The sequence below is a fragment of the Bradyrhizobium ingae genome (genome assembly GCF_055791185.1).
On sequence record NZ_JBVUBB010000002.1, the window covers coordinates 285,739 to 342,024 of the forward strand.

52 protein-coding genes (2 of these 52 cut by a window edge) are annotated in these 56,286 nt (G+C 62.9%); 22 read left to right on the forward strand and 30 right to left on the reverse strand.

What is annotated here, in order from left to right:
• Both ACV1FX_RS03920 and ACV1FX_RS03925 read right to left on the reverse strand, forming a co-directional pair.
• On the reverse strand, positions 1 to 184 hold the start of the coding sequence (locus ACV1FX_RS03920) for an FAD-dependent oxidoreductase (RefSeq protein WP_473116229.1). Its footprint begins 1,415 nt before the window's first position; the window shows 184 of its 1,599 coding nt (coding positions 1–184); its start codon is at positions 182 to 184; the stop codon falls past the left edge of the window.
• A gap of 10 nt (positions 185 to 194) precedes the next feature.
• Complete coding sequence (locus tag ACV1FX_RS03925) at positions 195 to 1,520, reverse strand: O-acetylhomoserine aminocarboxypropyltransferase/cysteine synthase family protein (protein WP_473116230.1); 1,326 nt, start codon at positions 1,518 to 1,520, stop codon at positions 195 to 197.
• Between the two features lie 444 nt (positions 1,521 to 1,964).
• Here ACV1FX_RS03925 and ACV1FX_RS03930 point away from each other — a divergent pair, with 444 nt between their 5' ends.
• Entirely contained in the window at positions 1,965 to 2,933 is a 969-nt protein-coding gene (locus ACV1FX_RS03930) for an aliphatic sulfonate ABC transporter substrate-binding protein (protein ID WP_473116231.1), read from the forward strand.
• 92 nt (positions 2,934 to 3,025) lie between these two features.
• On the opposite strand, the gene ACV1FX_RS03935 is transcribed toward ACV1FX_RS03930, so the two are convergent.
• Positions 3,026 to 4,123: an LLM class flavin-dependent oxidoreductase gene (locus ACV1FX_RS03935; RefSeq protein ID WP_473116232.1), complete on the reverse strand. Its 1,098-nt coding sequence runs from the start codon at positions 4,121 to 4,123 to the stop codon at positions 3,026 to 3,028.
• A 392-nt stretch (positions 4,124 to 4,515) separates the two neighbouring features.
• Between ACV1FX_RS03935 and ACV1FX_RS03940 the strand changes: the two genes are divergently transcribed.
• The 10 genes from ACV1FX_RS03940 to ACV1FX_RS03985 all read left to right on the forward strand — a co-directional run bounded on the left by ACV1FX_RS03940 (position 4,516) and on the right by ACV1FX_RS03985 (position 13,378).
• Positions 4,516 to 5,271 carry an ABC transporter permease subunit gene (locus ACV1FX_RS03940; RefSeq protein WP_473116445.1) on the forward strand — a complete coding sequence of 252 codons (756 nt, stop codon included), beginning with the start codon at positions 4,516 to 4,518 and terminating at the stop codon, positions 5,269 to 5,271.
• Entirely contained in the window at positions 5,268 to 5,987 is a 720-nt protein-coding gene (locus tag ACV1FX_RS03945) for an ABC transporter ATP-binding protein (RefSeq protein WP_473116233.1), read from the forward strand. Before ACV1FX_RS03940 ends, ACV1FX_RS03945 begins: the two co-directional genes overlap by 4 nt.
• 29 nt (positions 5,988 to 6,016) lie before the next feature.
• Positions 6,017 to 7,021: an NrtA/SsuA/CpmA family ABC transporter substrate-binding protein gene (locus ACV1FX_RS03950; RefSeq protein ID WP_473116234.1), complete on the forward strand. Its 1,005-nt coding sequence runs from the start codon at positions 6,017 to 6,019 to the stop codon at positions 7,019 to 7,021.
• Between the two features lie 19 nt (positions 7,022 to 7,040).
• Entirely contained in the window at positions 7,041 to 8,273 is a 1,233-nt protein-coding gene (locus ACV1FX_RS03955) for an acyl-CoA dehydrogenase family protein (protein ID WP_473116235.1), read from the forward strand.
• Between the two features lie 47 nt (positions 8,274 to 8,320).
• Positions 8,321 to 8,893 (forward strand): flavin reductase family protein, encoded by a 573-nt coding sequence (locus tag ACV1FX_RS03960; RefSeq protein WP_473116236.1) that lies wholly within the window; start codon positions 8,321 to 8,323, stop codon positions 8,891 to 8,893.
• A gap of 40 nt (positions 8,894 to 8,933) precedes the next feature.
• Positions 8,934 to 9,884 (forward strand): serine O-acetyltransferase EpsC, encoded by a 951-nt coding sequence (gene epsC / locus ACV1FX_RS03965; protein WP_473116237.1) that lies wholly within the window; start codon positions 8,934 to 8,936, stop codon positions 9,882 to 9,884.
• A gap of 326 nt (positions 9,885 to 10,210) precedes the next feature.
• On the forward strand, positions 10,211 to 11,554 hold the full coding sequence (locus ACV1FX_RS03970; protein WP_473116238.1) for an LLM class flavin-dependent oxidoreductase: 1,344 nt from the start codon (positions 10,211 to 10,213) through the stop codon (positions 11,552 to 11,554).
• Between the two features lie 43 nt (positions 11,555 to 11,597).
• Positions 11,598 to 12,410 (forward strand): MetQ/NlpA family ABC transporter substrate-binding protein, encoded by an 813-nt coding sequence (locus tag ACV1FX_RS03975; protein ID WP_473116239.1) that lies wholly within the window; start codon positions 11,598 to 11,600, stop codon positions 12,408 to 12,410.
• Between the two features lie 234 nt (positions 12,411 to 12,644).
• Positions 12,645 to 12,797: a hypothetical protein gene (locus ACV1FX_RS03980; RefSeq protein ID WP_473116240.1), complete on the forward strand. Its 153-nt coding sequence runs from the start codon at positions 12,645 to 12,647 to the stop codon at positions 12,795 to 12,797.
• 71 nt (positions 12,798 to 12,868) lie between these two features.
• Entirely contained in the window at positions 12,869 to 13,378 is a 510-nt protein-coding gene (locus ACV1FX_RS03985) for an Lrp/AsnC family transcriptional regulator (protein WP_473116241.1), read from the forward strand.
• 135 nt (positions 13,379 to 13,513) lie between these two features.
• On the opposite strand, the gene ACV1FX_RS03990 is transcribed toward ACV1FX_RS03985, so the two are convergent.
• The gene (locus tag ACV1FX_RS03990) at positions 13,514 to 13,933 is read right to left on the reverse strand and encodes a winged helix-turn-helix transcriptional regulator (protein WP_473116242.1); all 420 of its coding nucleotides are present in this window, start codon (positions 13,931 to 13,933) and stop codon (positions 13,514 to 13,516) included.
• Positions 13,934 to 14,035: 102 nt separating this feature from the next.
• Here ACV1FX_RS03990 and ACV1FX_RS03995 point away from each other — a divergent pair, with 102 nt between their 5' ends.
• On the forward strand, positions 14,036 to 15,010 hold the full coding sequence (locus ACV1FX_RS03995) for a quinone oxidoreductase family protein (protein WP_473116243.1): 975 nt from the start codon (positions 14,036 to 14,038) through the stop codon (positions 15,008 to 15,010).
• A 147-nt stretch (positions 15,011 to 15,157) separates the two neighbouring features.
• Here the strand turns inward: ACV1FX_RS03995 and ACV1FX_RS04000 are convergent, their stop codons facing one another.
• Complete coding sequence (locus ACV1FX_RS04000) at positions 15,158 to 15,940, reverse strand: MetQ/NlpA family ABC transporter substrate-binding protein (protein WP_473116244.1); 783 nt, start codon at positions 15,938 to 15,940, stop codon at positions 15,158 to 15,160.
• 219 nt (positions 15,941 to 16,159) lie between these two features.
• Complete coding sequence (locus tag ACV1FX_RS04005) at positions 16,160 to 17,161, reverse strand: alpha/beta hydrolase (protein ID WP_473116245.1); 1,002 nt, start codon at positions 17,159 to 17,161, stop codon at positions 16,160 to 16,162.
• A 476-nt stretch (positions 17,162 to 17,637) separates the two neighbouring features.
• Between ACV1FX_RS04005 and ACV1FX_RS04010 the strand changes: the two genes are divergently transcribed.
• The gene (locus tag ACV1FX_RS04010; protein WP_473116246.1) at positions 17,638 to 19,182 is read left to right on the forward strand and encodes an ABC transporter substrate-binding protein; all 1,545 of its coding nucleotides are present in this window, start codon (positions 17,638 to 17,640) and stop codon (positions 19,180 to 19,182) included.
• A 41-nt stretch (positions 19,183 to 19,223) separates the two neighbouring features.
• Here the strand turns inward: ACV1FX_RS04010 and ACV1FX_RS04015 are convergent, their stop codons facing one another.
• Genes ACV1FX_RS04015 through ACV1FX_RS04030 form a run of 4 tightly spaced genes read right to left on the reverse strand, consistent with a single transcriptional unit; the run spans position 19,224 to position 23,894 of the window.
• Complete coding sequence (locus ACV1FX_RS04015; protein ID WP_473116247.1) at positions 19,224 to 20,261, reverse strand: substrate-binding domain-containing protein; 1,038 nt, start codon at positions 20,259 to 20,261, stop codon at positions 19,224 to 19,226.
• A 25-nt stretch (positions 20,262 to 20,286) separates the two neighbouring features.
• On the reverse strand, positions 20,287 to 21,321 hold the full coding sequence (locus ACV1FX_RS04020) for a substrate-binding domain-containing protein (protein WP_473116248.1): 1,035 nt from the start codon (positions 21,319 to 21,321) through the stop codon (positions 20,287 to 20,289).
• A 35-nt stretch (positions 21,322 to 21,356) separates the two neighbouring features.
• Complete coding sequence (locus ACV1FX_RS04025) at positions 21,357 to 22,388, reverse strand: ABC transporter permease (RefSeq protein ID WP_473116249.1); 1,032 nt, start codon at positions 22,386 to 22,388, stop codon at positions 21,357 to 21,359.
• A 3-nt stretch (positions 22,389 to 22,391) separates the two neighbouring features.
• Positions 22,392 to 23,894, reverse strand: coding sequence for a sugar ABC transporter ATP-binding protein (locus tag ACV1FX_RS04030; RefSeq protein WP_473116250.1), 1,503 nt, complete (start codon positions 23,892 to 23,894; stop codon positions 22,392 to 22,394).
• Positions 23,895 to 24,332: 438 nt separating this feature from the next.
• Here ACV1FX_RS04030 and ACV1FX_RS04035 point away from each other — a divergent pair, with 438 nt between their 5' ends.
• Positions 24,333 to 24,959, forward strand: coding sequence for a nitroreductase family protein (locus tag ACV1FX_RS04035; protein ID WP_473116251.1), 627 nt, complete (start codon positions 24,333 to 24,335; stop codon positions 24,957 to 24,959).
• 15 nt (positions 24,960 to 24,974) lie between these two features.
• On the opposite strand, the gene ACV1FX_RS04040 is transcribed toward ACV1FX_RS04035, so the two are convergent.
• Genes ACV1FX_RS04040 through ACV1FX_RS04060 form a run of 5 tightly spaced genes read right to left on the reverse strand, consistent with a single transcriptional unit; the run spans position 24,975 to position 29,494 of the window.
• A complete protein-coding gene (locus ACV1FX_RS04040; protein WP_473116252.1) occupies positions 24,975 to 26,285 on the reverse strand; it encodes an LLM class flavin-dependent oxidoreductase in 1,311 nt (436 codons plus the stop codon).
• A 47-nt stretch (positions 26,286 to 26,332) separates the two neighbouring features.
• The gene (locus ACV1FX_RS04045) at positions 26,333 to 27,115 is read right to left on the reverse strand and encodes an amino acid ABC transporter ATP-binding protein (RefSeq protein WP_473116253.1); all 783 of its coding nucleotides are present in this window, start codon (positions 27,113 to 27,115) and stop codon (positions 26,333 to 26,335) included.
• A 3-nt stretch (positions 27,116 to 27,118) separates the two neighbouring features.
• Entirely contained in the window at positions 27,119 to 27,922 is an 804-nt protein-coding gene (locus ACV1FX_RS04050) for an amino acid ABC transporter permease (protein ID WP_473116254.1), read from the reverse strand.
• Positions 27,912 to 28,679, reverse strand: a complete 768-nt coding sequence (locus tag ACV1FX_RS04055; protein ID WP_473116255.1) for an amino acid ABC transporter permease — start codon at positions 28,677 to 28,679, stop codon at positions 27,912 to 27,914. The genes ACV1FX_RS04050 and ACV1FX_RS04055 overlap by 11 nt, the downstream gene beginning before the upstream one ends.
• Positions 28,676 to 29,494 (reverse strand): transporter substrate-binding domain-containing protein, encoded by an 819-nt coding sequence (locus ACV1FX_RS04060; RefSeq protein ID WP_473116256.1) that lies wholly within the window; start codon positions 29,492 to 29,494, stop codon positions 28,676 to 28,678. The genes ACV1FX_RS04055 and ACV1FX_RS04060 overlap by 4 nt, the downstream gene beginning before the upstream one ends.
• A gap of 501 nt (positions 29,495 to 29,995) precedes the next feature.
• Between ACV1FX_RS04060 and ACV1FX_RS04065 the strand changes: the two genes are divergently transcribed.
• Entirely contained in the window at positions 29,996 to 30,304 is a 309-nt protein-coding gene (locus ACV1FX_RS04065) for a hypothetical protein (protein WP_473116257.1), read from the forward strand.
• A 102-nt stretch (positions 30,305 to 30,406) separates the two neighbouring features.
• Here ACV1FX_RS04065 and ACV1FX_RS04070 read toward each other — a convergent pair whose 3' ends face one another.
• The 4 genes from ACV1FX_RS04070 to ACV1FX_RS04085 all read right to left on the reverse strand — a co-directional run bounded on the left by ACV1FX_RS04070 (position 30,407) and on the right by ACV1FX_RS04085 (position 35,560).
• Positions 30,407 to 31,030 (reverse strand): helix-turn-helix domain-containing protein, encoded by a 624-nt coding sequence (locus tag ACV1FX_RS04070; protein WP_473116258.1) that lies wholly within the window; start codon positions 31,028 to 31,030, stop codon positions 30,407 to 30,409.
• A 410-nt stretch (positions 31,031 to 31,440) separates the two neighbouring features.
• Entirely contained in the window at positions 31,441 to 32,337 is an 897-nt protein-coding gene (locus tag ACV1FX_RS04075; protein WP_473116259.1) for an alpha/beta fold hydrolase, read from the reverse strand.
• A gap of 137 nt (positions 32,338 to 32,474) precedes the next feature.
• Positions 32,475 to 34,073, reverse strand: coding sequence for an ABC transporter substrate-binding protein (locus ACV1FX_RS04080; protein WP_473116260.1), 1,599 nt, complete (start codon positions 34,071 to 34,073; stop codon positions 32,475 to 32,477).
• Between the two features lie 296 nt (positions 34,074 to 34,369).
• Entirely contained in the window at positions 34,370 to 35,560 is a 1,191-nt protein-coding gene (locus ACV1FX_RS04085) for an LLM class flavin-dependent oxidoreductase (RefSeq protein WP_473116261.1), read from the reverse strand.
• Positions 35,561 to 35,786: 226 nt separating this feature from the next.
• Here ACV1FX_RS04085 and ACV1FX_RS04090 point away from each other — a divergent pair, with 226 nt between their 5' ends.
• Genes ACV1FX_RS04090 through ACV1FX_RS04105 form a run of 4 tightly spaced genes read left to right on the forward strand, consistent with a single transcriptional unit; the run spans position 35,787 to position 39,684 of the window.
• Positions 35,787 to 36,773, forward strand: coding sequence for an ABC transporter permease (locus ACV1FX_RS04090; RefSeq protein WP_473116262.1), 987 nt, complete (start codon positions 35,787 to 35,789; stop codon positions 36,771 to 36,773).
• 5 nt (positions 36,774 to 36,778) lie between these two features.
• A complete protein-coding gene (locus ACV1FX_RS04095; protein ID WP_473116263.1) occupies positions 36,779 to 37,753 on the forward strand; it encodes an ABC transporter permease in 975 nt (324 codons plus the stop codon).
• Between the two features lies 1 nt (position 37,754).
• Positions 37,755 to 38,759: an ABC transporter ATP-binding protein gene (locus tag ACV1FX_RS04100; RefSeq protein ID WP_473116264.1), complete on the forward strand. Its 1,005-nt coding sequence runs from the start codon at positions 37,755 to 37,757 to the stop codon at positions 38,757 to 38,759.
• On the forward strand, positions 38,737 to 39,684 hold the full coding sequence (locus ACV1FX_RS04105) for an ABC transporter ATP-binding protein (RefSeq protein ID WP_473116265.1): 948 nt from the start codon (positions 38,737 to 38,739) through the stop codon (positions 39,682 to 39,684). The genes ACV1FX_RS04100 and ACV1FX_RS04105 overlap by 23 nt, the downstream gene beginning before the upstream one ends.
• A 492-nt stretch (positions 39,685 to 40,176) precedes the next feature.
• Here the strand turns inward: ACV1FX_RS04105 and ACV1FX_RS04110 are convergent, their stop codons facing one another.
• The 4 genes from ACV1FX_RS04110 to glf form a co-directional block, all read right to left on the reverse strand.
• Positions 40,177 to 40,980, reverse strand: a complete 804-nt coding sequence (locus tag ACV1FX_RS04110; protein WP_473116266.1) for a lytic murein transglycosylase — start codon at positions 40,978 to 40,980, stop codon at positions 40,177 to 40,179.
• A 150-nt stretch (positions 40,981 to 41,130) separates the two neighbouring features.
• Positions 41,131 to 41,934 carry a shikimate dehydrogenase family protein gene (locus ACV1FX_RS04115; RefSeq protein WP_473116267.1) on the reverse strand — a complete coding sequence of 268 codons (804 nt, stop codon included), beginning with the start codon at positions 41,932 to 41,934 and terminating at the stop codon, positions 41,131 to 41,133.
• The gene (locus tag ACV1FX_RS04120) at positions 41,931 to 43,790 is read right to left on the reverse strand and encodes a flavin-containing monooxygenase (protein ID WP_473116268.1); all 1,860 of its coding nucleotides are present in this window, start codon (positions 43,788 to 43,790) and stop codon (positions 41,931 to 41,933) included. Before ACV1FX_RS04120 ends, ACV1FX_RS04115 begins: the two co-directional genes overlap by 4 nt.
• A 161-nt stretch (positions 43,791 to 43,951) precedes the next feature.
• Complete coding sequence (glf, locus tag ACV1FX_RS04125) at positions 43,952 to 45,133, reverse strand: UDP-galactopyranose mutase (protein WP_473116269.1); 1,182 nt, start codon at positions 45,131 to 45,133, stop codon at positions 43,952 to 43,954.
• Positions 45,134 to 45,341: 208 nt separating this feature from the next.
• Between glf and ACV1FX_RS04130 the strand changes: the two genes are divergently transcribed.
• Both ACV1FX_RS04130 and ACV1FX_RS04135 read left to right on the forward strand, forming a co-directional pair.
• Complete coding sequence (locus ACV1FX_RS04130; RefSeq protein ID WP_473116270.1) at positions 45,342 to 46,586, forward strand: glycosyltransferase family protein; 1,245 nt, start codon at positions 45,342 to 45,344, stop codon at positions 46,584 to 46,586.
• A gap of 177 nt (positions 46,587 to 46,763) precedes the next feature.
• Positions 46,764 to 47,873 (forward strand): asparaginase, encoded by a 1,110-nt coding sequence (locus ACV1FX_RS04135; RefSeq protein WP_473116271.1) that lies wholly within the window; start codon positions 46,764 to 46,766, stop codon positions 47,871 to 47,873.
• On the opposite strand, the gene ACV1FX_RS04140 is transcribed toward ACV1FX_RS04135, so the two are convergent.
• The 4 genes from ACV1FX_RS04140 to ACV1FX_RS04155 are packed head-to-tail and all read right to left on the reverse strand — an operon-like array spanning position 47,874 to position 51,461.
• Positions 47,874 to 48,740, reverse strand: a complete 867-nt coding sequence (locus tag ACV1FX_RS04140) for an efflux RND transporter periplasmic adaptor subunit (protein WP_473116272.1) — start codon at positions 48,738 to 48,740, stop codon at positions 47,874 to 47,876.
• Positions 48,737 to 48,943, reverse strand: coding sequence for a DUF1656 domain-containing protein (locus tag ACV1FX_RS04145; protein WP_473116273.1), 207 nt, complete (start codon positions 48,941 to 48,943; stop codon positions 48,737 to 48,739). The genes ACV1FX_RS04140 and ACV1FX_RS04145 overlap by 4 nt, the downstream gene beginning before the upstream one ends.
• Entirely contained in the window at positions 48,940 to 50,985 is a 2,046-nt protein-coding gene (locus tag ACV1FX_RS04150; protein WP_473116274.1) for an FUSC family protein, read from the reverse strand. The genes ACV1FX_RS04145 and ACV1FX_RS04150 overlap by 4 nt, the downstream gene beginning before the upstream one ends.
• Positions 50,986 to 50,987: 2 nt before the next feature.
• The gene (locus ACV1FX_RS04155; RefSeq protein ID WP_473116275.1) at positions 50,988 to 51,461 is read right to left on the reverse strand and encodes a MarR family winged helix-turn-helix transcriptional regulator; all 474 of its coding nucleotides are present in this window, start codon (positions 51,459 to 51,461) and stop codon (positions 50,988 to 50,990) included.
• 92 nt (positions 51,462 to 51,553) lie between these two features.
• On the opposite strand from ACV1FX_RS04155, the gene ACV1FX_RS04160 reads away from it, so the two are divergent.
• A complete protein-coding gene (locus tag ACV1FX_RS04160; RefSeq protein ID WP_473116276.1) occupies positions 51,554 to 52,780 on the forward strand; it encodes an MFS transporter in 1,227 nt (408 codons plus the stop codon).
• Positions 52,781 to 52,789: 9 nt separating this feature from the next.
• Here the strand turns inward: ACV1FX_RS04160 and ACV1FX_RS04165 are convergent, their stop codons facing one another.
• The 3 genes from ACV1FX_RS04165 to mhpA form a co-directional block, all read right to left on the reverse strand.
• Positions 52,790 to 53,698, reverse strand: coding sequence for an amino acid ABC transporter substrate-binding protein (locus ACV1FX_RS04165; protein WP_473116277.1), 909 nt, complete (start codon positions 53,696 to 53,698; stop codon positions 52,790 to 52,792).
• Positions 53,699 to 53,873: 175 nt separating this feature from the next.
• Complete coding sequence (locus ACV1FX_RS04170; RefSeq protein WP_473116278.1) at positions 53,874 to 54,968, reverse strand: alpha/beta hydrolase family protein; 1,095 nt, start codon at positions 54,966 to 54,968, stop codon at positions 53,874 to 53,876.
• Positions 54,941 to 56,286, reverse strand: the 3' portion of a protein-coding gene (gene mhpA / locus ACV1FX_RS04175) for a bifunctional 3-(3-hydroxy-phenyl)propionate/3-hydroxycinnamic acid hydroxylase MhpA (RefSeq protein ID WP_473116279.1). 229 nt of this gene lie beyond the right edge of the window; 1,346 of the gene's 1,575 nt are visible here — the last part of the coding sequence; its start codon lies off the right edge, out of view — the gene reads right to left on this strand; the stop codon is at positions 54,941 to 54,943. Before mhpA ends, ACV1FX_RS04170 begins: the two co-directional genes overlap by 28 nt.

Consider the following 56,286-nt stretch of genomic DNA (forward strand, 5'->3'; position numbering starts at 1 on the left):
CCCACCAGTGTCCTGGCCCTGCTGCGGCGGTCACGCCGCTGGTACCGCAATAGCCTTTATCGGCGAGGACGACGCTCGCTCCGGCTTTCGCCGCAGCAACCGCCGCCCAGGCCCCCGCCATGCCGCCACCGACGATCAGGACGTCGGTGGTCGTCGTGAATGCTTCGAGAGATGACGAAGCCATGCTTGCAGGATCAGGCCGCCTTGCGGGCGGCGCTCCCCGCGCCGGCACTCGCCAGCGCCTGGGTGAGATCAGCCAGGATATCGTCGGGATGCTCGATGCCGATCGACAGACGGACATAGCCGGGCGTGACGCCGGCGGCGAGCTGCTCATCGGCGGAGAGCTGCTGATGCGTGGTCGAGGCCGGATGGATCGCCAGCGATCGCGCATCACCGATATTGGCAACGTGATAGAACAGCTTCAGCGCATCGATGAACTTGCGCCCCGCCTCGACCCCGCCCTTCAGCTCAAATCCGATCAGCGCGCCATAGCCACCCTTCAGGTACGCATCCGCGCGACGCCGGTTTTCCCCGGTCTGCAAACCCGGGAAGATCACGTTCGATACGTCCGGATGCTTGGCGAGGAAGTTCGCCACCTTGATCGCGTTCTCATTGTGCTGACGAATACGTAGCGGCAGCGTTTCGAGCCCCTGGATGAACTGGAAGGCGTTCTGCGGCGCGATCGAGGCGCCAAGGTCGCGCAGCAGCTTGACGCGAGCCCGCAGGATGTAGGCGATCGGCCACAGCGGCTTTGCCGCCTCGGTCCAGATCGCGCCGTGATAGGCCGCATCGGGCTGGGTCAACAGCGGGAAGCGCTCGGCATGAGCGGCCCAGTCGAAATTGCCGCCGTCGATGATCGCACCGCCGATCGAGGTGCCGTGGCCCCCGATATATTTCGTGGCGGAATAGACGACGACCGCTGCACCATGCTGGAAGGGACGCGCAATCAGAGGCGCGGCGGTATTGTCGAGGATCAAGGGCACGCCGAGCGAGCGACCGATATCGGCAACCTCCTTGATCGGAAAGACGTTGAGCTTCGGGTTCGGCAGCGTCTCCGCGTAATAGGCGCGCGTCTTGCCATCAGTGGCACGGCGGAAGTTCTCCGGGTCCGACGGATCGACGAAGCGGACCTCGATGCCAAGCTGCTTCAAGGTTTGCGAGAACAGCGTCCAGGTGCCGCCATAGAGATCGGTCGACGACACCACGTTGTCGCCGGCTTGTGCGATATTGAGGATCGCGAAGGCAGATGCAGTCTGCCCCGAGGCCACCGCAAGCGCAGCCGCGCCGCCTTCCAGCGCGGCGAGCCGCGTCTCGAACGCATCCTGCGTAGGATTTCCGATCCGCGTGTAGATTTGCCCGAGCTCCTCGAGTGCAAACAGGCGCGACGCATGATCGGTGTTCTGGAACTGAAAGGACGTGGTCTGATAGATCGGCACCGCCACGGCACCGGTTGCGGGATCGGAACGATAGGCGCCGCCATGCAGGGCCAGCGTTTCAAAGTTCGTGGTTTCGACGGCCATTCGCAATCTCCTGTTGATGTTCGATCTTCGCGACGCAGAGCGCCTGCGCAGATCGTTCGTGGAGATGATGCGTGCCGACAGGATGGCTGTCGAGCAGCTTCCGAAAATAGCGATGCGCGTGCTGCTGCGTCGTGCTTTCGTGCTTCAGTTCTTACTGCGGATTCGTCGATCGGAGTTTATTCGTCTCGCGAGCAATTCGTTTCGATGCAAGACCATCCGAAGCCTTGAAATACGAAACGTCATTCCTCGCAGCAGCCGCGATATCGTTGCGCTATCGACCCGAACAATTCATTCTCGAATCAGAGCACAATGTAGAATTTTGCTGCTGATCGACGCTGTTCTCCGAAATTGCAATCGCAGCGCAACTATCGGCAGATAGTGCCCGTCGGCTCCAACTGACCGCGCACGCGCGCCTGGCTTGGCCCGATCGAACAGGAATCCCAGATGACACGTCTCGCTACGATCGTTCGCCGCCTTGTTTCGACCTCTATCGGCCTTCTGCTCGCGGCTTCACTCACCCTGCCCGCTGCGGCCGAGGAAATCCGCATCGGGTACCAGAAATCCTCGACCCTCACTGCCCTCCTCAAAGCCAATGGTGAGCTCGAGAAGGCGTTGGCCCCGCTGGGGCTCACCGTCTCCTGGCACGAGTTCACCAGCGGTCTGCCGCTGCTCGAAGCCATCAACATCGGCAGCATCGATTTCGGCGCCGACGTTGCCGACACCGTGCCGATCTTCGCGCAAGCCGCTGGCGCCAAGCTCGCCTATGTGGCGGAGGAAGCGGCCTCGCCTTCCGCGCAGGCGATCCTTTTGCCGCAGTCCTCCACCATCGGAACGCTCGGTGATCTCAGGGGCAAGAAGGTCGCGGTCACCAAGGGGGCCGGCAGCCATTATCTCCTGCTCGTTGCACTGGCAAAGGCGGGATTGAGCTTCAAGGACATCAAGCCTGCCTACCTCACGCCGGCCGACGGCCGCGCGGCCTTTGTCAGCAACAATGTCGATGCCTGGGTCGCCTGGGACCCGTTCCTGACCAGCGCCCTGCACCAATCGAACGGACGCATTCTTGCCGACGGCAGCAACGGGCTTGCCAGCTACAAGCGCTACTATCTCGCGTCCGCCGCCTATGCCGATCGCCGTGGCGATGCGCTGAACGTGATCTTCGCCAAGCTGGCCGAGACCGGCAAATGGGTGAAGTCAAATCCGAAGGAAGCAGCCACCCTGCTCGCCGGCCTCTGGGGCATCGACGCAGCAACGGTCGAGGAGGCCAATAGCCACCGCTCCTATCAGCTCGGCCCGGTCACCGTGCCCGGCCTGTCGGAGCAGCAGCGTATCGCGGACGCGTTCTTTGCCGAAGGCCTCATCCCGGTCAAGCTCGATACCGGCGCTGTGAATATCTGGGTTCCCAAGGGATCTTAGATCGGGGGTCCCTGCTCGACCGCCGTGGCCCGGCATCAAGATTGGAAAACGACTTCATGCAAAGTAGCAAAGGGGCGGCCTGATAGACCGGGCTAAACCGATCGAACCAGCCGCTCTGCTGGTCCGCCCGTCCCTTTCGCCTCAAGCAGCCGCACCCGCGGGATCACCTCCAGGGCAAAGCGCCGCATCTCGGCTTCGAACGGCTGGAATTGCAGCATGAACAGCTCGATACCCGCGGCATGGAAGGCATGAATGCGCTGTGCCACCTCGTCATAGCTCCCGACCAGGCCCGCGGCCGTGCCGCCATTGCTGCCGACCCGCGGCGTCTTCTGCATGGTCTGCATCATGACGACCTTGGGATCGGTGTTCTGCTTCTGGATCACCTTCATCGGCGCATCCTTCGCGGCGAGGTCGAGCAACCGCTGATAAGCCGCCTGCGCCTGCTCCGTCGTCTCACGCGCGATCACGAAGGCCGATAGCCCGAACCGCAGCGGCGGCTCTACGCCGCGTGGACGCGCAGCGACATCGGCGATCAGCCCGGCGACGTCCTCCAGCGGCTGGCCATTGATGAACCAAACGTCGCCGTGACCTGCGACCAGCGCACGGGCGGGCTCGGACTCGCCGCCGACATAGATGGTCGGACGCTCGCGATAGAGGCTCGTCGGTCGCAGCGCGTAGTCGCGCACGTGAAAATGCTCGCCGGCATAGGTGAGCCGCTCGCCCGCCATCAGACGCGTCACGACCGAAATCCACTCGCGCCCATAAGCGTAGCGCGCGTCGTGCTCGGGAAAGCCGATGCCAGCCTTCTCCAGCTCCGGCCTGTTCCAGGCATTGACAAGATTGATGGCAAAGCGGCCACGGCTGATGTTCTCGATGCCGAGCGCGAGCTTCGCCAGCACCACGGGATGATAAAGGTAAGGCTTGATCGCGGCGATGATCTCGATCCGCTTCGTCAGAGCCGCAATCGCAGCCGCGGCGCTCCAGGCTTCGAGCTGATCGAGATCCTCCTGGTGCGGATTGATGGTGTGCTGCGCGATCAGCGTCGAATCGTAGCCGAGCTCCTCGGCGGCGAGGATCAGGTCCCTGTTGCGCTCCCACGACGCATCATAGGGTTCTTCGGGATCCTGATGGGCGGCGCGCGGACCATGCACCAGCGCCCAGATGCCGAACCGAAGCGGCCTCGTCGTCATCGAATTCTCCGTGAAATCGTCGCGTCGTCCAGATAGCGTTGTCAGTTTCCGTCAATGCGTGAGGCGAGATCAAGCACGTCCGGCATCAAAAGATTTTCTTTGTCGCCCGCTTCGCCGTGACGAGATCAGAACACTCTGCAACGAACCACAATTGAAAAACCGCTCTATTTCTGTTCGTGCGAATTCGTGGGAGATTTTGCAAGTGGCGGCAGTTCATTGTCGGCCCAGCTTGTGCGCTTGTCGCATACGCGATCAAGCGAGGACGAACCGTCTTGAGCAATATCGAGTTGAGCAACGTCGAACCGGCCGCAATTGTTGCAGCATCCGATCACCAGGAGCGCAGCGGCGCTGCATTCGCAACGCATCCGCTTAACGGGCTCCGACAGAGCGGCCTGCAACTGCTGTCCTGGCTTGCGCCGATTGGGCTGGTGATTGTGTGGGAGCTTCTGGCACGGGCGGGATGGCTGTCGCCGCAAGTGCTGCCTGCGCCGAGCAAGATCATCAGATCGGCGTTCAAGCTTGCTTCATCCGGCAGCCTGTTGAATGATCTCGGCATCAGCCTTTTGCGCGCGGTGGCAGGTTTTGCGATCGGCAGCGCTGTCGGCTTCACGCTCGGCGTGCTTGTCGGGTTCTCGCGCATTGCCGAGGCCGTGATCGATCGCAGCGTTCAGATGATCCGCGCGATTCCATTCCTGGCATTGCTGCCGCTCGTCATCGTCTGGCTCGGCGTCGGCGAAGCCGAAAAGATCTTCCTGGTGGCGCTCGGCGTCACCTTCCCAATTTACATCAATACCGTCCTTGGCATCCGGCAGGTTGATCCAAAATTGCTCGAGCTCGGCCGGGTCCAGGGGTTGGGTGCGTTCGAATTGATCCGCCGGATCATTCTTCCCGGTGCATTGCCCTCGATTCTGACGGGCGTCCGCTATGCACTCGCGACGGCCTGGCTGGCGCTGGTCGTCGCGGAAACGATCGGCGCTCAGGCGGGTATCGGCTTCCTTGCCATGGACGCGCGCGAGTTCCTGCGCACCGACGTCATCGTGCTGACCATCGTGATCTACGCGCTGATCGGCGTCGCCGCTGACGCCATCGCCCGCGTGCTCGAACGGCGCCTGCTCGCCTGGCATCCCAACTATGGAGCCGCGCGATGAATATTCACGTCGCACCGTCTCTTGCGAACGTTGCGAATTCCGGGCCGGCCGTGGTCGTGAGCAATCTGACGCGCGCCTACGGCAAGCGGATCGTCATCGAAAAGCTCAACCTGCGCATCGAGCGCGGCGAATTCGTCGCTCTGCTCGGCGAGAGCGGCTGCGGCAAGACCACGCTGCTGCGCGCCCTTGCCGGCCTCGACCCGATTCAGGGCGGACGGATCAATGCGCCACGCCGGCCTGCCGTCGTCTTCCAGGAGCATCGCCTGCTGCCGTGGGACAATCTATGGCGCAACGTCGCGCTCGGCTTGCAGCTTCCGGATGCGCGCGAGCGCGCCGCGGAAGCGCTGGCAGAGGTCGGGCTCGGCGATCGCCTCGATGATTGGCCGCGCAATCTCTCGGGCGGACAGGCGCAGCGCGTCGCGCTCGCGCGTGCGCTGGTGCAGCAGCCGGAACTCCTGCTGCTGGACGAGCCCTTCGCGGCGCTCGACGCCCTGACCCGCATCCGCATGCATGAGCTGGTTCGCGAACTCGTCGCCAGCCACCGTCCCGGCGTTCTCCTCGTCACCCATGATGTCGACGAAGCGATCACGCTGGCCGATCGCATCCTGGTGATGCGCAATGGCGCGATCGCCTTCGAGCATCGCGCGTCCGACACGGCTTCGATATCGCGCACCGATCTCCTCGCCGAGCTTGGCGTGAGTTCGCCTACCCCCTGAATTGAGTGACTGACCTGGAAGGCCCTTAGATGTCTGACTTCACGTCCGCCAAACCATCCCGGCGCGGCTTTCTCGGCTCCGCAGCATTCGGCATTGGAGCGCTCGCCGGCCTGAACCTTTCCCATTTCGCCGAGGCCGGCACCGGGCGCACCACCGACACCGTTCGCCTGACCTGGGGCCTCAATGGCCCCAACCTGATCGCCAAGGAGCGCGGCGAGTTCGAAAAGGTGCTGGCCAAGGACGGGATCAAGGTCGAATGGCTGGGCCCCTTCCCGAACCACGCGCCGACCCTGCAGGCGGTGACCGGCGGCAGCGCCGACTTCAGCTTCGGCGGCAGCACCACGCCGGCACTCGCAGCAATCATCGCGGGCTCACCGCTGGTCTTCACGCAATTCGTCGTCTACGAGCCGCGCACCACCGCGATCATTGCCAAGGACGGCTCGGGCATCGACAAGGTCCAAGACCTCGTCGGCAAGTCGGTCGCGGTCAACCGCTCGGGCCTCGGCGAGTTTCTGCTCGTTGCGGCGCTCGAGAAGCACAAGATCGATCGTTCGGCGGTCAAGTTCGTCTATCTTAATCCGCCGGATGCTGCGCCCGCGCTTGCGGCGGGCAAGGTTGACGCCTGGTCGATGTGGAGCCCCAGCGTCGATATCGCCCGGCTCGAATACAAGGCGCATGACATCTTCCTGGAAGGGCGCGACCTCGATTTCCAGATTGACTACACGTCCTATCTAACCACCCGCAAATTCGCGACCGACAATCCCGCGCTGGTCCGCGCCGTGAACGATGCATTCCGCGCCGAAGGCAAGTGGATCTCGGAGAATGCCAAGGAAGCCGAGCATATCGCGCAAAGGGCCGGGAAATACAGCGACGAGGTCCGCGACCAGTTCATCGCGCTGAAGCGCCAGTATCGGTACTTCGCCGCCGACGACAAGCAGTTCGTCTCCGATCTGCAAAAGGCCGCAGATTGGCTCGTCGCGCGCAAGATCCTCCCGGAACCGGTCAAGGTGAGCGACCATCTCGCGCAGCTCTAAGCAACAACAGGCAAGAACAATGAACAGGCCCGTAGCCACCTCCTCGCTGAACACGTCGCAGCCACTCAAGGCCCAGTCACCCGAACTGGACGCGCTGCTCAACCAGATCGCCGAAGGCGCAAGCGCACGGGAGCGCGACCGCGTGCTCCCGTTCGACGCGATCGACCTCATTCGCCGCGCGCGTCTTGGCGCATTGCGTCTTCCCGTGACGGCGGGCGGTGGTGGCATCTCGATCCGCGAGCTGTTTGCCTTCGTCATCCGCCTGGGCGAAGCCGACGCCAACGTGGCCCATATCCTGCGCAATCATTTCAGCGTGGTCGAGCGCCTGCTGCGCACGCCGAACGACGATCAAACCCGGGAATGGCAAAGAGCCGTTGCCGAGGGCGCCATCATCGGCCTTGCCACCACCGAGCTCGAGAGCCCGCGCGTCGGCAATGTCACACCCGGCACGACGCTCACGCCCGACGGCAATGGCGATTACCTGCTGAACGGCACCAAATATTACAGCACCGGCACCTTGTATTCGGATTACGTGCTGGTGCGTGCCGCCGATCCCTCCGGCGCGAACGGCGTGACGATCGTCCCGGTCAAGCGCGAAGGCATCGAGCTCGTCGATGACTGGGACGGGTTGGGACAGCGCCTGACGGCGACAGGCACGACGCACTTCCGCAACGTCAAGGTCAAGCGGCAAGAAATCGTGCTCGACGAGCCTGACGGCGGCTATGGCATCGCCTACTCCAACACGTTCGCCCAGCTCTTCCTCACAGCGGTCGTCGCCGGCATCGCGCGTGCCACGCTACGCGATGCCACTGCGCTGGTCCGCTCCCGCAAGCGGACCTTCTACTACGCGCCGAACGAGATACCTACTGAGGACCCCCTGCTCCAACAAACCGTCGGCCAGATCGCCAGCGGCGCATTCGCCGCCGAAACCGTGGTGCTCGCGGCCGCCGAGGCGCTCGATGCTGCGACCGATGCGTTCGATTCCGGGTCCCCGAACGGGGCCGACGCCGCCCACACCGCGGCGCTGCTCTCGGCGAAAGCCAAGATCATTGCTGACGATCTCGCTATCCGCGGCGGCAGCCTGCTGTTCGACGTCGGCGGCGCATCGGCGACCAAGAAGGTCACCAATTTCGATCGCCACTGGCGTAACGCGCGGACGCTCTCGTCCCATAATCCGACCACCTACAAGGCGCGCTCGATCGGCCAATACGAGATCAACGGCACGCCGTTACCGGCAAAGGGCTTCTTCTAGAACGGCAGGCGCCGGCATTCGACGGTCCGATGCAGGGAGAGACAGACATGGGAAAGTCGGACATTCATCTCGTCACCGACAATGACGAGATCGAACACCAGTTTCGCTCCGTGATGCGCCGCCTTGCTGGCGGTGTGAGCATCATCACGGCCGGTCTCGAGCATGACATCACGGGGATGACCGTCACGTCCCTCACCTCGCTCAGCGCGAGCCCACCCCGGCTGCTGGTCAGCGTTAACCGGCAAGCGTCGTCCTTTGCGCTGATCGAGCGCCACCGTGTTTTCGGCGTAAACATTCTGGGCTCCGACCAGCAGGAGCTGGCCAGCCGGTTCAGCAACGGACGCCTTAGGGGGCCGCAGCGGTTCGACGGCATTCCGTGGTCTGCCGGCACGTCCGGGGTGCCACTGCTCGACAACTCGCTGGCAACCATCGAATGCCAGGTCGAGGAGATCATCGAGCGCCATTCGCACGGGATCATCGTGGGCAGCCTCCTGAGCTTCGACCTGTCGCCTCAACTCTCCGGGCTGGTGTACTGGAACGGGGAGTACATCGAGATCAAGCACGACCTCGACCTTGACCTTCTCGCCGAAATCAGCATTCCCTTGGCGCACGTCAGGTGACACTCTACGCCGGCATCACAACCGATGGGGTTACGGCCGCATGAAGCATGAGATCCCCCAGAAGTCGCCCGAAGATGCAGCGCTGAACCGCGTCGAACCGGCCGAGCGGCGCTGGCAGCTCGATCGACTTGTCGCCGCGCTCCGCGTCTCCCGAGAGGAGACCCACAGCATCCGCCGGGACGGTGAGGCCCGCCGCGCCCCCTCACGCGAGGCGCTCCAGGCTATTCTTGACGGCCTCACCGAAGCATTGTTTCCGCGGCACTATGGCCAATTCGATCTCGACGCCGAGAACATCGACTATTTCGTCGGCAACCGTCTCAGCATCGCGCTCGACAGCCTTTGCGACCAGGTCCATCGCGCCGCCCTCTTCATCGGCGACGAGCTCACGCCCGGCTTCCGGCGCGATGATGCGATCGACCTGACGCGCAACTTCGCCTCGCAGCTTCCCGATGTGCGCGGGCTGATCATCAGCGACCTCCGCGCCGCGTTCGTCGGCGATCCCGCGGCGAGGAACTTTCCGGAGATCCTGATTGGTTATCCCGGGATGACCGCGATCATCCACCATCGCCTCGCGCACATCCTCCACCGGCTCGGCGCGCGGCTGATTGCGCGGCTCGTCGCGGAGATCGCTCATACCAGGACCGGCATCGACATTCATCCCGGCGCGAGCATCGGCTCCGGCTTCTTCATCGATCACGGCACCGGCGTCGTCGTCGGGGAAACCGCGATCATCGGCGACAACGTCCGCATCTACCAGGCCGTGACGCTCGGGGCGCGCCACTTTCCGACCGACGACGAGGGTCACCTGATCAAGGGCGATGCACGCCATCCGATCGTGGAGGACGATGTCGTGATCTATGCCGGCGCAACCATCCTCGGCCGGATCACGATCGGCCGGGGGTCGACCATCGGCGGCAACGTCTGGCTGACCCAGGACGTGCCGCCGAACAGCATCGTGACGCAGGCCACGGCCCGTAACAAGCAGGGCTAGACAGCCGATACCATCAGGGGGCCTTTCGATCGCGGGCAACCGTGCCACCGACGATCGCGATGTTGCCGTCGATGCTCTCCCGATTCTGACGCGCGCGGTGTCACGATCACAGCTACGGAACGATTTCTATCGAAGTACCTGTGCGGCCGCGAAACGTCGCGCCAATCGTGCGTTTGGCCGTCATCTACGTTTCAAGCGTTTTTCGCAAGTTCTTGCTCGCGCTCCAGGCAACAACGCAAATCCATTTCATCGACATTCGCGCTAACGCCGACATAGAGTCGCACCGATCGGGTCGCTCGACGCGGCCTCCACGCGAGCAATAAACCATGAGCAACCAGCGCCAGCTTGTCCTCAACGTTTTCATCTATCCCGGCGGCCATCACGAAGCAGCGTGGCGCTACAAGGATTCGGCGGCGGAGCGCATTCTCGACATCACGCATTATCAGGAGCTTGCGCAGAAGGCCGAAGCGCACAAATTCGACGCCATCTTCTTTGCCGACGGGCCGGCGCTGGCCGATAACGTGCGCTACGCTCAGCGATTCCGCTTCGAGCCGATCACCTGGCTCGCGGCGATCGCCGCAGTGACCAGCCGCATCGGGTTGATTGCGACGGCGTCGACGACCTATACCGAGCCCTACAATCTGGCGCGTCTGTTCGCCTCACTCGACCACCTCAGCCGCGGCCGCGCCGGCTGGAATATCGTGACCACCAGCGCGCCACAGGCGGCACAGAATTTTGGCCTGCCCGAGCATCCTCTGCATCACGAGCGCTACGAGCGCGCCCGGGAGTATCTGGACGTCATCACCCGGCTCTGGGACAGCTGGGAAGACGACGCACTGGTCAATGATCCCGTATCGGGCGTGTTCGCCGAGACGAGCAAGATCCATGCGCTCAATCACGTCGGCAAGCATTTTCGCGTTCGCGGACCGCTGAACATCTCGCGCACGCCGCAGGGCCGCCCGGTCTACGTTCAGGCCGGCTCCTCCGACGACGGCCGAGCCTTTGCCGCGCAATTCGCCGAAGCGATCTTCACCGCACATCAGACGCTGGGCAGCGCCCAGCAGTTCTATGCCGACATCAAGAAGCAGGCGCGCCTGTTCGACCGCAGCCCCGATCAGATCAAGATCCTGCCCGGCATCAGCCCGTTCATCGGCAGCAGCCAAGCAGAAGCCGATCGCTTGCAGGAGGAGTTCAACGAGCTTATCCAGCCCGAATATTCGCTGACGCAGCTCCGCCAGATGATCGGGCTCGATCTTTCCGGCTATGATCTCGACGGCCCCTTCCCGCGTCATCTGATCGACACGGCCAGCGCGCGCGGTGTCGCAAGCCGGTTCAAGCTGGTCGTCGATATCGTCGATCGCGAGAAGCCAACCATCCGGCAATTGGTCCAACGCCTCGCCGGCGCCCGCGGCCATTGGGTGATCGCGGGAACGCCAGAGAGGATCGCCGACAATATCCAGACCTGGTTCGAAAACGGCGCAGCCGACGGCTTCAATGTCATGCCGCCCTGGCTGCCGGGCGGGCTCGATAGTTTCGCCGAGCAGGTCGTGCCGATCCTGCGCAAGCGCGGGCTGTTCCGCGAGGATTACAGCGGCTCAACGTTGCGCGAGCACTATGGCCTCACACGGCCTGCAAGCATCTACTCCAACGCGGTCAAGGCGATCGCCTGAGACCTTCTGACCACAATATCCAAGAAAGTCCGCAGAGTTTGAAATGAAGAAAGTCTGGTTGTTCCTGTCTAGCCTCTCGATCCTCTCCCTCGCCGTCGGAAATGCGCTGGCGCAGCAACCCGCCAAGGCCGAGCTCAAAGTCGGATTCGTGCCCGGTCCCTATATCGACGAGTTCAAGGTCGGCGTCGAACCGGAGCTCAAGAAGAAGGGTTATACCATCCGCTATGTCGAGTTCTCGACCGGTCTCGAGGCGAACAACGCCGTGTTCAAGTCGGAGATCGATGCCAATGTGATGCAGCACACGATCTTTCTCAACTCTTACAACGAGAGGCAGAAGACCGATCTCGTCGGCATCGTTCACGTGCCGACCCCACCAATGGGACTGTACTCCAAGAAGCATCCACTCGGCACGCCGATCAAGCCGGGCTCGAGCGTCGCAGTGCCCAACGATCCCGTCAATCTCCAGCGCGCCCTGTGGGTTCTGCGCGATCTCGGCCTGATCGAAATTCGCGACAGCAAGCCGGTCGACGTCACCGAGCTCGACGTGATCAAGAATCCAGGCGGCATCAAGATCATTCCGCTGGAAGCCGCGCAGGCGCCGCGCGCACTTGACGACGTCGACTTTGCCGCGGTTCAGGGCAACTTTGCGATCTACAGCGGGCTGAAGCTGACCAACGCTTTTGCACTGGAGAAGATGACGACGCCATACATCAACGTCGTTGCCGTGAAGCAGGCTAACGCCGATGCCGAATGGGCGCGGGACATCATCGCAGGATACAAGTCGCCCGGGTTCAAGACTGCAATTCTGTCGGATCGCTTCTATGACGGGTTCAAGCTGCCCGACTATCTGAAGTGAGCTCCCGCTCCGCTGGTCAAAGCTTGAGGCTTTGCGATCAGAACGGCTTGTCGCCCGAGCTGGGGCGACAAATCGTCTACGCCTGCGCAAGACCTTAAAATGCACTTCTCAAACGGCTCGCGCGCTCGAAACGATTCTACCAAACTTGCGCCTGCCGCCCAGCGGCAGTGTTCAAGGCCGATTTCGGCATGATAGCTTGACGTCGCTCTCCTCGCTGACTGAATGAGAGGGACTGTGGGTTACATCGCATTACTGCACACGCATCTCGCCAAGCTCCTCGAGCAAGCCCGCGATTGGAACCGGCGCGTCCGTGAGGCCCATTCACGCGAGCGCGATGGCGAGGTCGACAATCTCTTCGACATCTTCATGTTTGGTCCCCACGGCTGATGGCACCGAAAGCCGCCGCAGCAACAGCGCTGCCCAATCTCCTCACTTCAAAACGGAACAAAATCCTCCCCATGACTGACCTCGCCGTCCAACTTCCCGAGACGAGCCGTCGGCTCGACGCCATTGACCGCAAGATCCTGATGGTGCTCCAGGCAGATGCTTCGCTCTCCGTCGCCGAGATTGGTGACCGGGTCGGCCTCTCCTCCACCCCCTGCTGGAAGCGCATCCAGCGCCTGGAAGCCGACGGCGTCATCCTGAAGCGGGTGGCCCTCGTCGACCAGAACAAGATCGGGCTCGGCCTCTCCGTGTTCGTGTCGGTGGAGAGCTCCGATCATTCGGATGCCTGGCTGAAACGGTTTGCGGCTGCCGTCAGCGCCATGCCCGAGGTGATGGAGTTTTATCGCATGGCCGGCGACGTCGACTACATGCTGCGCGTCGTGGTCGCGGACATGCAAAGCTATGACGTGTTCTACAAGAAACTGATCGGCGCAGTACCGCTGAAGAACGTCACCTCGCGTTTCGCGATGGAGAAGATCAAGTCGGTCACCACGCTGCCGATCCCGATGGTGGTGGCTGACTGAAGCCTTGCTCATCACGATCGTGAGGCCGTTGACGGCCTCACGATCATGGCACACCTCCTGACCTCAAAACGCCGAAATCTGCCCGGGCAACCTGTCCTTGATGACCTGGCGGATGGTGTCGTTCCGATAGGCGCGCTAGTGCGTAGGCCCGTGGCGCCTGACCCGCGCGGACAAGACATCGTTTGCAACAACCGGCCTCACGACACAGTCCCTCAGGCCGTCAAACTCGTTGAGCTCCCTGGCATGGTGTTGTCCCCACTCGCACAGGGCCAGCATGATGGGTTGCAGGCTTAGTCCCAGCTCGGTCGCCGAGTAGTCGACGCGAGGCGGAACCTGACGAAAAATCTCGCGGCGAACGAGCCCGTGCTCCTCAAGTTCGCGAAGCTGGTGCACGAGAACCTTCTGGCTGATCCCCGGGACCAGCCTACGTAATTCCGACAGCCGCCTGGGACCAGCGAGAAGGTGGTAGAGGATCAACGCCTTCCAACGTCCCGCTATGACTTTCAGCGCGCGCTCAATCGGCAAGGCGGGAAGTCGCTTGCTCGAACTCTTCATGGTTACCGACAGGTTCCTATTGGATAAACTTGTCCCTAGCGTATCGCAAAGATCCACAGATAGAAACGGTGCACCTTGTTTGATTTTCGTCCGGGATGAATCATGAAAGCAGTTCGATTGAGCCGGTTCGGGGGACCCGACGTTCTCGATGTCGTGCAAGTCCCCAAACCAACGCCTGCCGACGGGCAGATCCTGGTGCGCGTGCAGGCGGCCGGCATCAATTTCTTCGAGGCGCTGATGCGCCGGGACGAATATGCTGTCACACCTGATCTGCCGCTGATGCTCGGTGTCGAGATAGCCGGTGTGGTCGAGGCGGCAGGAAGGAGAGCGAAGATTGCGCCGGGGACAAGAGTGGCGATCCCGCTCTTCGCTTTCGGCAGCAGCGGTGGCTATGCGGAGTACGTCTCAGTCGACGCCGCTGCAGCCGTGCCAATGCCGGACTCCGTCTCGCCAGAGGTCGCAGTCGCTCTATTGGTTCAGGGTCTCACGGCCCTCCACGCCGTCCGACGATACCCGCTCAACGGCAAGACGGTGCTTGTCACAGCGGCCGCGGGCGGAGTTGGCAGTTTGCTCGTGCAGCTCGCAAAGCGCGAGGGGGCAGCAAGGATCATCGCTACGGCAAGCACATCGGAAAAATTGAGCTTGGCACGCTCCCTCGGTGCTGACATTGCCCTGAACTACAGGGATCACCGGTGGAGCGACGCGGTACTGGAAGCCACCGGTGCAGGCGGCGTTGACCTCGCTTATGACTTCGTCGGCGGGACTGTCGCCTCGGGGTGTCTCAAGGCATTGAAGCCGGGCGGAATCCTGATGTTCGGCGCCCTCGGAAGACTAGCCTTCACCCATCAGGAGCTGGAGGATATGGCGTCAAAAAACCAAACGATAAGCGGTTTTGCGCTCCTTCCGCTGCTCGCTCCAGACTCGCTCCGCGCTGACCTCACTCGGCTATTCGAGCTTGCCTCGACGGGCGCACTGACCGTGATCATTGGCGGCACCTACTCCTTGGATGAGGTTGCAGACGCTCATCGAAAGATCGAGAGCCGATCGGCGACCGGGAAGATCGTTTTGATCCCATAGGAGATCCTCCCGGGAGCAAATCGGGGTCGGTCGGCGTCCATGTGTAGAGGCGCACTTGCTGCCAGCGTCGGGCAGTACGCTGATCCGGCGCCGTCGCCGGATCAGCACATTCAGTCAAACGGCTTGCCGCCTTCCAATCCCTTAGCCTCAAAACGCCGGAATCTGCCCGGGCAATTTGTCCTTGATGACCTGGCGGATAGTGTCGTTCTGATACGCGTGCACAAGCTTCGCGACCCAGGGGGCGTCCCTGTCCTTCTCCCGGACAGCGATGAAGTTGTTGTAGGGATTGTCGACGGAGGATTCGATCGCGATGGAATCCTTACCCGGGATCAACCCGGCGGGAACAGCGTAGTTGGTGTTGATCACGGCGGCGTCGACGTCATCAAGGCTGCGCGGAAGCTGGGCCGCGTCGATCTCGCGGATTTTGAGCTTCTTCGGATTGTCGACGATGTCGAGCACCGTCGGCAGGATACCCGTCCCGTCCTTCAGCCTCACCAGCTTTTGAGCCTGCAGCAGCAGCAGCGCGCGGCCGCCATTCGAAGGATCGTTGGGAATGCCGATCGATGCACCATCCTTGATGTCGGCGACGGATTTTGCCTTCCTGGAATAGAGGCCGATCGGAGCAACGATGGTCTCCCCGACGGGTGCGATCTTATAGCCTCTCGTCTTGATCTGGTTCTCGAGGAACGGCTTGTGCTGAAAGGCATTGGCGTCGAGATCACCGGCATCGAGCGCAGCATTCGGCAGCAGATAGTCGTTGAAGACCACCACCTGGACATCGAGCCCGTCCTTGGCGGCGATTTCCTTGACCTTCGCCCAGACGATCTCGGAGTCTCCGCCGGATATTCCGACCTTGATCTTCTGATCTGCAAGAGCCGGTACGGCGAGAAGTGCGATTCCGGCGACGAGTGAAAGCAAGCGATATTTCATTTTTTTCAATCTGCATCCTGTGAGGCGAACAGAGCGCATCATGAGAAAAATTCGCCACATGCACAATGAAACGCCAAACCAAAGATCACCGCTGCGATGAAAGAACTCTTCTCGATATGCGCCAACGCAGCCGCATTTCTTTCGTACGCCCGCGCCGCTGAACTCACTGGAGACCTTCAATCGCGCTACGGTGCGGAGCCGGCGGAATCGTTCGGCCGGTCAATTGCGGTCGAGGAAGCTCTGGACTTCATGAAAGAGGATGTCGCGCCCCGTCTCGACCTCGACGAAATGCGTGGCGCGCGGGATTTCGATCAGATGCTGCACCGGCGCATTGCGCAGAAGCGCGAACAGCGCTTGTGACTGGCTCAGGGGTGTCAGCTCGTCCCACTCCCCGCGGATGATGAGCGTTGGCGCGGAAATCCTGCCGGGATCATAGATTGCCCTGTTGGCGCTCCAATATTCGGCACCGTCAGCCACAACGCCGGTCGGCGAGCGGAAGCGCGGCGGATTATGCGCCTTGGCATCCGGCTGGGTGGCGAGAAGAGCCTGCTCCCAGACCACCTTCCACGCGGACGGAAAGATCGCTTCCGCCTGCCCGCCCGGCACGCCGGTCTGAAGCCGCCTGAGCGCACTATCGATCGTCCATTCCTGCCACGCCGTTTCCGGGATCTTGCCGCCGGCTGACGAGAGCCAGGGCGGCGCGACCAGAACCAGGCCAGCGACCTTCTGCGGCTGCTCGGCCGCATAGCTGCCGGCGATCAACGTTCCCCATGACCAGCCGATCAACTGCAATTTCGATATCGCGCGCTGCGTGAGGATGTGGTTGACGGCGACACCGAGATCGTCGACGGCTTCTCGTGTCGTCGCGAATGGCTTTGACTGATCCGTCGGAGGGCTCGAGCCGCCATAACCACGAACGTCGACGAGCCAGACGTCGTAGCCTTGTAACGCGATGTAGTCGGCCCAGGACCCCTGCCCGACCGGCAGATCGAACACGGTTTCCGACGGCTGTGTCGAGCCATGAACGTAAAGCACGGTGCGGGACGCATCGAACTTCACAAGGTCCTTTGGACGCTTGTTGCGCAGAAAGAGCCGAACGCCGTGCGTCGCGGATGGGACGTGAAAATCCTCAGTGACGAGTTGGGGAGGCTCCTTCGACCAGGCTGAGGGCCACGTAGCCGCGAGCGACACCAGGAGTGACGACAACAACAAGTGCTTCATGTGAACTTACGTCCCTCGTGCGGAGGCCTGAACATGCCGGGTGAGCATGTTGGCTAGCCCCAACATGATTATCAATCGAGCGGCGGCAAAGACGATGAACGCCATTCAGAGCGCGTGTTGGCCAGCAGGTTCATTCCACCGTATGTCACGACAACAGGCGAAAATGTCGTGTCCGGCATGCTAACACGCTGCGGATCATCCCTCGCCGGGGGCGCGGCAGCGCGACACTGGGACGTGCAACGTCGATCGACGGGCCGACCGCAGCAGAGCCTTCTGTCCGCTTCGGCTAACGGCAGCACTTCATCTCCAAACGACCGCAAATACAAAATTGACCCCACATATCGCAGCGCACTAGCTTGCGCGCGCATCGCTGAAACCCAGCGCACAACACCAGAAAGTTCAGCCAGATGGTGACGACTTCCGATCGCGTACGCGGTCTCCTTGATCGACGATCCCTCCTGAAGGCAGGCGCCGGCATGGCCGCCCTGCCGCTCGCCGGCTTCCCTGCCCTTGCCGAGGCGCGCCGCGGCGGAACGCTGACCGTCGTCACGCAGGGAGAACCACGAACGCTCGTTCCCCTGTTCGACACCAACACGAACACCCGCAATATCAGCACCAAGGTCACCGAGGGCCTGCTGACCTACAGCGCGGACTTCACGCCGCGCCCGCTGCTGGCAACGGCCTGGAACGTGAGCGCGGACGGGCTCGAATACACCTTTACCCTGCGGCCGGGCGTCAAATGGCACGATGGCGCGGATTTCACTTCCGCCGACGTCCAGTTCTCGTTGCAGGCCCTGCAGAAGGTCGGGCCGCGCGGCCGGATCAGCTTCGCCAATCTCGATCGCGTCGAAACGCCGGACGCACTGACCGCCGTGGTGAAGCTGTCGAAGCCGACGCCCTATTTCCTGAAGGCGCTCTCGGCCGCGGAATCCCCTATACTTCCGCGTCACGCCTATCAGGCCGATAATCTCGACAGCAGCGCCAACAACAACGCCCCGATCGGCACCGGACCGTTCGTCTTCGAGGAATGGAAGCGCGGCAGCCATGTGAGCCTGCGCCGCAATCCCCAGTATTGGCGTCCCGATCGTCCCCATCTGGATCGGTTCATCGTCAAGTTCGTCACCGATCCATCCGCAGCTTCCGCCGCGCTCGAGACGGGAGAGGCCGATACCACCGGCAGCGGCACCCTCTCACTGTCCGACGTGAAACGACTGGCCGAAGGTGGAAAATTCGTCGTTTCCTCCCAACGAGACGCCTATCTCAACAATGCCGTGATCCTGGAGTTCAGCCTCGACAACCAGTATCTCACCCAACGCGCGGTGCGGCACGCGATAGCACACGCCATCGATCGCGATTTCATCCGCCAGTGGATCTATTACGGCTATGCCGGCGAAATCCGCTCGCCGATTCCCGAAGTCCTGTCGGCCTATTTCGACCGGACGACCTTCAATCATCCCTTCAATCTGGACGAAGCCAACCGTCTTCTCGACGAAGCCGGCCTCAAGCGTGGTAGCGGCGGCTTCCGGTTCGCGCTGAAGCTGACCTTCATCCCGGGCGCGGCATTCAAGGCGACGGCTGGCTACTTGCGATCGGCTCTCGGTCGCATAGGAATCCGCGTCGACATTCTCGACGGCGACCTCGCCACCTTCATCAAGCGCGTCTATTACGACCGGGATTTCGATCTCAACCTGAACGGGCTCGGCCTGCTGTTCGACCCGACGGTCGGCGTGCAGCGGATCTATTGGTCCGACGGGATCAAGCATCCCTTGCCTTATGTCAACGCCGCCCACTACAACAATCCAGCGGTCGACGAGCTGTTCCGGCAGGCCAGCACTGAACGCGACGAGGCCCGTCGCGCCGAGCAATTCCGCCAGATTCAGAAAATTGCCAGCGACGACCTGCCCGCTCTGCCGCTGGTGGCGCTGGAGACGACCATCGTCAGCAACGCTCGCGTGCGCGATCTCTACAACAGCGTGGACCTCACCGCCGGTGACTTTTCCGACGCCTGGCTCGACCGGTGAACGCGGCACCGCGGGCGCAAATGCGCCCGCGGTGCTTCAGTTCACTTGACCGACGGGATCCACGGTGCAGTCGCTGCCTCGCTGGTGCGGAAGGCTGGAATTTTGGCCGCCAGCTCCTCGATGGTCTTGATGTTGTTCTCCACGAGGTCCGCCCGCGTCACCAGTCGCGGTTGGACCAGCACGGAATGACCGGGATCCTGACCGGCGACGAGCAGCGAAACCGCGCGCACCGAGACTTCGCCGACCACAGCCGCATTGGTGGCCGCCGTCGCCACCCAGGGGCTCTTCGGCTCGATGATCGCCTGAATATCCGACGTCGAGATATCGACCCCGTAGATCTTTACCTTGTCGGCGACTCCCAGCTCGTCGATCGCCAGCTTCACCCCTCGCGCGAACTCATCCCAAGGCGTGAAGATGGCCGTGATTTCCGGATGTGCCCGCAGCACGGCCTTGGTCTGGTCGGCGACCGAGGCCGGCACGGAATCGTTCACGACGCCCCAGACCGCACGTTCCTCTAGGCCGTGCGCCTTCCCGAACTCCTTCCAGACGGCGTAGCGACGATCGAGCGGCGCAAAGCCCGCGACATAGACGACCCCACCCTTGATGCCATGGCCCTGCTCCTTGATCGCCTGATCGAGCACGAGGCGAGCCATTTCGGCATCGCTCTGCTCGACTTGCGGAATCTTCGGATCGTCGAGATTGACGTCATAGGCGACGACCTTGATGCCGGCATCGAGCGCCTTCTGCGCCACGTCCTTCAGGGCTTCTGGTTTGCCGTTGTTGATGATGAGGCCATCGACTTTCTGATTGATGGCATCCTCGATCAGCCGTCGCTGAGCATCGGGATCCTGGCGTGCCTCGGAGATGCGCAGGTCGACGTTCAGGGCATCGGCCTGCCGCTTGGTCCCGGCTTCGAAGGCCTGAAGCCAGTCGCCGCCGCCGATGAAGTTGACCACGGCGATTTTCACGCCGCCCTTCTCGAACGGCGCCGGCGCACCCGAAAGCCCGCCCGCAAACGCAGGCGCGGAGAGCACCAGCATCGCAGCACCGGCGGCAATAGCGGATTTCAACTTGATCATTCTCGTGTCCTCAAGATTCAAGGGTTCATTCCGAAATCCAGGCCGCTTTCGCGGCCGACGATGAGCCGAACGACGGAATCTTGGCCGAGAGCTCCTCGACCGTCTTCACGCCACTCTCGGCCAGCACTTTCTGGGTCAACAACACGGGCGACACGGTGATCGCATGGCCGGGATCCGTGCCGGCCACGGCAAGGGCCGCCGCGCGGACCGAGACTGCACCGACCACTGCCGGATTGGTTGCGACTGTCGCTACCCAAGGACTGTTCGCCTCGGTGATTTCACGGATGTCCGCCGTCGAGACGTCGGCTGAATAGATCTTCACCTTGCCCTGCAGCTCAAGCTCGTTCACCGCCAGCTTCACGCCGCGCGCGAATTCGTCGTAGGGAGCAAAGACGACGGTGATTTCCGGGTGCGCGCGAAGCACCGCCTTGGCCTGATCGGCAACGCCGGACGCAGTCGTGGCATTGACGATGCCGAACCGGGCCGCTTCCTTGATGCCGGGATATTTCTTCTTGAACTCCTCCCAGACCTCATTGCGGCGATCGAGCGGGGCAAAGCCGGCCACATAGACATAACCGGCAGCAAAACTCTCGCCATTCTCTTTCACTGCCTGCTCGAGTGCCAGGCGAGCAAGCTGATGATCGCTCTGCTCGACCTGGGGAATCCTCGCATTGTCGAGATTGACGTCGAAGGCGACGACCTTGACGCCGGCATCGACTGCCTTCTGGGCGACGTCCTTCAGCGATTCCGGCAAACCATGGTCGATCACGATGGCCTTGACGCCCAGGGTGATGGCCTGCTCGATCTGCGAGCGCTGCTCGGCCGCATCCTGCTTGCCCGGGAAAACACGCAAGTCGATCCCGAGCTTCTTGGCCTGCGCCTGCACGCCCGACTGGTAGGCCTCGAAGAAGTCGCCGCTGGAAATGTAGCTGACCAGCGCCACCTTGACGTTGCCCTTGTCGAAAGGCGGCGGCGCGCCTGCGATGCCTTCGGCGACGGCGGGAGCGATGGCGAGAGCCGCTGCGAAAGCAGCAGCGGGCAAGGACGTGCGCAAGCTCATGTTGGATTTCCCCGGTTCTTTGGTGAGTGAAGGAATTAGCGTCTGCGGCGGGCAGAGCCGTAGGTGAGAGCAAGGGCGCCGACCAGAACGACGCCCTTGACGAAATCCTGCGTGTAATACGGTACGTTCAGCATCGTCAGGCCGTTCAGGAGGACGCCGACGAAGATGGCGCCCACGACCGTGCCCAGCACATTGGGACGGCGGGCATTCAGCACCGCATAGCCGATCAATGACGCCGCAACGGCATCGAGCAGAAGCGAGGCCCCCGAAGATACGTCGCCGCGACCGACACGAGCCGCAACGATCACGCCGCCGAGCGCGGCAAGGCTCCCCGACAGGCCATACGCCAGCACCTTCAGCCGTCCGGTCGGTGCACCGGCCAGACGCGCGGCCAGCTCGTTGCCGCCGACTGCGAATATCAGCCGGCCGAACCTCGTCCGCTCAGTAAAGATTCCCGCGACAACCGCGACCAGAAGCATGATCACGACCGGAAGCGGCACCAGATCGAACAGGCGCGTCCGCCCCAGGCTTAGAAACGCAGGGTCGAACACACCGTTCGCAGCTCTTCCGTCCGGCAGGATGAGACCGGTGGCGATGGAGCGTCCTGCCGTGGGAATGAGTTGAAGCCCGGTCAGGAGGAAGTTCACCGCGAGCGTCGCAAGCAGGTCTGGCACGTTGAGGCGAACGATCAGGAATGCATTGATGAGGCCTATGCCAAGGCCGAGTGCGAGGACGAAAAGAACCGTCTCCGCCGCGCCGAAGTGCCAGACGACCATGGCGTAGCTCGCCGTCATGACACTGGACGCGGCGACCGCTCCAACAGACAGGTCGAAACCGCCGACCGCAATCGAGATGGTCACACCAACCCCGATGATCGCCACCACCGACACGGCCTGCAGAACGCTCATCACGTTGGGCAGCGTCAGGAAGGCCGCCTCTCGCAGCGAGAAAAGAACGATCAAACCAGCAAGCAGAGCGAACACTGCCCAGCGCCGCACGAGTTCGGACAGAGGTTGGGTGACTGGATGCGCGGCCGTGGCGGCGAGCGGTTCTGTGGTAGTGGTCATGAGTCAGAATCCTGCGGATGCCGCGACGGTGTCGCCTGCGGCATGAAGTCCGGTTTTGTCGAGAAGGAGCACCCTGTCGGCGACCTCGAAGGCCTCCTCCGCGTCGGATGTGGCGATGAGGGTGGCAACGCCCTGCTGCGCGCGAATTGCGGCGATGATGTCGGCCCGCGCTCCGACGTCCACGCCCTGGAATGGCTCATCAAGCAGCAGCAGCCGCGCCGGCTCGGCCTGCCAGCGCGCCAGAACCACCTTCTGCTGATTGCCGCCGGAGAGCGTGTCCAGGCGGGCGAACGGCCCCGAAGCTCGAATGCCAAGACGCGACACTGCACGGTCAGCTTCCTGACGCTCCCTGGCGCCAAGCAACAGACCGAGTGGAAACCAGCGCCTAAGATGCGGCTGGGCGATCGTGGCGGCGACCGTCCCGCCCGGCCAATCGGAGGGCACAAACGAAGTTCGCTTGCGGTCTTCGCCGGCCAGAAAAACTCCGCCGGCGATCGCGTCGCGCGGTGAGGCAGGATGGAACGGCCAGCCGTCGAGCTCGATCTCGCCCGAATGCGCCGTCTGGGCGCCGAACAAAATATTCAACAATCGGCTTTTGCCGGATCCGAGCGGACCGATCAGCGCGACGACCTCCCCTTCGCGAACGTCGAGATCGAACGGACGACTGTCGGTGAAAAAGCGCAACTCCCTGATCCGGAGGCGCGATGCGCCCCCGGGTCGAGACGCGGGCCTGACGCTTGTCACGGCCCGGCCAATCATCGCTTCGAGGGCAAGCGAAAAATCGATTCGTCGCGACTGGGTCGCCACCACCCGCCCGCCGCGCAGCACGACCACGCGCGTTGCGAGCCGCGCCAGATCCGCCGTACGGTGCGAGATGTAGATGATCGAAAGCCCCCGCAAGGCCAGGTCTTCCAGGATCGTGAACAGCCGATCGGCCTCCGACGCCGACAGGCTTGCGGTCGGCTCGTCCAGAATCAGAAGCTTCGGATTGGCCGAGAGCGCGCGCGCAATCCCAACCAGCTGCCGCTCGGCCGGCCCGATATCGCCGAAATCGTCATCCAACGGCAGATCGAAACCTGCGCGACGGGCGATCTTCGCAGCCTCGCTTCGAACCGAGCGCCGCGAGACAAACAGGCCCGCGCGGCCGTCGGCAAAACGATCGAGCAGAAGCGCATCGGCAAGGGTGAGTCCGGGAACGCCGGCGCGGTCGGTGGCTTGGTGAATCGCAACAACACCTCCGGCAATAGCATCCCTTGGCGAGGTCGGTTGAAAAGGCTCGCCGTCAAGCCAAACCTCGCCAGCGTCGGCATGCAGGGCGCCGGCAAGGATGTTGACCAGTGTTGATTTTCCGGCGCCGTTCGCCCCCATCAACCCGACGATCTCGCCCGGGCCGACCGTGAGCGCGACGTCCTCAAGCGCCACGGTCGGGCCAAAGCGCTTCGATAAGCCGCGGACCTCTAGTCCCTTGCCGGGAGCAATTTGCGCTGTCGATGTGTTCGATTGCACTAGCTGACGTTCTCGCGAAGATTACGAGAGTGATCGTATCGGCAAATCCGGCGGAATGGTTTTCAAACTAAGAGCGACGAAGGAAACATCTGCATCGACATGAGCGGCGTCTCTGCAATGACAATTCCTGCCCGCGCCGCGTTGCCCCTCGCGGCAAGCACACGGAGCCACGGTGACAAGCTTGCGGTATCGCGTTGCGGCGAACAACGACGGCATTGCCGGATCAGTGTCAGGAGCCGCTCGCTACCGATGCAAGAAATTGTCGTATGGACGAGAAATTCAAAAATTGAATTCTGGAAATTCCCTGAACTCGGAGAAATCCTCCCAAATTTGGCTTCATTGCAAGGAGGATGTGTCCGACGCTGGAGCACCTGTGATATTGCCGGACGCATGCTCCCGCGATGCAAATGCCTCGCCGGGGAATGAGAGAGGCATATTGTGACAACTCAGACTTCGCATCGCACGAACCGAACCGCAGAACATCCGGCGGAGCGCATCTTCATCGATCGCTGGTCACCCCGGGGATTTTCCGACGAGCAGATACCGGAGAGCGAATTGCGAACGTTCTTCGAGGCAGCCCGTTGGGCGCCCTCTGCCTACAACTCGCAGCCCTGGCATTTTCTCTATGCCCTGAGAGGCCAGGCGGAATTTGATGCTTTTCTTGCGCCGCTGATCGAATTCAACCGAGGCTGGGCGCAGCATGCGGCAGCACTGATCTACCTGCTTTCGCGGAAAGAGTTCATACCGCCGGGCAAGACGGAAGCGCAATTCTCCCGGACCCATTCCTTCGATGCAGGAGCAGCATGGGCCAATTTCGCCAACCAGGTCGCGATTGCGGGCTGGGCTGCTCACGGCATGAGCGGCTTCGACGTCGACAAGGCGCGCACCGTCCTCGGCGTGCCCGATGGCTTCAACGTCGAGATCGCGATCGCGGTCGGCCGCAAGGGCGACGGCGCGCATCTGGCACCGGCACTGCTTCAGCGCGAGCAGCCGAGCCCGCGCTCATCCGTCAACGAATTCGTCGAGCGCGGACTGTTTCCGAAACGCTTCGAGGCCGCGCGATAACGAATCTACCCTTGCTTAAGCATATGGACTTGGCACACGGGGCCAACCGAAATGGCCTCGCAACGTGTCAGCTTGGTAGTCGCGGCGAAACAATCCACGTTCTTGGAGGAGCGGAACGACCTCGGAAACGAAGTTTACCAGCTCGCCGGGAAAGTATGCGGGCATGATGTTGAACCCGTCGGCCGCGCCGCTCTCAAACCACGCCTCCAATTCGTCGGCGATCTCCTCGGCTGTCCCCAGAAGAACGTGATGGCCGCGCGAGGTGGCGACGCGCTGCGCGAGCTGGCGGATCGTGAGGTTTTCGCGTCGCGCGAGTTCGATCAGCAGCTTCTGCCGGCTCTTCAGCTGCTCGGTTTCGGGGAGATCCGGAAGTGGTCCATCGAGATCGAAGACAGACATGTCATGCCCGAGCCGCTCCGACAGAAGCGGCAGCACCTCCCTCGCATCGGTCCATCGCTCGAGCTGATCGAGCTTCTCCTGCGCTTCCTTTTTGGTACGTCCGATAATCGGGAGAAAGCCCGGCATGATCGCAATGTCATCGCGCTTGCGGCCATGCGCCGCAAGCTGCGCCTTCAGCCCGGCATAGAATGCCTGGGCCTCGGCGAGCGTCTGCTGCGCCGTGAACACGACGTCGGCAGTACGCGCCGCAAGAGCCTGCCCCCGATCGGACGAGCCGGCCTGAATGACGACCGGATGCCCCTGCGGCGAACGCGGGATGTTGAGCGGTCCCTGCACCGCGAAATAGTGACCATTGTGGTTCAGGGCGTGCAGCTTCTCGGGGATGTAATAGACGCCCGTCTCCTTGTTCTTGGGCAGCGCGTTTTCCTCCCAACCGTCCCAAAGCCCCCTCACGACGTCGACGAACTCTTCGGCCACGGCATAGCGGTCCGCGTGATCCAGATGCGCGTTGCGGCCGAAATTGGCGGCCGTACGGGCGTAGGACGTCGTGACCAGGTTCCAGGCTGCGCGACCGTTACTGAGATGATCGATCGACGCGAATGCGCGGGCGAGATGAAATGGGTCGCCATAGGTGGTCGAGGCCGTCGCGGCGAGACCGATCTTGCTCGTCACGGTCGAAAGAGCGCCAAGCAGGGTGAGCGGCTCGAGCCGTGCTGCCGTCGAGGGGTGATGTCCTTTGCCGCTGGTCAGACCGTCGGCGAGGAATACCAGGTCGAACTTGGCCTGCTCCGCAAGCCGCGTGACCTCGAGCAAATGGCCAAAGTTGTCGCTGCCGGAACGAGCCTCCGGATGGCGCCAGCCCGAAGCATGATGGCCGGCGCCCTGAAGGAACAAGCCGAGGTGAATTTGACGTTTTGGAGAGCTCATCTTGAACATTCAGCCTGGGTAGATGGAGTTGAAAGGTGTGAGGCAAGTCAGGCCCGATCCCACGTGCCGCGGATGAAGGCTTGCAGCCGCGGAGGTGCCTCCGCCCCGAAGGCCCGGGCTGGAGAATCGTCGAGCGCGATCTTTCCGTCCTCGACGAACAGGATGCGGTCGCTGCATTCCTCGGCAAACCGCATCTCGTGCGTGACGAGAATTCCGGTCAGTCCGTCAGCGACCAGCTCCTTGATGACGGAGAGAACCTCACTCACCGTCTCGGGATCGAGCGAGGATGTGACTTCGTCGAACAGCACGAGGTCGGGGCGCATCGCAAGCGCGCGGGCAATGGCGACGCGCTGCTGCTGGCCGCCCGACAATTGCGAAGGGTAAGCCTTCTCCTTGCCGCTCAGATGCACCCGGCTCAGGAGCTCGCGGGCGAGAGCCTCCATCTCCGCACGCGGCTGGCGCAGGATCCGGATCGGAGCGATGGTGATGTTGTCCAGCACGTTCAGATGCGGAAAGAGATTGAACTGCTGAAACACGAAGCCGATCCTCTTGCGTAACGCGATACGCTGGGCCTCGGTGCTCAGAGCCGTCACCTCGATGCCGTTGACGACGATCTGCCCCTGCTGCGGCACAATGAGACCATTGATGCAGCGAAGGATGGTCGATTTTCCGGTGCCCGAAGGACCGATGATGGAGATCGTCTCCCCTCGCCTGACATCAAACGATATGCCCTTCAGCACCGCGGCGGCACCGAAATTCAGGTGCACGTCGCGGAGCCGGACGAGCGGTGCCGGATCGTCATCGAGAGAGCGGGGAGCTGCGTTCGTCATGGATCAGGCCTGGGAAAACCGACGCTCCAGATACCGGGTCGTCCATGACAGCGGATAGCAGAACAGGAAGAACCACAGCAGGATCAGGAGATAGATGACCACGGTGAATTCGGTGCGCCGAACCGCGGTCGAGGCATCATTGGCGGTGTGCAGGAGATCCGGGACGCCGACAAGCGCGACCAACGCACTGTTCATCGCCACAGAGGCGCAGAGATTGGTCCACGGCGGCAGGATGCGGCGAAAGCTCTGGGGAAGAACGATCCAGGCCAGAGTCTCCCAGCGCGAGAATCCGAGAGCTGCGGCGGCTTCCCATTGCTCCATCGGGATCGACTGGACCGCACCGCGCACGAGCTCAGCAATATGTCCACTTGCCGGAAGAGCCAGTCCGATCGCGGCCTTGAGCCAGTCCGGAAACGGAACGGTGGTGCCGAACACGCGGAGTTCGAAGGGGATGGTGTAGCTCGCAGCAAACACGACCACCAAATAAGGAGCGTTGCGAAACACTGTCACGTAGAAAGTGGCCGGCCAGCGTAGCCAGCGGCGCGGCGAAAGCTCCGCCAATCCGATCAGCGTGCCCGCAAGGCTGCCCGATGCCACGGCGATGAGCGTGAGTGCCACGTTGACGCCGAAGCCTTTGGCAAGCAACGGAAACCATTCCAGAAGCGTACCGGCGGAATTGGGAAACGCAAAGTCGAACAACAGCAGCGCCGTCAACGTCACGATGCCCAAGACCAGCCAGCAGGACACTGCGGACGGGCGAACGGCGGGATTTGGCCTCAAGCCCGCAAGTGTCCCGTCAAATGCCATGGCTTGGCACCTTCAACTGGCGCTCCAGCCATCGGCCGGCGAGCGAGACAAGCAGATTGAGCCCGCCGAAGACGGCCAGGATCAGCACCATCAGCTCGATCACGTTGTCATGCGCGGTCCAGATCATGATCGATGCATAGACGATCTCGCCGACGGCGATTGCAGATCCGATCGAGGTCAGCTTCACCAGATTGACCAAATTGTTGGTGATCGATGGCAAGGCGACGCGAAGCGCGAGCGGCAATTCGAGCTGCCAGAACAATTCGCGCCGGCTGAAACCGAGCGAGAGCGCGGCCTCCAGCGTCGTGAGCGGAATGGCGTCAAGGCCCGCGCGCAGCGACTCAGCGTGGAGCGCCGCGATATGAAGTCCAGCCACGGCCACGACCCAGAAGAACGGCGTGAAGGGATTGCGCTCGACACCGCCAAGCGCCTGGCTCACCAGCATGTTCAGCACCATGAAGGCGCAGTAGAGCTGCACGAGCGTTGGCGTGTTCCGCGTGATCTCGATGAAGGCGCGCGTCGGCCAAACCAGCCAGGGGCGCGACGAGGTGAGTGCCGCAGCCAGCAGTGCTCCGCCGACCAGACTGACCGGAATGGAGCAAAGGACCAGCAGAAGGGTCGTGAACAGCCCTTCGTTCCAGATCGGACGCTCATAGCTGTCGAGCAGGAAACCGAAATTGAGACCCGCGTCGCGCGCCAGTCGAACGAAAGCTGCCAGAGGCTCGTCGACGAACCAACCGGAGGATGCGACGGTCATGACTTGAAGCGGGCATTCGCCTCGCGCAGGAAGTCGTCAATCGTCAGCCCGTTCTTCTCGGCAATCCCGAGAATGAAGCCGGAACCGTGCAGCTCCTTCAGGATCGCGTCGATCCGCGCCTGAATGTCGGCTTCACCCTTGCGGACCCAGACCACGCCGTCCGACGGAATGAGATCGGTGGGCAGCGGCAGCTCAAACTCCTGCCATTCGTCCGCCCTGTCCTTCACGAGCGCACGCAATGTGCCGGAGACATGAACGGCCGCGACACAGTTCCCGCCCCTCAGCGCAAGCAGCGATTCCGGCTGATTCGGATAGCCCTTGACCTGCGCCCCGAACTCCTCGGCCAACGGCTTGGCATAGTTGCTGCCCTGGGACACGCAGACGGGCTTGCCCTTCAGATCGCTCCAATGCTTGATTGCCGCGCTCTTGCGGGCCAGCAGCGCACCGCCAACCCTGAAGAAGGGCGTCGGGGCGAAGTTCAGGATCTCGGCACGTTCAGCCGTCCAATCCATATTTGCAATCAGCGCATCCACCTTGCCCTGCTGCAGGAACTGGACCCGGTTGGGCGGCGTGACCGGCACCAGCGCGACGTTGACGCCCAGGCGACGGCCGATTTCCCGCGCAAGATCGATATTGAAGCCCAGCTCCTCCTTGGTCTTCGGGTCGATGTAGCCATAGGGCGGACCCGACAGGATGACACCGAATGTGATGATCCCGCGCTCCCTGATCTTGTCCGATGTCGCGTCGGCGAGGCTGGCGCTGGTTGGCAACAGCAGCCAGGCGGCGACCAAGGCTGCGAGGTATTGCGTTCTCATATGCTGCATTCGTTCGATGTTAGAGACTCGTTCCAGAGACAATCGCGCCCGCGGAGCCCCGACCGGAATTTGTCCGATATGAGATGAGGCTTTGACGCTGGTCCGCGCGTCCGCGATCGTTTGCTGATGCCGGTTTACCGGGCGCCCGATACCGTGAAAAGCCGGGCAACTTAATAAGAAGAGAACGGTTCTCGAGATTGCAGCCAGAGAACGTTTTGCCAGCCACTGCCGGCGGATTAGCAGGAGTGTTCGTCAGCGACTGGTGTCGATTCTGCGATTCCCGCGCGACATCGTCGCGAGGGTGGATGAAACGCCATCCAATTTAGCGGACGACATTCCATTATCTTATACAAACCTGACGACTCCCGCTCACACCGCTCCGCCTTCTTGGAGGAAAGTGGAAGAGATGAACCTTTCGTCCTTTTCGGATTCGGCAACACGATTTATCTCCAACTCCGGAGCACACGAGTTATTTCCTACTCTGGAATTGGGAGACTGAAGATGAATACCGCGATGCAGATGATGCCGATGCCCATGATGATGAACGCCATGAACCCGATGATGTCCGGCGGCATGATGCCGATGGGGATGTCGATGATGGGCATGCCGATGATGATGGGCTGCCAGGTGAAGTGCACCATGACCTCCACCGGCATGACCTGCGAGATGATGCCAGCCGACGCTTCCATGAAGGACATGTTCATGAAGTGCTGCGAGGGCATGATGAACATGATGCAGATGGGCATGCCCATGATGATGGGCTGTGGTGGCATGATGATGATGTGCATGCCGATGAAGGCGGCGGCCTGAGCTCAGGCGGTCTTTCGCGCACTTCCAAAGCGGGCCGGACACCATCCGGCCCGTTTTCTTTTTGCTGGCGGCGGCGAGTTTCCTGCCGGGCTGCCCGCGGGGTCAGCCGACGCCGTCGGCATACGTCGTCACGAGATAGAGCACAGCCTCAGTCGCGACCAGGTTCTTGTAGACGTGCGGCACATCCGCTTCGAACAGTATCGCATCACCTTCCGTAAGCGTCTGCGGCTTGTCGAAGCCGGTCGTGATCTCCACCACCCCCTTTGCGACGAAGAGATTTTCGCGCGTCCCTGGGGCATGTGGCTCTGCTACTTCGCGGTGGAGAGGCGCGATCCGCAGCTCGTAAAACTCGACCTGCCGGTCGTCATCGAACGGAAACAGTGCCCGCGAGGTAAATTGTCCCTGACTCGAGGATAACAGCTTCGCATCGCTGCGCCGCAGAACCATCGGCCCACGCGACACCTCTGCCTGCAACAGATTGGCGAAGGGAACATGCAGCGCGTTGGCTACCTTCCAGAGCAGCGCGATGGTGGGGACGCTCTTTCCCGTCTCGATCTGTCCCAGCATCGCCCGGCTCACGCCGGACTGCTTGGCCAGCCGTTCCAGCGAATGTCCGCGACTGGTCCTCAAGCGCCGCAGGTTGCGACCGACGATCGCCGGCAGATCCAGATCGGTCAGGGATGGGGCAACAGCATCCGGTGAATGCGCGACGCTGCCGTCGCTCATGAAGCATCCGATCGAGCCGCCGGGCTCATCGAAAAGCCCACGGGTATCCACACCCAGGCCGGCCAGAACCAGACGAACTGGGACGCGATGCCGCCGGCAAACGGGCTCGACGCGGTTCGCTGAGACAAGGCACGCGCAGCCGCCTGCTGTTGACGCCGACGCGCCCTGTAGGCGCCGAGATCGATAATGCTCGCCGAACTTTCGCTATTCATAACCTGCCGCTGTCCACTTTTTCGAAGTATGCGGACTATCGTAATCGTGGCTTCGTCCGCGGCAAGCGGCCGCAAAACAAAACAACAAACGTTCCGTCAAATACTCCGCCGGAGCAAAGCATTCTCGGACAGGCCTCCGTCGCAATGTGAGATTTGTGCTCTCCGGCAACCCATTGCTCAAGACATGGTGTCCCGTCGTCAACGTGGCGAGACTCCCGACGCACGACGCTCGAGAAACGGACGAACGGCGTCGAGCACGGCTTCGGGCTGCTCTTCCGGCTGAAGATGACCGCCCGGAATAGCCCAGCCGTCAACCTCAGTGGCCCAGTTCTTCCATATCTGAAGCGGCGTATCTGTCTCGCTGAACCGGCCCTGCTCCCACAGGACCAGCACCGGGCAATCAAGAACCCGCCCGGCAGCACGATCGGCAAGGTCATGCTCGTGATCGACGGTCGCGCCGGCGCGGTAGTCCTGCATCATCGCATGGCGCACTTCGGGTCGCCGGAAGGCCTGCCGATAGACAGCGACGGCGTCGTCTGACAGGCAGCCGATATCCTTGGTCATCTTGCGCAGTGTCCAGTCCAGGAAAAAATCGGGCTCGCCGCTCAGCAGCCGTTCCGGCAGGTCATAGGGCTGCGCGAACAAGGGCCAATGATAGGCCCCGAGGGCAAAGTCCCTGCCAGCGCGCGCCCAGACTTCACAGGTCGGGATAACGGTCAGGGACACGAAGGCACGCACGGTGCCGGGGTGATCCATGGCCAGCCGGTATCCGACCCGCGCGCCGCGGTCGTGCCCAATCACCGCAAACCGATCAAATCCAAAATGCTTCATCACGGCGAGCTGATCGCGCGCCATCGCCCGCTTGGAATAGGCCGAGGCGTCGACCTGCTGCGGGCCGCGGCTGTCGCCATATCCCCGCAGATCCGTGGCGATCACCGTGTAGTCACGTGCCAGAACGGGGGCGACGCGATGCCAGGCGATGTGCGTCTGCGGGTAACCATGAAGAAGAAGCAGCGGAGGGCCGCTCCCGCCTTTGAACGAGGCGATCGTCGCAGCTTCGGTCTGAATATCGTGACGTTCAAACCCCTCGAACATCTTGGCGCGTCCTCCCAATAAGCGAACGCCACCTTGTTAGTCGACCTTTACGCCGCTCGCCAGCGGATTAACTGGCGCTCCAATTCTCCGAAAGAGTGCCGGCTGCCGTCAGCGCTCGCGTCGGTGCTTTTCGACGCTCAAGCGCTTGGATCGATCCAGAGATCGGCGAAGCTGCCGTTCAGTCCCTCGGCGCCCGGTGCGAAGTTGCGCACCTTCTTGTTCGCGATGATCACGCCGCTGGCGGCAACGAGATCGACGGAGGCAACTTCCTCATGGATCACCGACTGGAACTTCGACCAGAGCGCACGGCGCTTCTCGATATCCGGCTCGATCGCCGCCGCTTCCAGCAAGCCGTCTACTTCCGGATTTGCGTAGTGCGCAGCGTTGGAGAACGGCAGGCCGATGCGGAAATTCTTCGACCAGTACGCCCGCTGGATTCCGAGCGTGGGATCGAATGTGTTGGACAGGCTCTCGAGCGTGAGATCGAACGTCCGGTCACGATAGACGACATTCAGATATGTCGCGAGGTCGTAGCGCTGGATCTCGATATCGAGGCCGATGCGCCGCAAGGAGTTGCGCAGGAAATCGGCGAAACTTGCCGGAAGGAACGGATTCTGGGTCAGCCTCAGCTTGGCCCTGATGCCCCCGGCGCCACGCTTCAGGCCGGCATCATCGAGCAACTGGTCCGCCGCCTTCGGGTCGAACGGCCAGGCCTGGATCTTCGGGTCATAGAATTTCGGCAGCGCCGTCGAGACCGGTGACGGCGAGACCAGCCCATAGCCGAAATAGACGACATTGAGCAGCGCGCGCAGGTCGATGGCATGGGCGATCGCCTGCCGAACGCGGCGATCTCCGAGCAGTTGTGTGTCGAAATTGAAGAAGAGCTGCTGCTGCGGCCCTGAGTAGGCGTAGGTCGTGGTATCGACGACGAAGCGCTTGTCGGCCTTGAAGCGCTCGATATCCCCATACGGCACCGGCGTGAACCCAATGTCCACCTCGCCGGCCTCGAGCGCGGCGGCACGGGCCGCCGGATCGAGCACCACCTTGAGCACCAACCGATCGACATAGGGTTTTGGCGCGTCCCAATAGTTGGGATTGCGGACAAACAACAGATGGCTTCCAGGAACCCATTCACGCAGGATGAAAGGGCCGGTCCCGATCATCTGCTCCAGCCGCGGCTGCTCCTCCGGCTTTAAGGTCGAATAGACGTGCTTGGGTACAATTGGCGACTCCGCCCCCGCCAACGCAGCGATGAGGAACGGCGCCGGCTTTGACAGCACGATCACAGCCGTCAACGGGTCCGGCGTCTCGATCGCCTCGACATTGGCGAAAGTGATCCGCCCCCGCGGATGGGCGATCTTGAGCCGCTCAATCGAGAAGGCGACATCGGCCGCCGAAAATTCCTTTCCGTCCGACCATTTCACGCCCGGGCGGAGACGAAACGTGTAGCGCTTGCCGTCCTCGCTGATGGTCCAGGATGTCGCCAGCACCGGCTTGGGGTTGAGATCATAGTCGTACGCGAGCAGGCCCTCGTTGATCTTCGTGCCGATGGCCTGACCGGTTCCCGAGGACGTATTGATGGCAATGATCGCGGATGGGTCGGGATAGTAAACCCAGTTGAGCGTTCCACCCGAAATCGGCCTGAACTCGCTCGCAGACACGCGCGCCGATCCGAGCAGCGCCGCGGCCGAGGATGCGACTATTGCCTGATTAAACCGTCGACGATCCAGCGCCATCGCTCATCTCCACCTTGCTTTTTTCACGGCAGCTCGTCCGCGGATCAGCACGTGACGTACGCCGTAGCGATCTTAGACACGCTTCGAGGAGAATTTGCTTTTGTTGTTTGTGGCGACGTCGCACAATCGTGCGCGCAGGCCGACGCGCACGCAGCAGCAACATTTTCATTGTGCGATCGCGCGCTCTGCGGGATCGATTATCCGCACGCTTGAATTACTCAAGCGCGGGGTTCGTTATGCGGAATACTGTTCGAGAGCCCGCGGCGTCGCGTCGCGCGGCAACGCGCATACTCGCTCTAGGCCGACACCGCATGCCGCAGGCCTGCCTGCTCCATCAACGGGAGCACGCGCCGGCCGAAGAATTCCAGATCCGGCTTGAAATCGAAGAAGCTGAGCTGCAGCCCGTCGACGCCCGCCTTCTTGAGCTGCACGAATTGCTCGACCACCTGCTCCGGCGTACCGATCACCTCGATATTGCCCCCGATGGCCCGCCGCTTCGGAGCGTCGCGCCCCACACGGCCCTTCCAGGCATGCGCATCGCTGGCAAAATTCTGCATGCTTGCGGCAGGATCGATGTGGTCGACGATGGCGTCGTGATATTCCCAGGTCTCCCGCTCGGTCTCGCGACAGATCACCATGGGATTGAGCAGCGTGCGCACCTCGCGACCGACATCGATCGCGGACTGTTTGACGCGCGCTGTATGTGCCGGAAGCGCTTCGATAGCGGCCTCGAAGGACGATCCTGCCGGGCTCGTGACAAACACGATATCGGAATAGCGGCCGGCGAAGGCAATGCCGGCGTCCGAGCCCGTTGCATTGACGAGGATCGGCCGTCCGAACCGCGGCTTCGGCGTCACAAAGGCATTGCTCAGGCGCCAGGGTGATTGGCCGGCGAACGAAAAATTCTCTTCGTCGCTCCACAGGCGCTGCAACACTTCGATGAATTCCGCGGCAAGCTCGTAACGACGGTCATGCTCGATCTGGTTCCAGCCAAACGCCTCGTGCTCGATGGCGCGATGACCGGTGACGACGTTGATGCCCCAACGGCCGCCCGAGATATGGTCGAGGGTCGCACCATACTTGGCGAGATGCAGGGGATGGATGGGACCGTAAAGCACATGAATTGTCGAAATCAACATGATCTTCGACGTCACCGCGGCAAGCGATGCCGTCGTGATGAAGGAGTCCAGCGCCTGCCCCGTGAACACGCCGCCATAGCCGCCCTTTGGCAGCCATTGCGACAAGGCGAAGACGAGATCGAAGCCAAGGGCTTCCGCGCTGAGCGTCAGGTCCCGATTGTAATCGAAAGTCCACGTCGTCGATCGCGGCAGCGTCGAGGCACTCCAGCCGCCGGCTTGTATCGGCAGGAACAGACCAAGCAACAACGGCTGCCTGAGCGACTTCGACAACGGACTTTCGGGAAACTCCGTCGGACTTGGAAAGATCGGCGAACCGACAATTTCACCCGGCTTGTGCACTATCGTCATGATCATTCCCGTCGTCGCGAAAGACATCACGCGCTGCGCGCCTTCAACATCAATGCGCACGCAATCGACACGACAACACGCGAATGCATCGACGTTGACTTGCTGCACCAATGTTGTCAACTAACCGAAATTCGTCGCGCGCCTCCACTTCTTGATCGCGCGACATCGCATGCAACCTCGGCATCGAAATCATCTTGCCGACAACAAGCCGCAAGTTAGAACAAACATGTCGAGCACCGAGCGTATCGCAAAGACTTTTCGTCGCACGATCTGGCAGGCGGTCCCGACCGTCATCGGAATCATCGTGATCAATTTTTTTCTGCTGCAGCTCGCACCGGGCGATGCAGCCGACGTACTCGCCGGAGAGTCCGGGTCCGCGACGATGGAGACCGTGGCCGCGTTACGCGCGCGCTTCGGCCTCGACCAGCCCGTTCTGGTTCAGCTCATCGCTTACCTGGACAATCTCGCCCATTTCAGTCTCGGTTATTCGCCGCGCTACAACCTGCCCGTCGCAGACATCATCGGTCAGCGCCTGCCCGGCACGGTCGCACTGATGGTCTCGGCTCTTGCGATCGCCCTCGCCGGCGGCATCGCGCTTGGAGTCGTGATGGCATCCTTTGCCGGCCGCTGGCCGGACCGGCTGATCTCGATTTTCGTGACCTTGTTCTACTCCATTCCGGGCTTCTGGATCGGGCTGATGCTGATCCTGTTGTTCTCGGTCAAGCTGGGCTGGCTGCCGAGCGGCGGCTCCGCCACGATCGGCACGAACATCAACGGCTTCGAAGCCATACTCGATCGCCTGCGCTACATGATCCTGCCCGCGCTTTCGCTGGCACTGTTCTACATCGCGATCTATTCGCGCCTTGCGCGTGCAGCTATGCTCGAAGCTCAGGCACAGGATTACGTGCGCACGGCCGCGGCCAAGGGGCTCTCGCCGTTTGTCATCACCGTTCGTCACGTGCTGCGCAATGCGCTGCTGCCGGTCACCACGGTCGCGGGCATGCATTTCGGCGGCTTGCTCGGCGGCGCTGTCGTCGTGGAGACCGTCTATAGCTGGCCCGGCCTCGGGCGGCTCGCCTTCGAGGCCGTGATGAGCCGCGACTTCAGCGTGCTGCTCGGCATTCTCCTGCTGTCATCCCTGCTCGTGATCATCGCCAATGTGACGGTCGATCTCGTCCAGGCCTGGCTCGACCCACGTATCGAGGCTCGCTGATCGCCATGACCGACACCACCCTTCAGACACCACTCTCTTCCACGCGCGACAGTGAAGCGCGGCCAGCGCCACCACCGCACAATCCTGATTGGCCGAACATCCACGCGCCGGAGACGCACGTCGGCACGGACTCGCGTGGTGCTCAACCGCATTTGATCCGCCGTCTCACGCGCAACCCGTCGGTGATCGCCGGGACACTGCTGCTCGCGGCAATCGTCGTCGCTGCCGCCCTGGCCCCGGCGCTTTATCCGGACGATCCGCTCTCGATGGTCGCGCGGCCACTGCTATGGCCGGGGCAGGATGTCGCGTTTCCGCTCGGCACCGACTCGCTCGGCCGCGATGTCGCTGCGGGGCTGATGCACGGCGCGCGGGTGTCGCTGCTGATCGGATTCGTCGCGACCACGATCGGCCTGACGGTCGGCATCATGGTCGGCGCCGCCGCCGGATATCGCGGAGGCCGGATCGACGACATCCTGGTCCGGCTGATCGAATTGTTCCAGACGGTGCCGAGCTTCATCCTGCTGGTGGTGCTCGTGGCGATCGCGCAGCCGTCCATCGTGACCGTTACCTGGGCCATCGGGCTCGTGACATGGCCGACGATTGCGCGGCTGGTGCGCGCGGAATTTCGCGTGCTGCGCGAAAAGGAATTCGTGATGGCCGCGCGCAGCCTCGGCTTTGGCCATACCCGGATCGTGATCCGCGAGATCCTGCCGAATGCCTTGCCCGCCATCATCGTCACCGCATCGGTCATGGTCGCCACCGCGATCCTGATGGAGGCAGCGCTCTCGTTTCTCGGCCTCGGCGATCCCAATGTGGTGAGCTGGGGCAGCATGATCGGCGCGGGACGCGAGCTGATCCGGACGGCCTGGTATCTCACCGCCCTCCCCGGCATCGTCATCGTGCTCACCGTGCTGTCGCTGAACCTGATCGGCGACGGGCTGACCGATGTTCTCAATCCACGTTCCAGCCGGGAGCGCTGACTTGGCCGCATTGCTCGACATCCGCGATCTCACCATCGCATTTCCGAACGCCACTCCGGTCCGCAACCTTTCGTTCAGCATCGCGCCGGCCGAGACGCTCGCGATCGTCGGCGAATCCGGATCCGGCAAATCCCTGACGGCCCTGGCCTTGATGCGACTGCTGCCGAGGACGGCGCGCATCGCTTCCGGCGAGGTGCAACTCGAAGGCAGTGACCTCATCTCGCTTCCCGAAGTCGAGATGCGCCGCCGGCGCGGTCGCGACATCGCCATGATCTTCCAGGAGCCGATGACGTCGCTCAACCCGGTGCTGACCATCGGACGTCAGATCACCGAAGTCCTGCACGTCCATCGCGACCTGTCGAAAGCACAGGCGCGGCGCGAGGCCGCCGAACTGCTCGACCTCGTACGCATCCCGAATCCCGAGCGCTGCCTTGACGACTATCCGCACCGGCTCTCTGGCGGCATGCGCCAGCGCGTCATGATCGCCATCGCGGTCGCCTGTCGGCCCAAGATCCTGATCGCGGACGAACCGACCACCGCGCTCGACGTGACCATCCAGGCGCAAGTGCTGGAGCTGCTCGATCGGCTGCGCCGCGAATTGTCGCTGTCGCTCCTGCTGATCACGCATGACCTCGGACTGGTCGGTCAATGGGCCGACCGCGTTCTCGTGATGTATGCGGGTCGAAAGGTGGAGGAAGGGCCGCCCGACGCGCTGTTTGCCCATCCCCTGCATCCCTATACAAACGGACTTTTGGCGGCCTCGCCCCGGCTTCACGACGAGCTGCATTATCACAAGGCCCGGCTGTCGGAGATCCCCGGCAACATCGCGACCGCGCTCGCTGAGACCGGATGCCCGTTTGCACCGCGCTGCCCGGACCGACGCACTTCGTGCCGCGAGCAATTTCCGGACGAACGAACCGTTGGTCCCGGACGGCGCCTCGCCTGTCACGTTCACCCGGCCACTCAGACAATCGGACTACCCCATGACGCTGCTGTCAGTCTCTGACCTCAAGACGACCTACCGGGTCGGCACAACAGCCGTGCACGCGGTGGATGGCGTGTCCTTCGACATCGCACCGGGCGAGACGGTCGGCCTTGTCGGCGAGTCCGGCTGCGGAAAGTCGACGCTGGGCAAGACGATCCTGCGGCTGGTCGAACCGTCCAGCGGGCAAATTCGCTTCGACGGCGCCGAGCTCACGACGCTGCCGGAGCGATCCTTGCGCAGCTACCGGCGCCGCTTGCAGATGGTTTTCCAGGATCCCTTTGCCTCGCTCAATCCGCGTCAGACCGTCGGGGACATTCTCACGGCACCGCTCGACGTGCACCGCATCGGAAACAGGGCCGAACGAGGTGAGCGCGTCACCGACATTCTGTCCCGGGTCGGCCTGCCGCCGGACGCAGCGACGCGCTACCCGCATGAATTTTCAGGCGGCCAACGCCAGCGCATCGGCATCGCCCGGGCGCTCATCCTCGGACCCGACCTGATCATCTGCGACGAGCCGGTGTCGGCTCTCGACCTCTCGGTCCAGGCCCAGATCCTGAACCTGCTCGCCGACATCAAGCGCAGCCTCAAGCTGTCGCTGCTTTTCATCTCCCACGATCTGTCCGTGGTCAGGTATCTGTCGGACCGCGTGCTGGTGATGTATCTCGGCCGGATCGTGGAGAGCGGCAGCTATGAGCAGATCTGGCGAAAGCCGCTGCATCCCTATACGCGCGCCCTGATCGATGCGGTGCCCGACCCGACACGGCGGCGCTATGCGGCGCCCCTGCCCGGCGACCTTCCCGACCCGCGCAATGCCGGCAAGGGTTGCCGCTTCCAGCCGCGCTGCCCGATCGCGACGGAGATTTGCGCGCAACAGGATCCCGAATTGCGCGGCAATGCATCAGGCCAGCGCGTCGCCTGCCATCACGCCGAGCTCGCGTCCAATTAGGCCGCGGAGAGGCGAGGACGAGTCCTTTGCGGCAAGGCTGCAGCTTCGGCATCTGGATCCTGCAGGCCTGGGGACGGCATCACCTCTGACAGCATGGTTAACGGTTTGCGAAGGTCCGCGCCGCCGGCGGCGTCCCGGGCAGTTCCGACGAAACCCTTTCCCTGAATCCACGAAACACGCCTGAAACAGACCGCCCATTATGCTGGTCCCCAAAATCATACAGGGACGGCCACCATGCAATTCTTCCTCGAGCTGATCTGGGATTACTCCTGCGGCCAATACCTCGTGGCGATGCCTCCGCGGGAGGATGAGCTATGATCGAGCTGATCTCGGCAATCCTCGCCCTCTGCAGCATCGGCGTTTTTGCAGCGCACGCGCTCGACGCCTACCGCACCTCGCACTACTGAGCCGGGGCGCGCTCGTTTGGGCATGGTCTTTTCGGAAAACCGCTGAGTAAATGCCCTCACGCGGCCCTCCGGGGCCGGATCACGCCTAACGCGCCCCCTCCCCATCGATCTGCCGTCCCATCAGCGCGATCGCCTTCTGATAGACCCCCGCCGCGTTCCAGGCTTCGATCGCCGCAAAGTTCGGCTCGCCAGGCTGGTAGCCGGCTCCCGCGCGCCAGCCATGCGCTCTCAGGAAATTCGCCGTCGAGCTCAGCGCATTGGCGGCATTGTCAAGATTGCCCGTGCCGTAAGCCAAGATGTTCTTGGGCATGAATTGGGTCTGGCCGACCTCGCCGTGCATGGATCCGCGCTGGCCGGGCGACAGCCGGCCGCCATCGATCAGCTTCAGGGCCGCATAGAGCTGGTCGGTGAAAAACTCCGGCCGGCGGCAGTCATAGGCAAGGGTCGCGATCGAGGACAGCATGTTCTGGTTGCCGCGCTGGCTGCCGAAACCGGTCTCCATCCCCCAGATCGCAATCAGCGGCCCCGGCGGCACGCCGTATCGCTGCTGGATCGAGGCGAACAGCGCGGCCTGCGACTGCTTGAGCGAGCGCCCACGCGCCACGATGGTCGAGGCGCCGCGTTTGGCCAGGAATTGGTCGAGCGAGAGCGAAAAACTGTGCTGGCTGCGATCGGCCGCAATGGTCGCACTGGCATAATTGGCCTGCATCAATGCGCCGATGCCGGTCGAGCCGATGCCCTTGCCACGGGCCTCCTCGCCGAACTCGCGCTTCCATCCTTCGAAGCCGCCGGGCCCGTTGCCGCATTGCGCGGCACCGGCGATCTCAAGAGTTGCGAACAGCGCCATGGCGCCGAGCATAGCTGTTGCAACGGTTTTGCCCCTGGTCATTCCTCGTTCCTCGGTTCGGGGCCTACGCCCTGCTCGCATGTGGTCGACGCTGGATTCGTCCGCCGTGGAGCATGATCGTACGTCGGCATCGATCGCTCAAGCCCTGCCGCGCGCAAACATCGCGCGGCGCGACGCTTGACATTCGCGAGGTCATCCGCCGAGCAGGAAATCCACCATGATGCTCTGGTGCTGCTGATACATGTCGGTGCCGGTCGCCGTGACGCAGCCGATCTTTCGCGCGGCCGCGATGAACGGCGAGACCTCCGGCTTGGTGATGACACAGCCGCAATAGGTCGACAACGCCAATTTTGCGACGTCGACCGGCAGCGGGTCGCCTTCCCGCATGCCGGCAGGCGTGGCGTTGGCCACGAAATCGTAGCCGGCGGGATCGGTCGACCCGACCAGCGCGCGACCTTTGCCAAGCTTGTTCAACTGAGCGATCAACACGTCGCGCCGCTCCGCCACGGCGTCATGGATGGCGATCTCGCGGACGCCGGCCTCGACCAGCGCGAGCGCGATCGCCGATCCCGCTCCGCCAGCACCGACCAGCAGCGCGCGCATCCCCTGAGGGTCAATCCCCCTGGCACGCGCAGCACCGATGAATCCGAGCCCATCGACCATGTCGCCATGCCAGGTGCCGTCCGCGCGGCGGCGCATCAGGTTCACGGTGTGCAGGAAATGCGCGCGGTCGGTGGCGCTGGCGCAGGCCTGGTAGCAGGCGAACTTGTGCGGGATGGTTGCGACAATGCCGTCGAGATTCTTCAGCCGCGTCGACACCGCAAGGAAGTCGGGCAGATCGGCTGGTGCGACCTGGACGGGGACCAGGATGCCGTCATGACCACGTGCGGCGAAGGCGGCCGTGAGCCCTGCGGGCGAGCGCACCTGGGCGATGGGATCGCCGACGATCACATAGAGCCGCGTCGCGCCGCTGAGCCTCGAGGGCGCGCCGCTCAAGCCGGCACCGGAGAGCTGCCAGTCTCGGCAGCGGTCGCATAGGTCAATTCCAGTCCCTCCAGATTGCCCTCCTTCCGCCACTTATCGAGCAGCCGCAGGAAGGCCACCGGCCCGCGCCAATACTGGCTGTTGCGCGCGGCGATCGGATCGAACACGCCTTCGTTGTTGTAGTAGCCGGGCGTGCATTCGGCGAGATAGGTCTGCCGGCCGATCGCGGCCTTGACGACCTCCTCGACCCAGGCATTCTCCGCGGCGAGCGTCGGCTCCAGCGTTCTAGCGCCGCGCTTTCGCGCTTCCTTGATCACATAAGCGATGTGGCGCGACTGCTCATCGATGATGTGCGGAAAGTTGGCACTCTGCCCGGCCTGCACGGTCACGATCAGGAAGCAGTTGGGAAAGCCACGGCTGTAAAAGCCGTGCATCGTCTTCACGCCCTCGCGCCAGCGCTCGGTCAGGCTGAGGCCGCCGCGACCATAGAGTTCGAACCCCATGCGACGGGCGTAGTCTGTGCCAACCTCAAAACCGCTGGCGTAGATCAGGCAGTCGACCTCATAAGGCTTGCTGTCGACGATGACGGCGTTTTCGGTGATCCGTTCGACGCCGTGGCCTTTCGTATCGACGAGATGCACGTTGGGGCGATTGAAGGTGTCGAGATATTCGTCGTGGAAGCACGGCCGCTTGCAGAATGCCTTGTACCAGGGCTTTAACGCCTCGGCCTTCGCGGGGTCCTTCACCACTGCATCGACGCGGGCGCGGATCTCTTCCATCTTCCGGTAGTCGGCCTGCTCGATCACCTTGAGCGCCTGCTCGAGCGATGTGACAGGCTCAGGCTGACGGCGCGGCGCGAGCAGGATTTCGCCGAGCAGGCCGGTCCAGCCGTCCTGTACCAGATCTTCCTCGAACGGCTCGCCGGAGATCACTGCGGTAAAGTTGTCCATGCGCTCGCGCTGCCAGCCGGGCTTCAGGCTCTTCGCCCAGCCATCATCCGTCGGCCGGTCGTCGCGCACCCCAATTGCCGACGGCGTGCGCTGGAAGACGTACAGCTCCTTTGCCGCGCGGCCGATATGCGGCACGCATTGCACGGCAGTCGCGCCCGTGCCGATGATACCGACGCGCTTGTCGACCAATCCCGTGAGCCCGCCCTCCGCGGTGCCGCCGGTGTAAGCATAGTCCCAGCGGCTGGTGTGAAAGCTGTGTCCCCCAAACGTCTCGATTCCGGGAATGCCCGGCAGCTTCGGCCGGCTCAGCGGACCACCGGCGAGAATGACGAAGCGTGCGCGAAGCTTGTCGCCGCGATCGGTCTCGACCAGCCAGCGCGCTTCCTCTTCCCGCCATTCCATCCGCGAGATCACGGTCTGAAACAGTGCACGCTCGTAGAGGCCAAAATGGAGGCCGATCCGGCGCGAGTGCTCATAGATCTCGGGTGCTCGCGCATATTTGCGCACTGGCATGTAGCCGGTTTCTTCCAGCAGCGGCAGATAGATATAGCTCTCGGTATCGCACGCGGCGCCCGGATAGCGATTCCAGTACCAGGTGCCGCCGAAATCCGCGGCCTTTTCCACGATGCGGAAATCGTCGATGCCGGCCTCGCGCAAGCGCGCGCCGCACAACAGGCCACCGAAGCCGCCACCGACAACGACGACCTCAGTTTCCTCGCTGATTGCCTGCCGCGTGAAGGAGGGATTGGCCCAGGGATCATCGAGATAGTGACCAAATTCGCCGGTCACCTCGACATATTGCGCCTTGCCTTCGCTGCGCAAACGCCGGTCGCGCTCGTCGCGATAGCGCGCACGGAGCGTCGCGATGTCGATGCCGGATGCCCCGGCCGCGCCGGTCCCGTTATTGTCCGATGACATCGATGCTTCCTCCGCGGCGAATGTTGCTCTTTCGACAACTTGCGCCAGTTAGCCACAAAAGCCGAAATGTGCAACGTGCGCGCGGTTCAATGCCAAGCCAGGCTTTCAGAGCCAAGCTTTCAAAGCCAAGCCTTCAATGCCCAGCTGTCAGTGCCAAGCCGTCAGCCCGCCATCGCCGCGGCCGCGGGCAGCCTCCTCCCCGCAAGCAAGGCCGTGACCTCGTTCTCGAACGTCTTGAGCGCCGCGCCGATTGCCTGGTGCATATCGAGATATTTGTAGGAGCCGAGCCGACCGCCGAACACGACGTTCGGATGCTTTGCCATCAGGCTGCGATAGCCGTACAGGATCGCCCGGTCGGCCGCCGTATTGATTGGGTAGTAGGGCTCGTCGTCGCGCCCCGCAAAGCGGGAATATTCGCGGTAGATGGTCGTCTTCGGCAGCGGATAATCACGCTCGGGGTGAAGATGCCTGAATTCGTGGACACGGGTGAAAGGCACCTCTGCGTCGGCGTAGTTGATCACCGCCGCGCCCTGGAAGTCGGCGACGTCATGCACCTCGCGCGCGAAGTCGACGGTGCGCCAGCCGAGTTCACCGCAGCGATAGCGGAAGAAGCGGTCGATTGGTCCGGTATAGACGACGAGCTGGTCGGGTCGGATCTGGTTGGCGACATCGAAATAGTCGACGCCGAGGTGAAGCGCGATGTTCGGATCGGCGAGCATACGGCGGAAGATCGCCGTATAGCCCTCGGTCGGCATACCCTCGTAGCGATCGGCGAAATAGCGGTCGTCGAAGGTGAGCCTGACCGGCAGGCGGCCGATGATCTCGGCCGAAAGCTCCTTGGGCGCGGTCTGCCACTGCTTCTGCGTATAGCCGCGTATCAGCAGGTCATAGAGCGTGCGGCCCACGGAAGCGATCGCCTTGTCCTCCAGGTTCTGCGCCGCCATGGCGCCATGGGCGTCCGCTTCCTTCTCGATCGCAGCCTGCGCCTCCTGCGGCGTCATCACCCGGCCAAATGCGGCCGAAATGGTCGCGAGGTTGATCGGCATCGAATAGAGACGACCTTGCGCCACCGTGAAGACGCGGTGGCGGTAGCCAGTGAACTCAGTGAAGCGCTGCAGATATCGCCAGACGGTTTCCGAATTGGTGTGGAAGATGTGCGTGCCGTAGCGGTGCACCTCGATGCCGCTGTCGGGATCGATCTCCGAATACGCGTTGCCGCCGATATGGGGCCGCCGGTCGAGAACGCAGGTCTTCCGGCCGAGCTGGCTCGCGACCCGCTCCGCAATGGTCGCACCGAAGAAGCCGGCGCCCACGACGACGACATCGAAATCATCGAGCTGCATGTAGTCCCCCGCCAATTTCGCGCCGGTCGCAAGCGCGGCCACGGCGCCCGACGGGATTTCAACGCGACGCAGGGCAAGATCGGGCGGAATAAATTGCGAGTGTGGAGATTTGCGAGCCCGGGAATGCGGCCTCGACCGTTCAACGGTCAGGGGGATGACGGCGCGATCCGCAAGTCCGTCGACGCCACCGCTTTGGGGAGGGCCCACGATGTCCGTCGTCTGTATCCTGACAGCAAGCAACAGCGCCTATCATTCGGTTCGCGGCATCCTGTTGATGGCAGCCGCCGAGCTCGATCGCCTCGGGCACGAGGTCAAGATCCTCGATCTGGAAGCGCCGGACCTGCCAGCGCGGTTCGATGCCCTGCTGCCACGCCGCGACGAAACAATCATGATCTGCATGTCCGGCATCGGCCTCGAGCTCTATACCAAGGACCAAAAGCTGTTCTGGGACATGTCCAAAATCCCGGTGTTCAACTGGAATTGCGACCATCCGTCCTATTTCATGCGCCGCCATCGGCTGGAGAGCCGCTACGTCGTCCAAGGCTATGTCTTTCCGGACCACGCCGTCTTCAGCCGCGATCACCTGCACACCAACGGCGCGGCGTTTGCGACCCATATCGGCATTCCCGACCCCGGCTTTTTCGGCGCCCTGCCCGCCGACAAGCGCAACGGCCGCATCGTTTTCGCCAAGTCGGACTGGAATCCCGCCAAGCTCGAGCGCTCCTGGCGCGAGACGTTGCCGCCGAAGCTGTTCGCCATCCTGTTCGAAGCAATCGCCGCCGCACGCGGCAAGAACTGCTCGGCATTTCCAGAGATCATCTGCAGCGTAGCTGCCGAACATCTCGTCTATCTGACGCCCGGCGGCGACATCTTCAACGCGCTTCTCACCCGGCTCGACAACTATACCCGAGCGGTGCGCACCCGCGAGGTTGGCGCCGTGCTTGCGAACTATCCGGTGGATTTCATCGGCGGCGGTTGGGACGACTTCGCGGCCTCGAGCCGCCGCGCCCGCTTCCTCGGCGCGATGCCATTCGACGCACTGCGCGAGACTCTGGGGACCTATCTCGGCGCGGCCTCCCTCAACCCCAATGTCGACCTGTCGGTGCACGACCGCGTGTTCTTCGCGCTCGGCGCCGGCACCGTGCCGATCTTCGACGCCAATTCCTTTTCGACACAGCATCTGCCGCGGCTCTCCCACTTCAGCTTTTGTCAGGATGCCGACAGCATCGCGGCCGCCGTTGAGGCCGTGCTCGACGATCCCGCGGCCGCCCAGGCGGCCACCGCGACGACAATGGCCGAGGCCTATCCGCGCTTCTCGATGCGCCGCTCGGTGCAGGAAATCTTCGAGATTACAACGCAGTTGGCGGGCGCTGCGGGTAGTGGCTTGAATCCCTCCCTGCCATCACCGGCAGGTGTGTGGACTCCTTCGAGCCCCTCGACGGTGGCCGCGTAAACCGCGGCAAGGTCACGCTTTCGAGCTCCTGGCGATCTTCCTTGCCATGCGCGAGGCTCCATCGAGAAAAGCAATGTCGTGCGCGACGCCGATTGACAACTTGTCGCGTGTTGGACGACATTGATCGGCGCTGGTGGGACCATTCAGGCATCGAAGCCTTGACGGGAGATCATTTCAATGACGAACGACACCCTCATATCGACAAGCCGCCGGCAAAGCCTGATCGCAATGCTCTCCATTCCGGTGATCGCGCTGGCGGCATCATCATTCACGATCAATACGGCGGCACACGCCGCCGATCTGCCACGCGTTCTCGTGCTCGCAACTGGGGGGACCATCGCGGGTCAAGCCGATCCACGGGCAGCCGGCGCCTACAAATCCGGCCAGATCACCGGTGAGCAGCTGGTCGCCTCCGTCCCGGGTCTGGACAAGCTCGCGAGCGTGAACGCAGAGCAGATTTCGTCGATCGGGTCGCAGGACATGAACGACAAGGTCTGGTTTGCGTTAGCCCGCCGCATCCAGGAGGCTTTCGACAAGAACGAAGCCGACGCGGTCGTCATTACCCACGGCACGGATACGTTGGAGGAAACTGCGTTTTTCCTCGATAACGTGGTCAAGGGCGACAAGCCGGTCGTCATCGTGGGCTCGATGCGTCCGGCTACGGCGGTCAGCGCGGATGGCCCCGGCAATCTCTATGAAGCCTTCCAGGTCGCCGGCGACCCGCGCTCGCGCGGGCGGGGCGTCATGGCCGTGTTGAACGACAAGATCCAGAGTGCCCGCTCGGTGACCAAGACCAACACCACGAGTGTCGAGACATTCATGTCGCCCAACGACGGGCCGATCGGCTATGTCGACACCGCCGGCGGCGTTCGTTTCCTGGCGCAGGCAGGTGCGAAGCGCGCGACCTATGCGCTCCCGGCAAGCGATCCGTTGCCCCGCGTCGAGATCGTCTACTCCCACGCCAATATGGACGCCATTCCGATCGAGGATGCGATTTCGCACGGTGCCAAGGGCATCGTGCTCGCAGGCGTCGGCGACGGCAACACGTCGAAGTCAGCGCTTGACGCGCTCGAGGCGGCCGCAAAGAAGGGCATCATCATCGTCCGCGCCACGCGCGTCCGCTCCGGCTTCGTCACGCGCAACGTCGAAGTCGACGACGACAAGAACGGCTTTGTCGTCTCCGAGGATCTGAACCCGCAAAAGGCGCGCGTTCTCACCCAGCTTCTGATCGCGAGCGGTGTCACTGCTCCGGCCGAGCTTCAGAAGGCCTTCACCACCACCTGGTAGCTAGTTCAACACCTCGACCGTCGCCGAGCGGCCGGCGACCAGCGCGACGTTGTCGGGGATCTGGTCCAGCGCGATCCGCACCGGAACGCGCTGCGCCAGACGCACCCAGCTGAAGGTCGGGTTGACGTTGGCGAGCAAATTCGCGCCCGCCGCGCGGTCGCGATCCTCGATGCCGGCCGCGATACTTTCGACATGGCCGGTGAGCCTGCCAGGCTCACCCATCAGGCGGACCTGAACCTTGTCGCCAATGCGGATGCGCGCAAGCTTGGTTTCCTCGAAATAGCCTTCGACATGCAGCGTGTCGGTGTCGACGAGCGCCATCACGCCCTTTCCGGCCGTCACATACGCGCCGGGCCGTAAGTCCATGTTGGTGATGATGCCGTTCACCGAGGCGCGCACATCGCTGCGATCGAGATTGAGCTGGGCCACCGCCCGGTCGGCGACCACCTGATCGTAGGCCGCTTTGGCCTGCAGCTGCGTGGCGAGCACCTGCTCCTGCTTTTGCTGCGAGACCGCGTCGGTGGTGAGCGCGCTATAGCGCTTCAGGTCGGCATTGGCCTGGTCGAGCGTCGCGCGGTGGCCGGCCAGCGCGGCGTCCGCCTGCTGCAGCGCCAACGCAAAACGCTCCCGATCGATGCGGAACAGGACGTCGCCGCGATGGACCTTCTGGTTGTCCTTGACCAGAACCTCCGTGACGAAGCCTGACACGTCGGGCGCAACCTGGACCACGTCGGCGCGGACGCGCCCGTCGCGCGTCCACGGCGATTCCATGTAGTAGGCCCAGAGCCCACGGCCGACGGCGAGCGCCGCGACGACGACCAGCACGGTCAGAGCCACGCGACCGAGCCACCCAAAACTCCCTTTCATGGCAGAAACTCCGAAAGATAGACGACGCCGCCGAGAATGCAGACGAACAGCGCGAAATTGAACAGCGCGCGATGCCAGACCAGCCGGTAGAGGCCGAAGCGCTGCATCAACCTGCGCAAGACGGCACTGATCGCAAAGGCCACGATCAGCCACAGCAGCAGCGCCGGGACGAGCACGCCGTAAATGTCGATCTCATACCTCATGCCGCAAAGCTCTCCCCTCGCTGCGGGCGATAGGCCGGTGCTTGCGGATACAGCCCGCGCCGGATGCCGACGAGCCCGAGCAGCGCATCCTCCCGCGCCTGCGGATTGGGATCCTCGACCGCTGCGGCGAGCGCAGCATCGATGCGCGCGAGCAGCTCGGCCGGCATGCCGCCGCCGGTATAGCGGCGGAATGCGGCGGCGAGCTGATCCAGCATGTCGTCGAGCACGAATAGCGTGGGTGCAGCGAGGCCGTAGCGAGCCCGCCGCAGGTGTATGATGTTGAGCCCGATGCGGAGCTGCGCCAGGCTCTCGGTGTCGCGACGATCCGCCTCCGAGACGAAGGCGATACGTTGCACGAGCAATCCCATGCGGTGCAGCATCAGACCTGCAAATTCCGCGCGGTCGTGCTTGCCGCGGCGCTCGGCGGCGACCGCCAGCGTCTTCCAGCTCGACAGCACCAGGCGCTTGGCGACCCACTCTGCCCCCACACCGCGCGCGATCCGCGTCACGAGCTCGGCAACGATGACACCGACGAAGAAGGCGAGCGCAGAATTGGCATAAGCACCGAAATCCGCGCTGTAGGTCGATTGCAGCGCGAGCAGCGTCGCCGTGTTGGCGGCGAGCGCCATGCCGGTGCCCGTCGTCGCAGGCCGCGCAATCAGGAAGCCGTAGAGCAGGAACGTCGGCGCCAGCGCGACGATCAGGACCTCGATATGGGATATCGCGGGCACCAGCGCGAACAAATAGATTGCGACCACGACGATCGCAACCAGCGACCACAGGCCAAAACTGCGGATGAAGCGCGCGGGATCGTCCTGGGCGGCGAAGAAGCAACAGGCGACCGCCGCCATCATCGGTGCCGAAGCGCCGTCCGGCCAGCCCGTCCCGATCCAGAAGGCGCAGCAGATCAGGATGGCGATGACGGCGCCGGCCGCCGACCACAGCGCGAGACCGCGGTCGCGATGACGCACGGCCGCAGCACCAGCCTCGGGATGGAAGACGAGATCGACCGTCGAAATCCTGCGGCCGGCGGCAATCGCCTCGCTGAGCGCGCGGCAATCAGAGGAGAGATCGACGAGCTCGCGCAATCGCGACAAGAGGCTGGTCGTGATGATCCGCTCCCATGAGGCGTTGCCATCGAGCGCCGCCTGCCGCGCCTCGATCTTGGCGCGGATCGGCCCGGCCGGCCGCCGCGCGTCCTCCGCGACCCATGTGCCGAGATCCCCAAGCAGGCGCTTCAGCTCGGGCTGTGTTTGGAGACCGGGTTCGCCAAGCGCAGCCAGCCGATCCTCGATCGAGGCGATCGCCGGCAAGAGCATCAACATCCGTAAGCGAATTTCGCGAAGGCCGATGACGGCCTCGGCGTCCGCCAGGCGGTCGTAACCGAGATGGATCGCAAGTGTATCGATTTCGACGATGTCGGTCGCAAGGCGCAGGCGCAGCGCGCGGCGTGCCTCGTCGGTGCCGCGACCGAGCAATGTGTCGTGGCTGAGCCGGCGCGCGTCCCTGAGCCAGTTGTCGACACGGGCCGCGACGGCCGGGGCGACGCTGCGAGGAAACACGATGGTCGAGACCAGGCTCGCGCAGATGATGCCGAGCGAGATCTCCTCCACCCGCGCAAGCGCTGTGTCAAAGATGTTTCCGGGATCGGAGACGGAGGGAAAGCCGATCAGCGCAACCGTGTAGCCGGCCAGCATGAAGAGATAGCTGCGCGGCGTGCCATCAAGCAGCGAGACGTAAAGGCAAAGACCGACCCAAAGCGCGATTGCGAGGCAGAGCAGCTCCGGCGCGTCGACGAGATTGGGCACCATGGCCACCGTCGCCGTGGCGCCGACGAGCGACCCGATGACGCGGAAGAACGCTTTCGAGCTGGTGGCGCCGGCGAGCGGCTGCGACGTGATGTAGACGGTCGCCATCGCCCAATAAGGCCGCGGCAGATCCATCCATAGCGCGATGACGAGCGCCAGCATCGACGCGGCAAACGTCTTCAAGGCAAAGATGAGGTCCGCGTGGCGGACCAGGAACGGCTCATCAGCGCACATGACTATTTCGCCTCTGAACCAGTCTTCGCGTCATGCAGGCGGCCGGCGCGCTGCTCGATGCGCTGGAGCGTCGCGAAGGTTATCGCAAGTTCCTCGGCTCCGATATCCTTGAGCAGGCTCGCCCGCACCCGGCGCAGCACACGGTTGATCTCCTCGACCTTGGCATCAGCCGTTGCCGTGAGATGTAACGTTTTGGCACGCCGGTCGCTCGGATCCTCGCGGCGTTCTACGAACCCCTCTGCCTCCAGAAGATCGATCAGCCGAACCAGCGAGGGTCCCTCGATCCCCAGTTCGTCGGCGAGCACGCCCTGCCGCACGGAAGTTCCCTGCCGCGACAGCACCAGGAGCGGAATCGCGGTCGCATAGGACAGCCCATGATCGGACAGCGCCTGGTCCGACTCGCGACGCCAAATGCGGCCAAGGCGCGCAATCAGCCGGCCGATCTCGGCGTGGATATGGGACTGCGAGGGAGCCATGCAAATTAGATAGGACGCAAACTATTAGGAGGCAACTATATAACCGGGATATCGCGATCGATCACGGGAAAGCGAACGAGAACGACCACATCATGAACGCGGGTTCCACGACGGAGGCAGGCCAGGCGCTGCACGGCGACAGCAACCTGTCGCTCGTGCCGACCTTCGTCGTGGTGGCCGTGGATGCCACGGGATTGGGAATTATCCTGCCCCTGCTCCCGTTCTACTCGCAGCGGCTCGGCGCAACACCGTTCGTGCTGGGCATGCTGATCTCGGCCTACGCGGTCTGCCAGCTCGTAGCCGGACCAGTGGTGGGCATGCTCTCGGACCGCTATGGCCGCCGCAAGGTCCTGCTGGTCAGCCAGATCGGCACGTTCGTCGGCTTTGCATTGCTCGCGCTCGCAACAAACCTGACCGTCGTCTTTCTCGCCAGGATCATCGACGGCCTGACCTCCGGCAATATCTCGGTGGCGCATGCCTATGCAGCCGAGCACAGCGCGCCATCGACCCGCAAGCAGGCACTCGGGATGACCAGCGGCGCGATTGGAACGGGACTGTTACTGGGACCGGCGCTCTCCGGCTTTCTCGTCCATTACGGTGACACGGCGCCAGTGTGGGCCGCCGCGGCTCTCTCGCTCATCAGCATCTTGGCGACCGTTGCCCTGCTACCGCCCGATCATCCCGCCTCGGAGCCGCTCTATCATCACCGTGTCCCTCAAACTGAGGTGACGCGTGCGATCGTCGGCATGCGTCATGCGTGGCGGGTGCTCAGCCTTCTGATCGTGTTCTTCTTCGTCAATTCAATGTTCCTGTCGCAGATCGGCCTGTTTCTGTCGGCGCGGTTCTCTTGGGACGGGCATCCCTTCGGCGCGCGCGAGCTCGGCTGGGTGTTCGCCTATGCCGGCTTCATCAACATGATCGTTCAAGGCCTGCTGATTACCCGCGTGAACCGCTTTGCATCCGATCGCGGCATCGTGCTGCTGGCGTTTACGTGCATGGCGCTCGGATTTTCCGGCCTCGCGATCGGAAACAGCAACAGTCTGTTCGTCATTTTCCTGACGCTGATCATCGTCGGCACCATGTTCACCCGCAGCACGTTGACGGCGGAATTGTCACGTAGCGCGGCGATCAACCGCCAGGGCATGATCATGGGCCTCAACCAGTCGCTGATGTCGGGCGCGAACATCACCGCGCCGCTGCTGAGCGGCGCGCTGATCGGTCATCGGCTCTTCGTCGTCTGGGCGCTTGCGATGGCAGCCATCGCGGCAACTGGAGCCGCGCTGGCCAACCGATTGCTCACTTCGCCTCGAGCACGCTAGGCCCCTGCCTCAGTTGGCTTCGTAAACGTCCGGATCGAAGCTTGAGCTCGGCTTCCGGAAGGCGTTGCGGAGCGCCGGCGACATCGGGACGTTGAAATTGATTCCGTTCGGCGGCACCGGCGATTGCAGCCACTTCTTGTAGAGCACCTCGATCTCCGGGCTCTGGTAGAGCTCGGCGGTCGCGCGGTCGGCGAGCGCCTTGAACGGCGCGTCGTCCTTGCGCAGCATGATCCCGTAGGGCTCCGCCTTGGAGAAGGCCTCGTCGCTGATCATGTAGACCGCAGGCTCCTTCGAGCGCGCAATTGCGATTGCAAGCTGCACGTCGTCGAGCGCATAGGCCTGGGCGCGATCGGTCTCCAGCATCAGAAAACCCTCGGCCTGGTCCTTGGCCGGGAGAATATTGATCCCGAGATTGCGCTGGGTGTTGATCTTGGCGAGCTGATTCAAATTCACCGATCCCGCCACCGCCGTGACCGATTTTCCCTTGAGGTCGTCGATCGTGTTGAGCTTCTGCGCCTTCTTCGCCGCAAACCGCGTCGCGCTCAGGAAGTGGGTATTGGTGAAGGCCACCTGCTTCTGGCGATCGGCGTTATTGGTGGTCGCCGAGCAGTGCAGATCGAGCGTGCCGTTGACCATCAGCGGGATACGGTTTGACGACGTCACGGGAATGAATTCGACAGCGATATCCGGCAGAGCGAGCTGCTTCTTCACGGCATCGACGATTCTGAGGCAGATATCGAGCGCGAAGCCGACGGGCTTCTGGTCTCCGTCCAGATAGCTGAAGGGAACGGACGCCTCCTGGTAGCCGAGCGTGATCTTCTTCGTATCCTTGACCTTCTCGAGGGTGCCTCCGAGGTCCTCGGCTGCAACCGGGGCCGTCACGAGGGCAAAAACGAAAAGCACGGCTCCAAAGCGCATCAATCTCTCCTGATATCACACCGACTGCAGGCATCATGCCCAAGTCACGACGAGACGCTGAGCCTACACGCAATCCGGCACGGATCATAACCCGCGTTCGCCTTTGCTGAGTACGACAGCCTCCTTCTATCAGCAATCTCGCATTTCTATGTCGCCATGGCATGTGGCCGCATGTCTACGATTCGAGCACGGAGCTGAACCAGTCCGCCACCAGCGCATTTCGCTCGTCCGGGTGGTTATAGATCGTATGCTCCCCATCAGGCCAGGTCTTCAGCAGCGATCTGGGATCGCTGTTGCCTTCGAGAAAGGCACTTTGCGATCCCGGCTTGACCAGCGCATCGGCCCCGCCCTCGAGCACGAGTGTCGCGCAGGTCAGAGGGGCACGACGGCCGTCGAAAGCCAACGGGGAGACTCGCTCTGCGAGCAGACTTGGATCCTGGCAGCCGAACATCGCGGCGAGTTGCTCTCGTGCTGTACGGAACGGCGGCACCTCCGTGCGCGGCGGAGCCCCATTGATGCAGCAAGCGGTCACGCGGGAGTCGCGGATAGCGGTAAGTGCCGCGAGCAGCCCGCCGTAGCTGTTGCCCCACAACCCGATCCGTTGCTCGGCCGAGTGCATCAGGGCAAGATCGACGAAGCGGCTCAAGCCCGCGGCGATGTCGGCGTCGGCATGAATACCGCCTTCGAGCCTGCTCTCGCCTTGCCCGGGACCATCGACCAGGAAACACGCGATCCCTCGCGCGCAGAGCGCTTCCGCCATCGAGCGATAAGCCGTCGACCAGCCGCTCATGCCACCGAACACGATCACGCTTGCACGGGTCTGCCCCGCAACCGGTTGAAAGCGCCATCCGAACAGCATGCCATTCCGGTATGGCACTTCCACCTTCGTCGCCGGATATCGCGACAGCGCTACAAAGCGCGCGAAGCACCGAGTCATCTTGCGATAGAGGTCCCGCTTTCGGTCGCCGTCCGCATTGAACGCCATTTGCGCAAAGATCAAACTCACGGCAGCCGCATGCCAGCCTTCGCGAGCGAACGCTGGGTCATCAGCCGCCTCGGCAAGGCGTTGCTCCTCGTGTGCCATCTCCTCGAGCACGAGATCCCACGGCCTCCCCTCGCGCACCCGCTGATGTGTGCGCTGGGCCCGCTCGCGAGTCATGCCATAGTCGATCATGCGCGTGATCGACATCGCCCTGCACAAAGCTTCGATTTCCTTGGTCTGTTCCTCGGACAACGCCATGTTCATGCTGCCAACGCGGTCGCGCGCCACGATAATTTGTGCCTGAGATCGTCCACGAGACCGGCCACATCCTTCAACCCGGCAGCAAATCCGAACAGATTCGTGTCCGGGCGAACCAGCATGCCCGCCGCGTCCTTGCCGGCCAGATACGAAGAGTAAATTGCGTCGGCATCGATGATGCGTTCAACGCCCGCGCCCGCATCGTCGGCGAGCGTGAATGCGCGGCAGCCGAGGTCTTGCAGGAATGCCATCCTCGACGGGCCAAGGACAGTTGCAGGATTGCGTTCGGCAACCAGCCCGAAGCTGTAACCGACATGGTCGTCGAGCCTTGCGATGCGATCGCCGATCTTGACCCGCCCCTGCGGCGGTATCGAGCCCACGGCCTTTCCCCAGGCGGGACGGCGGTCATCCTGAATGATGCCGGCGGCGAAGGACGGAAATGGCGGGGGCGGCGGGACCAGGTTGAACCGGAAAGCCAGGTCACGGAAAAACGCGACCGTGCGGCTGTGCGTATTGGCGACCCTCCCCAACATCACCGCCGTGCGCATGATGTGGGCAACATGCGGACGGCGCTCGGCCTCGTAGCTCTCAAGGATTTCCGGTGACGCGACGTTCCGGAGCACGAGATCTAGCTTCCAGGCAAAATTCGCGGCGTCCCTGATACCGGAGCAAGCGCCCTGCCCGAGATAAGGCGGCATGGTATGCGCGGCGTCACCTCCCAGGAACACCGGCCCGCTGCGCCAGCTCCGTGCCATACGGCATTCGAAAGTGTAGACGATCTGCCTGATGATCCGAAGATCGTCCGGGCCGACATCGTGATATTGCTTCAGGATTCGCCACGCACTCTCCGGCCGCTCCATCTCGGCCGTGTCCTCATCCGGCAGCAACGCAAATTCGAACCGCTGACGATTTGTGCCGATCGGCAGGAACATGTGGCCACGTGCCGGGTCGCAATATTGCTTGGTCTCCTCGAAACTAGCAGGAAGCGGCCGCTTGCGCTCCCCGTCGATATTGAGCCAGCGCTCGTTGAAGCCGGAGTCGTCGCGCTCGATCCCGAGCGCGGACCTCACGAAGCTCTTGGCGCCATCGGCCGCAAAGACGTAGCGCGCGTGCGCGGTTTCCGTGACCTCGCCAGCCCTCAGCGCGAGCTCGACCTTTCCGTGGAAGATATTCAAACCGGTGAGCTCCGTCCCCTGGCGCACGGTGACGTTCGGCAAGCTGCGCACCTTGCGATCAATCGCCGCCTCGACGTCGGGCTGATGAATCGAGATATGCGCCGGAAATCCCATGGGCGGGCTGGGAATGTCGGCGACATCGACCAGTCGCCTTCCCTTCGCATTGTAGAAAA

Excerpts from the sequence above, each read along its gene's own strand:
- ACV1FX_RS04025 (WP_473116249.1), bottom strand. The coding sequence starts at position 22,388 with ATGACCACTACCACAGAACCGCTCGCCGCCACGGCCGCGCATCCAGTC.
- ACV1FX_RS04020 (WP_473116248.1), bottom strand. The coding sequence starts at position 21,321 with ATGAGCTTGCGCACGTCCTTGCCCGCTGCTGCTTTCGCAGCGGCTCTC.
- ACV1FX_RS04155 (WP_473116275.1), bottom strand. The coding sequence starts at position 51,461 with ATGGCTCCCTCGCAGTCCCATATCCACGCCGAGATCGGCCGGCTGATT.
- ACV1FX_RS04160 (WP_473116276.1), top strand. The coding sequence starts at position 51,554 with ATGAACGCGGGTTCCACGACGGAGGCAGGCCAGGCGCTGCACGGCGAC.
- epsC (WP_473116237.1), top strand. The coding sequence starts at position 8,934 with ATGAAGCATGAGATCCCCCAGAAGTCGCCCGAAGATGCAGCGCTGAAC.
- ACV1FX_RS03950 (WP_473116234.1), top strand. The coding sequence starts at position 6,017 with ATGTCTGACTTCACGTCCGCCAAACCATCCCGGCGCGGCTTTCTCGGC.
- ACV1FX_RS03925 (WP_473116230.1), bottom strand. The coding sequence starts at position 1,520 with ATGGCCGTCGAAACCACGAACTTTGAAACGCTGGCCCTGCATGGCGGC.
- ACV1FX_RS04045 (WP_473116253.1), bottom strand. The coding sequence starts at position 27,115 with ATGACGAACGCAGCTCCCCGCTCTCTCGATGACGATCCGGCACCGCTC.
- ACV1FX_RS04060 (WP_473116256.1), bottom strand. The coding sequence starts at position 29,494 with ATGAGAACGCAATACCTCGCAGCCTTGGTCGCCGCCTGGCTGCTGTTG.
- ACV1FX_RS03935 (WP_473116232.1), bottom strand. The coding sequence starts at position 4,123 with ATGACGACGAGGCCGCTTCGGTTCGGCATCTGGGCGCTGGTGCATGGT.
- ACV1FX_RS04055 (WP_473116255.1), bottom strand. The coding sequence starts at position 28,679 with ATGACCGTCGCATCCTCCGGTTGGTTCGTCGACGAGCCTCTGGCAGCT.
- ACV1FX_RS04105 (WP_473116265.1), top strand. The coding sequence starts at position 38,737 with ATGACGCTGCTGTCAGTCTCTGACCTCAAGACGACCTACCGGGTCGGC.
- ACV1FX_RS04145 (WP_473116273.1), bottom strand. The coding sequence starts at position 48,943 with ATGAGGTATGAGATCGACATTTACGGCGTGCTCGTCCCGGCGCTGCTG.
- ACV1FX_RS04085 (WP_473116261.1), bottom strand. The coding sequence starts at position 35,560 with ATGACGATAGTGCACAAGCCGGGTGAAATTGTCGGTTCGCCGATCTTT.
- ACV1FX_RS03945 (WP_473116233.1), top strand. The coding sequence starts at position 5,268 with ATGAATATTCACGTCGCACCGTCTCTTGCGAACGTTGCGAATTCCGGG.
- ACV1FX_RS04065 (WP_473116257.1), top strand. The coding sequence starts at position 29,996 with ATGAATACCGCGATGCAGATGATGCCGATGCCCATGATGATGAACGCC.
- ACV1FX_RS03955 (WP_473116235.1), top strand. The coding sequence starts at position 7,041 with ATGAACAGGCCCGTAGCCACCTCCTCGCTGAACACGTCGCAGCCACTC.
- ACV1FX_RS03970 (WP_473116238.1), top strand. The coding sequence starts at position 10,211 with ATGAGCAACCAGCGCCAGCTTGTCCTCAACGTTTTCATCTATCCCGGC.
- ACV1FX_RS04110 (WP_473116266.1), bottom strand. The coding sequence starts at position 40,980 with ATGACCAGGGGCAAAACCGTTGCAACAGCTATGCTCGGCGCCATGGCG.
- ACV1FX_RS04010 (WP_473116246.1), top strand. The coding sequence starts at position 17,638 with ATGGCCGCCCTGCCGCTCGCCGGCTTCCCTGCCCTTGCCGAGGCGCGC.
- ACV1FX_RS04135 (WP_473116271.1), top strand. The coding sequence starts at position 46,764 with ATGACGAACGACACCCTCATATCGACAAGCCGCCGGCAAAGCCTGATC.
- ACV1FX_RS03930 (WP_473116231.1), top strand. The coding sequence starts at position 1,965 with ATGACACGTCTCGCTACGATCGTTCGCCGCCTTGTTTCGACCTCTATC.
- ACV1FX_RS04005 (WP_473116245.1), bottom strand. The coding sequence starts at position 17,161 with ATGAAGCACTTGTTGTTGTCGTCACTCCTGGTGTCGCTCGCGGCTACG.
- ACV1FX_RS04090 (WP_473116262.1), top strand. The coding sequence starts at position 35,787 with ATGTCGAGCACCGAGCGTATCGCAAAGACTTTTCGTCGCACGATCTGG.
- ACV1FX_RS04050 (WP_473116254.1), bottom strand. The coding sequence starts at position 27,922 with ATGGCATTTGACGGGACACTTGCGGGCTTGAGGCCAAATCCCGCCGTT.
- ACV1FX_RS04000 (WP_473116244.1), bottom strand. The coding sequence starts at position 15,940 with ATGAAATATCGCTTGCTTTCACTCGTCGCCGGAATCGCACTTCTCGCC.
- ACV1FX_RS04095 (WP_473116263.1), top strand. The coding sequence starts at position 36,779 with ATGACCGACACCACCCTTCAGACACCACTCTCTTCCACGCGCGACAGT.
- ACV1FX_RS03960 (WP_473116236.1), top strand. The coding sequence starts at position 8,321 with ATGGGAAAGTCGGACATTCATCTCGTCACCGACAATGACGAGATCGAA.
- ACV1FX_RS04120 (WP_473116268.1), bottom strand. The coding sequence starts at position 43,790 with ATGTCATCGGACAATAACGGGACCGGCGCGGCCGGGGCATCCGGCATC.
- ACV1FX_RS04080 (WP_473116260.1), bottom strand. The coding sequence starts at position 34,073 with ATGGCGCTGGATCGTCGACGGTTTAATCAGGCAATAGTCGCATCCTCG.
- ACV1FX_RS04015 (WP_473116247.1), bottom strand. The coding sequence starts at position 20,261 with ATGATCAAGTTGAAATCCGCTATTGCCGCCGGTGCTGCGATGCTGGTG.
- ACV1FX_RS03985 (WP_473116241.1), top strand. The coding sequence starts at position 12,869 with ATGACTGACCTCGCCGTCCAACTTCCCGAGACGAGCCGTCGGCTCGAC.
- ACV1FX_RS04165 (WP_473116277.1), bottom strand. The coding sequence starts at position 53,698 with ATGCGCTTTGGAGCCGTGCTTTTCGTTTTTGCCCTCGTGACGGCCCCG.
- ACV1FX_RS04140 (WP_473116272.1), bottom strand. The coding sequence starts at position 48,740 with ATGAAAGGGAGTTTTGGGTGGCTCGGTCGCGTGGCTCTGACCGTGCTG.
- ACV1FX_RS04150 (WP_473116274.1), bottom strand. The coding sequence starts at position 50,985 with ATGTGCGCTGATGAGCCGTTCCTGGTCCGCCACGCGGACCTCATCTTT.
- glf (WP_473116269.1), bottom strand. The coding sequence starts at position 45,133 with ATGCAGCTCGATGATTTCGATGTCGTCGTCGTGGGCGCCGGCTTCTTC.
- ACV1FX_RS04040 (WP_473116252.1), bottom strand. The coding sequence starts at position 26,285 with ATGAGCTCTCCAAAACGTCAAATTCACCTCGGCTTGTTCCTTCAGGGC.
- ACV1FX_RS03990 (WP_473116242.1), bottom strand. The coding sequence starts at position 13,933 with ATGAAGAGTTCGAGCAAGCGACTTCCCGCCTTGCCGATTGAGCGCGCG.
- ACV1FX_RS04070 (WP_473116258.1), bottom strand. The coding sequence starts at position 31,030 with ATGAGCGACGGCAGCGTCGCGCATTCACCGGATGCTGTTGCCCCATCC.
- ACV1FX_RS04130 (WP_473116270.1), top strand. The coding sequence starts at position 45,342 with ATGTCCGTCGTCTGTATCCTGACAGCAAGCAACAGCGCCTATCATTCG.
- ACV1FX_RS03995 (WP_473116243.1), top strand. The coding sequence starts at position 14,036 with ATGAAAGCAGTTCGATTGAGCCGGTTCGGGGGACCCGACGTTCTCGAT.
- ACV1FX_RS04075 (WP_473116259.1), bottom strand. The coding sequence starts at position 32,337 with ATGTTCGAGGGGTTTGAACGTCACGATATTCAGACCGAAGCTGCGACG.
- ACV1FX_RS03975 (WP_473116239.1), top strand. The coding sequence starts at position 11,598 with ATGAAGAAAGTCTGGTTGTTCCTGTCTAGCCTCTCGATCCTCTCCCTC.